The 55,100-nt window shown below is 58.6% G+C and carries 57 protein-coding genes and 4 tRNA genes; 25 read left to right on the forward strand and 36 right to left on the reverse strand.

Translation table 11 applies throughout. The features are described from left to right. Window positions 1-423 precede the first annotated feature (423 nt). From Q7U39_12525 to Q7U39_12535, 3 genes are all read left to right on the forward strand, one after another. On the forward strand, window positions 424-630 hold the full coding sequence (locus Q7U39_12525; protein MDO9118778.1) for a type II toxin-antitoxin system HicB family antitoxin: 207 nt from the start codon (window positions 424-426) through the stop codon (window positions 628-630). Further along, window positions 630-851 (forward strand): type II toxin-antitoxin system HicA family toxin, encoded by a 222-nt coding sequence (locus Q7U39_12530; protein ID MDO9118779.1) that lies wholly within the window; start codon window positions 630-632, stop codon window positions 849-851. Before Q7U39_12525 ends, Q7U39_12530 begins: the two co-directional genes overlap by 1 nt. Window positions 852-1,060: 209 nt before the next feature. Next, window positions 1,061-2,917 carry an ATP-dependent DNA helicase RecQ gene (locus tag Q7U39_12535; protein MDO9118780.1) on the forward strand — a complete coding sequence of 619 codons (1,857 nt, stop codon included), beginning with the start codon at window positions 1,061-1,063 and terminating at the stop codon, window positions 2,915-2,917. Window positions 2,918-3,022: 105 nt separating this feature from the next. On the opposite strand, the gene Q7U39_12540 is transcribed toward Q7U39_12535, so the two are convergent. The 3 genes from Q7U39_12540 to Q7U39_12550 are packed head-to-tail and all read right to left on the reverse strand — an operon-like array spanning window position 3,023 to window position 4,853. Then, window positions 3,023-3,382, reverse strand: coding sequence for a four helix bundle protein (locus Q7U39_12540; protein ID MDO9118781.1), 360 nt, complete (start codon window positions 3,380-3,382; stop codon window positions 3,023-3,025). 48 nt (window positions 3,383-3,430) lie between these two features. Further along, a complete protein-coding gene (thrH, locus tag Q7U39_12545; protein ID MDO9118782.1) occupies window positions 3,431-4,048 on the reverse strand; it encodes a bifunctional phosphoserine phosphatase/homoserine phosphotransferase ThrH in 618 nt (205 codons plus the stop codon). A 31-nt stretch (window positions 4,049-4,079) separates the two neighbouring features. Beyond that, the gene (locus tag Q7U39_12550; GenBank protein ID MDO9118783.1) at window positions 4,080-4,853 is read right to left on the reverse strand and encodes a YkgJ family cysteine cluster protein; all 774 of its coding nucleotides are present in this window, start codon (window positions 4,851-4,853) and stop codon (window positions 4,080-4,082) included. A 43-nt stretch (window positions 4,854-4,896) separates the two neighbouring features. Between Q7U39_12550 and Q7U39_12555 the strand changes: the two genes are divergently transcribed. After that, window positions 4,897-5,355, forward strand: a complete 459-nt coding sequence (locus Q7U39_12555) for a hypothetical protein (GenBank protein MDO9118784.1) — start codon at window positions 4,897-4,899, stop codon at window positions 5,353-5,355. 56 nt (window positions 5,356-5,411) lie between these two features. Here the strand turns inward: Q7U39_12555 and Q7U39_12560 are convergent, their stop codons facing one another. Then, window positions 5,412-6,227: a YdcF family protein gene (locus tag Q7U39_12560; GenBank protein ID MDO9118785.1), complete on the reverse strand. Its 816-nt coding sequence runs from the start codon at window positions 6,225-6,227 to the stop codon at window positions 5,412-5,414. 110 nt (window positions 6,228-6,337) lie between these two features. Between Q7U39_12560 and Q7U39_12565 the strand changes: the two genes are divergently transcribed. Beyond that, entirely contained in the window at window positions 6,338-6,784 is a 447-nt protein-coding gene (locus Q7U39_12565) for an EVE domain-containing protein (protein ID MDO9118786.1), read from the forward strand. Window positions 6,785-6,796: 12 nt separating this feature from the next. Here Q7U39_12565 and Q7U39_12570 read toward each other — a convergent pair whose 3' ends face one another. Then, window positions 6,797-7,045, reverse strand: coding sequence for an ImmA/IrrE family metallo-endopeptidase (locus Q7U39_12570; GenBank protein ID MDO9118787.1), 249 nt, complete (start codon window positions 7,043-7,045; stop codon window positions 6,797-6,799). Window positions 7,046-7,275: 230 nt separating this feature from the next. On the opposite strand from Q7U39_12570, the gene ricT reads away from it, so the two are divergent. From ricT to Q7U39_12590, 4 genes are all read left to right on the forward strand, one after another. Beyond that, window positions 7,276-8,031 carry a regulatory iron-sulfur-containing complex subunit RicT gene (ricT, locus tag Q7U39_12575; GenBank protein MDO9118788.1) on the forward strand — a complete coding sequence of 252 codons (756 nt, stop codon included), beginning with the start codon at window positions 7,276-7,278 and terminating at the stop codon, window positions 8,029-8,031. Between the two features lie 306 nt (window positions 8,032-8,337). Then, window positions 8,338-8,856: a DUF1264 domain-containing protein gene (locus Q7U39_12580; protein ID MDO9118789.1), complete on the forward strand. Its 519-nt coding sequence runs from the start codon at window positions 8,338-8,340 to the stop codon at window positions 8,854-8,856. 98 nt (window positions 8,857-8,954) lie between these two features. After that, on the forward strand, window positions 8,955-9,413 hold the full coding sequence (locus Q7U39_12585; GenBank protein MDO9118790.1) for a cytochrome c: 459 nt from the start codon (window positions 8,955-8,957) through the stop codon (window positions 9,411-9,413). Further along, on the forward strand, window positions 9,376-10,434 hold the full coding sequence (locus Q7U39_12590; protein ID MDO9118791.1) for a hypothetical protein: 1,059 nt from the start codon (window positions 9,376-9,378) through the stop codon (window positions 10,432-10,434). Before Q7U39_12585 ends, Q7U39_12590 begins: the two co-directional genes overlap by 38 nt. Before the next feature lie 110 nt (window positions 10,435-10,544). Here the strand turns inward: Q7U39_12590 and Q7U39_12595 are convergent. From Q7U39_12595 to Q7U39_12610, 4 genes are all read right to left on the reverse strand, one after another. Continuing rightward, window positions 10,545-10,620: transfer RNA gene (locus tag Q7U39_12595), tRNA-Lys, on the reverse strand. Between the two features lie 61 nt (window positions 10,621-10,681). Then, a tRNA-Arg gene (locus Q7U39_12600) sits at window positions 10,682-10,758 on the reverse strand. Between the two features lie 47 nt (window positions 10,759-10,805). Further along, entirely contained in the window at window positions 10,806-11,453 is a 648-nt protein-coding gene (locus tag Q7U39_12605; GenBank protein MDO9118792.1) for a YkgJ family cysteine cluster protein, read from the reverse strand. 6 nt (window positions 11,454-11,459) lie between these two features. After that, window positions 11,460-12,017: a hypothetical protein gene (locus tag Q7U39_12610; protein ID MDO9118793.1), complete on the reverse strand. Its 558-nt coding sequence runs from the start codon at window positions 12,015-12,017 to the stop codon at window positions 11,460-11,462. Window positions 12,018-12,323: 306 nt separating this feature from the next. Here Q7U39_12610 and Q7U39_12615 point away from each other — a divergent pair, with 306 nt between their 5' ends. Next, the gene (locus tag Q7U39_12615) at window positions 12,324-12,611 is read left to right on the forward strand and encodes an HU family DNA-binding protein (protein MDO9118794.1); all 288 of its coding nucleotides are present in this window, start codon (window positions 12,324-12,326) and stop codon (window positions 12,609-12,611) included. Between the two features lie 142 nt (window positions 12,612-12,753). Here Q7U39_12615 and Q7U39_12620 read toward each other — a convergent pair whose 3' ends face one another. Further along, window positions 12,754-13,029, reverse strand: coding sequence for a MoaD/ThiS family protein (locus Q7U39_12620; GenBank protein MDO9118795.1), 276 nt, complete (start codon window positions 13,027-13,029; stop codon window positions 12,754-12,756). 97 nt (window positions 13,030-13,126) lie between these two features. Between Q7U39_12620 and Q7U39_12625 the strand changes: the two genes are divergently transcribed. The 7 genes from Q7U39_12625 to Q7U39_12655 all read left to right on the forward strand — a co-directional run bounded on the left by Q7U39_12625 (window position 13,127) and on the right by Q7U39_12655 (window position 17,850). After that, on the forward strand, window positions 13,127-13,534 hold the full coding sequence (locus Q7U39_12625; protein ID MDO9118796.1) for a hypothetical protein: 408 nt from the start codon (window positions 13,127-13,129) through the stop codon (window positions 13,532-13,534). Beyond that, window positions 13,524-14,084, forward strand: coding sequence for a dTDP-4-dehydrorhamnose 3,5-epimerase (gene rfbC / locus Q7U39_12630; protein MDO9118797.1), 561 nt, complete (start codon window positions 13,524-13,526; stop codon window positions 14,082-14,084). Before Q7U39_12625 ends, rfbC begins: the two co-directional genes overlap by 11 nt. Window positions 14,085-14,195: 111 nt before the next feature. Then, a complete protein-coding gene (locus Q7U39_12635) occupies window positions 14,196-14,624 on the forward strand; it encodes a rubrerythrin family protein (GenBank protein ID MDO9118798.1) in 429 nt (142 codons plus the stop codon). A gap of 105 nt (window positions 14,625-14,729) precedes the next feature. Next, a complete protein-coding gene (locus tag Q7U39_12640; protein ID MDO9118799.1) occupies window positions 14,730-16,004 on the forward strand; it encodes a heterodisulfide reductase-related iron-sulfur binding cluster in 1,275 nt (424 codons plus the stop codon). Next, a complete protein-coding gene (locus Q7U39_12645; GenBank protein ID MDO9118800.1) occupies window positions 16,001-16,585 on the forward strand; it encodes a DUF3501 family protein in 585 nt (194 codons plus the stop codon). Before Q7U39_12640 ends, Q7U39_12645 begins: the two co-directional genes overlap by 4 nt. Continuing rightward, window positions 16,585-17,337, forward strand: coding sequence for a 6-carboxytetrahydropterin synthase (locus Q7U39_12650; GenBank protein ID MDO9118801.1), 753 nt, complete (start codon window positions 16,585-16,587; stop codon window positions 17,335-17,337). The genes Q7U39_12645 and Q7U39_12650 overlap by 1 nt, the downstream gene beginning before the upstream one ends. Window positions 17,338-17,382: 45 nt before the next feature. Further along, window positions 17,383-17,850: a nuclear transport factor 2 family protein gene (locus tag Q7U39_12655; protein ID MDO9118802.1), complete on the forward strand. Its 468-nt coding sequence runs from the start codon at window positions 17,383-17,385 to the stop codon at window positions 17,848-17,850. Between the two features lie 121 nt (window positions 17,851-17,971). Here Q7U39_12655 and Q7U39_12660 read toward each other — a convergent pair whose 3' ends face one another. From Q7U39_12660 to Q7U39_12690, 7 genes are all read right to left on the reverse strand, one after another. Then, window positions 17,972-18,685: a phosphatase PAP2 family protein gene (locus Q7U39_12660; GenBank protein MDO9118803.1), complete on the reverse strand. Its 714-nt coding sequence runs from the start codon at window positions 18,683-18,685 to the stop codon at window positions 17,972-17,974. Between the two features lie 73 nt (window positions 18,686-18,758). Beyond that, a complete protein-coding gene (locus Q7U39_12665; GenBank protein MDO9118804.1) occupies window positions 18,759-20,276 on the reverse strand; it encodes an ATP-binding protein in 1,518 nt (505 codons plus the stop codon). 141 nt (window positions 20,277-20,417) lie between these two features. Then, window positions 20,418-20,750, reverse strand: coding sequence for a thioredoxin family protein (locus Q7U39_12670; GenBank protein ID MDO9118805.1), 333 nt, complete (start codon window positions 20,748-20,750; stop codon window positions 20,418-20,420). 64 nt (window positions 20,751-20,814) lie between these two features. After that, complete coding sequence (locus Q7U39_12675) at window positions 20,815-21,285, reverse strand: peroxiredoxin (GenBank protein ID MDO9118806.1); 471 nt, start codon at window positions 21,283-21,285, stop codon at window positions 20,815-20,817. A 179-nt stretch (window positions 21,286-21,464) separates the two neighbouring features. Then, entirely contained in the window at window positions 21,465-22,214 is a 750-nt protein-coding gene (locus Q7U39_12680) for a hypothetical protein (GenBank protein MDO9118807.1), read from the reverse strand. Between the two features lie 13 nt (window positions 22,215-22,227). After that, complete coding sequence (gene typA, locus Q7U39_12685) at window positions 22,228-24,087, reverse strand: translational GTPase TypA (protein MDO9118808.1); 1,860 nt, start codon at window positions 24,085-24,087, stop codon at window positions 22,228-22,230. A gap of 123 nt (window positions 24,088-24,210) precedes the next feature. Then, complete coding sequence (locus Q7U39_12690; GenBank protein ID MDO9118809.1) at window positions 24,211-25,617, reverse strand: glycosyltransferase; 1,407 nt, start codon at window positions 25,615-25,617, stop codon at window positions 24,211-24,213. A 55-nt stretch (window positions 25,618-25,672) separates the two neighbouring features. Between Q7U39_12690 and Q7U39_12695 the strand changes: the two genes are divergently transcribed. From Q7U39_12695 to Q7U39_12705, 3 genes are read left to right on the forward strand one after another with little or no spacing between them, the layout of a single operon-like run. After that, window positions 25,673-27,241 carry a hypothetical protein gene (locus Q7U39_12695; GenBank protein ID MDO9118810.1) on the forward strand — a complete coding sequence of 523 codons (1,569 nt, stop codon included), beginning with the start codon at window positions 25,673-25,675 and terminating at the stop codon, window positions 27,239-27,241. A 43-nt stretch (window positions 27,242-27,284) separates the two neighbouring features. After that, window positions 27,285-29,132 (forward strand): tetratricopeptide repeat protein, encoded by a 1,848-nt coding sequence (locus tag Q7U39_12700; protein ID MDO9118811.1) that lies wholly within the window; start codon window positions 27,285-27,287, stop codon window positions 29,130-29,132. Between the two features lie 3 nt (window positions 29,133-29,135). Next, window positions 29,136-31,034, forward strand: a complete 1,899-nt coding sequence (locus Q7U39_12705) for a hypothetical protein (protein MDO9118812.1) — start codon at window positions 29,136-29,138, stop codon at window positions 31,032-31,034. A 13-nt stretch (window positions 31,035-31,047) separates the two neighbouring features. Here Q7U39_12705 and Q7U39_12710 read toward each other — a convergent pair whose 3' ends face one another. From Q7U39_12710 to Q7U39_12740, 7 genes are all read right to left on the reverse strand, one after another. After that, window positions 31,048-32,148 carry a HEAT repeat domain-containing protein gene (locus Q7U39_12710; protein MDO9118813.1) on the reverse strand — a complete coding sequence of 367 codons (1,101 nt, stop codon included), beginning with the start codon at window positions 32,146-32,148 and terminating at the stop codon, window positions 31,048-31,050. A gap of 22 nt (window positions 32,149-32,170) precedes the next feature. Continuing rightward, the gene (locus Q7U39_12715) at window positions 32,171-32,569 is read right to left on the reverse strand and encodes a response regulator (GenBank protein ID MDO9118814.1); all 399 of its coding nucleotides are present in this window, start codon (window positions 32,567-32,569) and stop codon (window positions 32,171-32,173) included. After that, window positions 32,566-33,075, reverse strand: coding sequence for a response regulator transcription factor (locus Q7U39_12720; protein MDO9118815.1), 510 nt, complete (start codon window positions 33,073-33,075; stop codon window positions 32,566-32,568). The genes Q7U39_12715 and Q7U39_12720 overlap by 4 nt, the downstream gene beginning before the upstream one ends. Before the next feature lie 37 nt (window positions 33,076-33,112). Beyond that, entirely contained in the window at window positions 33,113-33,451 is a 339-nt protein-coding gene (locus Q7U39_12725) for an Hpt domain-containing protein (protein ID MDO9118816.1), read from the reverse strand. A gap of 44 nt (window positions 33,452-33,495) precedes the next feature. Next, window positions 33,496-33,999 carry a response regulator gene (locus Q7U39_12730; protein MDO9118817.1) on the reverse strand — a complete coding sequence of 168 codons (504 nt, stop codon included), beginning with the start codon at window positions 33,997-33,999 and terminating at the stop codon, window positions 33,496-33,498. A gap of 128 nt (window positions 34,000-34,127) precedes the next feature. Next, entirely contained in the window at window positions 34,128-37,400 is a 3,273-nt protein-coding gene (locus Q7U39_12735; GenBank protein MDO9118818.1) for a PAS domain S-box protein, read from the reverse strand. Between the two features lie 34 nt (window positions 37,401-37,434). Then, on the reverse strand, window positions 37,435-40,980 hold the full coding sequence (locus Q7U39_12740) for a response regulator (GenBank protein MDO9118819.1): 3,546 nt from the start codon (window positions 40,978-40,980) through the stop codon (window positions 37,435-37,437). Window positions 40,981-41,296: 316 nt separating this feature from the next. Here Q7U39_12740 and Q7U39_12745 point away from each other — a divergent pair, with 316 nt between their 5' ends. Then, the gene (locus Q7U39_12745; GenBank protein MDO9118820.1) at window positions 41,297-43,705 is read left to right on the forward strand and encodes a PBP1A family penicillin-binding protein; all 2,409 of its coding nucleotides are present in this window, start codon (window positions 41,297-41,299) and stop codon (window positions 43,703-43,705) included. 4 nt (window positions 43,706-43,709) lie between these two features. Here the strand turns inward: Q7U39_12745 and iscX are convergent, their stop codons facing one another. From iscX to Q7U39_12780, 7 genes are read right to left on the reverse strand one after another with little or no spacing between them, the layout of a single operon-like run. Further along, window positions 43,710-43,922 carry a Fe-S cluster assembly protein IscX gene (gene iscX / locus Q7U39_12750; GenBank protein MDO9118821.1) on the reverse strand — a complete coding sequence of 71 codons (213 nt, stop codon included), beginning with the start codon at window positions 43,920-43,922 and terminating at the stop codon, window positions 43,710-43,712. Window positions 43,923-43,944: 22 nt separating this feature from the next. After that, window positions 43,945-45,765, reverse strand: coding sequence for a molecular chaperone DnaK (gene dnaK / locus Q7U39_12755; protein MDO9118822.1), 1,821 nt, complete (start codon window positions 45,763-45,765; stop codon window positions 43,945-43,947). A 5-nt stretch (window positions 45,766-45,770) separates the two neighbouring features. Continuing rightward, window positions 45,771-46,493 (reverse strand): Fe-S protein assembly co-chaperone HscB, encoded by a 723-nt coding sequence (gene hscB, locus Q7U39_12760; GenBank protein MDO9118823.1) that lies wholly within the window; start codon window positions 46,491-46,493, stop codon window positions 45,771-45,773. A gap of 13 nt (window positions 46,494-46,506) precedes the next feature. Beyond that, the gene (locus Q7U39_12765) at window positions 46,507-46,863 is read right to left on the reverse strand and encodes an iron-sulfur cluster assembly accessory protein (GenBank protein MDO9118824.1); all 357 of its coding nucleotides are present in this window, start codon (window positions 46,861-46,863) and stop codon (window positions 46,507-46,509) included. Window positions 46,864-46,882: 19 nt separating this feature from the next. Next, window positions 46,883-47,266, reverse strand: coding sequence for a Fe-S cluster assembly scaffold IscU (gene iscU, locus Q7U39_12770; protein MDO9118825.1), 384 nt, complete (start codon window positions 47,264-47,266; stop codon window positions 46,883-46,885). A gap of 40 nt (window positions 47,267-47,306) precedes the next feature. Then, window positions 47,307-48,524, reverse strand: a complete 1,218-nt coding sequence (locus tag Q7U39_12775; protein ID MDO9118826.1) for an IscS subfamily cysteine desulfurase — start codon at window positions 48,522-48,524, stop codon at window positions 47,307-47,309. Continuing rightward, window positions 48,521-48,994 (reverse strand): Rrf2 family transcriptional regulator, encoded by a 474-nt coding sequence (locus tag Q7U39_12780; protein MDO9118827.1) that lies wholly within the window; start codon window positions 48,992-48,994, stop codon window positions 48,521-48,523. The genes Q7U39_12775 and Q7U39_12780 overlap by 4 nt, the downstream gene beginning before the upstream one ends. Window positions 48,995-49,126: 132 nt before the next feature. Here Q7U39_12780 and Q7U39_12785 point away from each other — a divergent pair, with 132 nt between their 5' ends. Next, window positions 49,127-49,543: a 2Fe-2S iron-sulfur cluster-binding protein gene (locus tag Q7U39_12785; GenBank protein MDO9118828.1), complete on the forward strand. Its 417-nt coding sequence runs from the start codon at window positions 49,127-49,129 to the stop codon at window positions 49,541-49,543. Window positions 49,544-49,739: 196 nt separating this feature from the next. Here the strand turns inward: Q7U39_12785 and Q7U39_12790 are convergent, their stop codons facing one another. Continuing rightward, window positions 49,740-50,444: an FAD-dependent oxidoreductase gene (locus tag Q7U39_12790; GenBank protein MDO9118829.1), complete on the reverse strand. Its 705-nt coding sequence runs from the start codon at window positions 50,442-50,444 to the stop codon at window positions 49,740-49,742. Between the two features lie 105 nt (window positions 50,445-50,549). Between Q7U39_12790 and gltX the strand changes: the two genes are divergently transcribed. The 3 genes from gltX (at window position 50,550) to Q7U39_12805 (ending at window position 52,238) form a co-directional block, all read left to right on the forward strand. Beyond that, on the forward strand, window positions 50,550-51,965 hold the full coding sequence (gene gltX, locus Q7U39_12795) for a glutamate--tRNA ligase (protein MDO9118830.1): 1,416 nt from the start codon (window positions 50,550-50,552) through the stop codon (window positions 51,963-51,965). Between the two features lie 71 nt (window positions 51,966-52,036). Further along, window positions 52,037-52,110, forward strand: a tRNA-Gln gene (locus tag Q7U39_12800). Between the two features lie 54 nt (window positions 52,111-52,164). Beyond that, window positions 52,165-52,238: transfer RNA gene (locus Q7U39_12805), tRNA-Gln, on the forward strand. A gap of 82 nt (window positions 52,239-52,320) precedes the next feature. Here the strand turns inward: Q7U39_12805 and Q7U39_12810 are convergent. From Q7U39_12810 to Q7U39_12825, 4 genes are all read right to left on the reverse strand, one after another. Continuing rightward, window positions 52,321-52,986 carry a hypothetical protein gene (locus tag Q7U39_12810; protein MDO9118831.1) on the reverse strand — a complete coding sequence of 222 codons (666 nt, stop codon included), beginning with the start codon at window positions 52,984-52,986 and terminating at the stop codon, window positions 52,321-52,323. An 86-nt stretch (window positions 52,987-53,072) separates the two neighbouring features. Beyond that, entirely contained in the window at window positions 53,073-53,690 is a 618-nt protein-coding gene (gene sigZ / locus Q7U39_12815) for an RNA polymerase sigma factor SigZ (protein ID MDO9118832.1), read from the reverse strand. A 40-nt stretch (window positions 53,691-53,730) separates the two neighbouring features. Beyond that, window positions 53,731-54,177 (reverse strand): ArsI/CadI family heavy metal resistance metalloenzyme, encoded by a 447-nt coding sequence (locus tag Q7U39_12820; GenBank protein MDO9118833.1) that lies wholly within the window; start codon window positions 54,175-54,177, stop codon window positions 53,731-53,733. Between the two features lie 231 nt (window positions 54,178-54,408). Next, window positions 54,409-54,618, reverse strand: coding sequence for a hypothetical protein (locus Q7U39_12825; protein MDO9118834.1), 210 nt, complete (start codon window positions 54,616-54,618; stop codon window positions 54,409-54,411). Between the last annotated feature and the right edge of the window lie 482 nt (window positions 54,619-55,100).

Raw genomic sequence — 55,100 nt, forward strand, 5'->3', positions numbered from 1 at the left:
TTTCCGGGGACTGGCTCCGCGCCTCTCGGTGCCTGTCCCTGTCAGATTTTCTAAACCGAACGTCCCCCTCCTTCGTAAGGAGGGGCTAGGGGAGGTCGAGATTTGCGCCAGCTGTGCCGGGCAGGTGAGTTCACATTGGCGCAGCATCCCGAGAATCTCTACCCCTCCTCCCCTCGCTCGACTGAGCTTGTCGAAGGCCCCTTACAAAAATGGAGGAATGGGAGAACGCAGTCAGCTCTCGCTGTCAGCGATCAGCCAGAGGGAACCGGTCTTCCGATTGTCCGAATCTTCATCCCCAAGCTGAGAGCTTATGGCTGACAGCTAAGGACTGGCTCTACGGCCGAGTTGCTTGTCATGGACCAATGCGTGCAGTACACTTGCCTCTACGAGAAAGACCCGCGCTGCCTTCACGAAGCAGGAGGAATGAAAATGAAGCTCCATGTGGTGATCGAACAGGATGAAGCCGGATATTATGTTGCCGAGGTTCCGGCCTTGCCAGGTTGTCTTTCGCAGGGCAAGACGCATGCAGAAGCACTTGCCAATGTAAAAGAGGCGGTCGCTGGCTGGCTTGAGACGATGGAAGCCAAGACTGAACTCGACTTGAATCAAAGCATTGAGGTCATGGTCTGATGGGTGGATCTCTCCGGCTCTGTTCAGGGGCCGAGGCGGTTCAGAAATTTCGACGTGCCGGATGGACGGTCTCGCGACAGCGCGGTTCCCATGTGATGATGGTCAAATCCGGCTATGAATACACTCTGTCCATTCCACAACATGAAGAACTCGGCCCAGGTCTGCTCAGAAAACTCATTCGCCAGGCGGGGATTTCTGTAGAACAGTTTAACGATCTCTGACATCTCTCCCACTTATCTACCCCTCCCGCCTCCCCTTACAAAGGGGAGGGAAAATGAGCGTCGATCGGAGTGCCCACTCCCAAATCCGAAAGCTGATGACTGTTTTCCCCGCAGGCTCTTAGCTGCCGACCGCTTGTTCAGGTCTAACGGCTCGTCTATACTTCGCCCGTACCAACATCTAACTCGATCATCATTTTTATACGCACACCTTGTACGATCTACAAAAGCAGCTTCGACAGCAGTTTGGTCTTGCCCAGTTCAGGCCCGGCCAAGAAGACGTGATGCGGGCGGTGATAGCCCGTCGCGATGCGATGGTGGTCATGCCGACCGGCCAGGGGAAATCACTCTGTTATCAACTTCCGGCAACCCTCTTGCCTGGGTTGACCCTCGTGGTGTCTCCACTCATTGCCTTGATGCAGGATCAAGTCGAGAGTCTGAAACAGCGCAAGATATCCGCGGCGGCCTTTCATTCCGGTCTGACTGAACAGCAACGAGACAAGGTCATCCAGGGGCTCCATCTTCAAAGTCTTAAACTTCTCTATGTAGCGCCGGAACGGATTCAACACGAAGGATTTCTGCGCCTGGTTCGGAAATGCCTGGTGTCGCTCCTGGTCGTCGACGAAGCGCACTGCATCTCCCAATGGGGGCATGATTTCAGACCTGACTATATGAAGCTCGGGCGTCTACGTCAGGAGCTCAACAATCCGCCCTGTTTGGCGTTGACGGCCACGGCGACGACGCGGGTGCAGGCCGACATTTGCGAACGGTTGACCCTGCGCGATCCGTTGCCCGTGGTGACGGGATTCCGGCGGGAAAATTTGGCCTTGTCCGTCCGGCTCTGTTCGTCGCTTGGGGAGAAGCTGACGGAATTGGATCGGCTGGTTCGAAAATGCGAAGCGGGGACCATTGTGATTTATGGAGCCACCCGCCGGACGGTGGAGGAAGTCGCGAGCTGGCTCGGGCAAACCCATCCGTCTGTCGGGTACTACCATGCCGGGCTTTCCGATGAGGAGCGGCGACTCGTCCATGATGATTTTCGCCAGGGGCAGCTCCGCATTCTCGTGGCGACCAACGCGTTCGGCATGGGCATCGATAAGGCGGACGTGCGTTTGGTCGTGCATATCGATATTCCGGGAAGCATCGAAGCCTACTACCAGGAGGCGGGCCGCGCCGGGCGCGACGGGTTGCCGGCTGCTTGTGTGCTGTTGTTTCATGAGCGGGATCTCAATACGCAGGAATATTTCATTCAGCAGGCGGCGAAAGATCCGGCGAGTGGAGAACGTGCGGCTCGCATGCGGACGTTGCTTCGCGACATGCTGGCCTATGTGTCGGTTCGTACCTGCCGCCAGCTGGCGATTCTGGATTACTTCAGCGATGCCGAGGAGCGGGCCATGGGGCCTTGCGGCCTCTGCGATCGCTGCGTGAGCGAGGTGCATGAAGCGTCCGCATCTCTTCAGGATGAAGCGGCCTGTGCCAGGGCTGTGCTGCAGACGGTGGCCTGGTGTGATGGGCGATTCGGGGTGACTCGCGTTGTGGAGATTCTTCGCGGCAGCCAATCGAAGGCGATCCTGTCGCAAGGAGCCGAGCGGTGTGAGAGTTATGGCTTCTGTCGGGACTCTTCAAAAACGACTGTCACGCATGCGGTGAAAGATCTGATTGATTCGGGCTATCTGGCGGTGATTGGTCAGGAGTATCCCTTGCTTGACCTGACGCGCCTGGGCCGCGAGGTGCTGAACGGGACCCGTGCCCTCGACGCAGGGCAGGCGGCCGGGGGCGCGATCGGTGCACGATCGACACAGGCGGCGGCTGAACGGCGACCGTCTCGCGCGATTGAACTCGCCGCCCCGGGTGATCCGCAGCTCTATGAGCGGCTCCGCCGGCTCAGAACGGCATTGGCGGAAGAGGAGGGCGTGGCGCCGTTCGTCATCTTTCATGACAAAACCTTGCGCACGATTGCCAGCCATAAGCCCGTAACCCAGGCGGCTTTGCTGGAAATCCCCGGCATCGGCGACGCGAAAGTCGAGCGCTACGGCCGTCGGGTGTTGGAGATAGTGAACGGAGAGTAAGAACGCTGTCAGCTTTCAGCCGTCAGCTCTCAGCTCCAGACCGGGAGAAGCAGCTGTTGATCCCAGTTGTTTCTGGTTGATTGCTGAATACCAAAGCGCTGTCCATTAGCTTTCAGCCGTCAGTTTTTGAATGAGAGCGGTCAGCATTCGTTTGACCTCCGCTACCTGTTTGGCTAGATCATGGCTCGTGGGCTTGTTAATGTAGGACAGGTCAGTTGAAAGGATAATGTGGTACTCAAGCTCGCTAGCTGATCCAAGGGATATTCTCAAAAATCTGGCTAACTCCGGCTCGCCACTTCTTCCGCAGCCTTCGGCAATGTTCGCCGGTATTGATGCTGCTGAACGTCTCATCTGACTAGTAAGCCCAAATAACTCCCGACCTGGGAATGAAGCTGTGGCTTTGTAGACTGCCAAGGTCAACTCGTGAGACTTTTCCCAGACTTTGAGCTTCTTGAAGTCCCGCATCGGCTTTGTTCTGTTTTCAGCTGAAGGCTGATTGCTGATGGCTGAACGCTACTTCAGATTCCCCGCCTTCGCAAACTTCTCTTGCAGTTCGCTATAGGTCTGGGTCACCGGAAACTGCGGGAATTCTTTCGGCAGATGATCGGGCGGCCGGAAGAAGAATCCGGCGTCGGCTTCGCCCAGCATGGCGGTGTCGTTGTAGGCGTCGCCGGCGGCCATGGTGAAGAAGTTCAACGACTTGAAGGCGGCGACGGAATGTTTTTTCTGATTCGGCATCCGCATGTGGTGCGCCGCGATGCGGCCGCTTCCGTCGATTTCAAGCTGGTTGCAGAACAGCGTGGGATAGCCCAACTGCCGCATGAGCGGCAACGCGAATTGATAGAAGGTGTCCGAGAGAATAATCACTTGGCAGCGCTCACGTAACCAGGTGACGAATGCCGGCGCTCCTTCCAGCGGCCCCATCTTATCGATCACGCTCTGAATGTCGGCGATGGTCAACTTGTGCTCATCGAGAATGGCGAGCCGCCGCTTCATCAGCTTGTCATAATCCGGCATCTCTCTCGTCGTGATCTTGAGTTCTTCGATTCCGGTCTTGAGCGCCACATTGATCCAGATTTCCGGCACGAGCACGCCTTCCAAATCCAAGCAGGCAATCACAGGCTTCTGCATTCGAGCTTCTCCTTTACGGTGGTGTGTCAGGTCATTCCTTCTGTTGAAACGCCTGGCTGAGGAACCGCCAGACTTTGTCGAGCGCGCGATCGAGGATGTGGGTGCCCTGCCAGCGCGGCTGATTCTCCTGCTCATGACGGGCGGCCCAATCGAGCGCGGTCGCGAGGGGGATCAGCGTCGGCGGTTGCTCCGTCAGTTCGCCCCACAAGAGACTCAGGACCGGCCCGATCCGCACCGGAACCGGCAAGGCATCAATGGGATGTTCCGCCGGGTCTTGGCACCACTCGGCCGGTGAGGTCACCAGCAATTCGCGGCAGGCTGCCGGCCGGTGCTCGTAGATGGTGCAGATGTCCTGATCGAGAAATGCGCATGGGAGCCGCAGCGCATAATAGGCGCGATTGATCGGCTCCAGCGCCGTGTCGTCAGGCGGCTTCGTTGATTCACCCATCTCGATCAAATTATTCCAGAGTCCGCGGGCCAGCAGGGCCGTCCGCGTGACGGCCAACCGCTGAGTCAGGCGGGTCTGTTCGGCTTCCGGCAAGGTCTGCACATAGGCGCGCAGCGCAAAGGCTTCGGGGGCTGAGACCGGCACGAGCATGCGGCAACAGGCGGCGCAGCCTTTCTGGCATGAGATGGCACGTCCCGCCTCGCGGCTTCGGCGCTCTTCCAGGGCCTGGGCTTCTTCTCCCAGCCGCCGCATCATCGGCACGATCGCCGAGACCGGCACGAAGCCAGTGGGCACATCGACCGCACTGGTGAGTTGTCCCGCCGGGGTGTTCAGAGAGATGTCGTATCGTTCGGTCATCGGGTCTCTATGTTGTCGAGTGGTTTGCATCATAGAGAAGCATTTGGCGCAGGGTCAACCGGAACGCGTCCTTGCTCCTCCTCCACGGAATGCCGATAATGGCGGCATGCTTTCTGGTCATGTGATCGGTTTGTTGAAAGAGTATATGCAGGATCTGGTGGAGCAGGCCCGGCAGGAGACCTTGGCTCAGGAACGGTTTGGCTTTTCCGCCTCTGCCTATTGGCCTGACCATGCCATTTCGGATCTGTTGGCGCTCCTTGATGATCGCATCGAGTCTGAAGGGATGCAGGTCGGGTTGCCCGAGGGCTTTCTTCATGACATGTGGGGGCTTTGCAATGAGGCGAGCACATTTTTGACCGATCGAGTCTATGTCGAGAGCAATGTAGGATCCGAAGCCGGGAGTAAAGCGAGAACCAGAGAGCTGACGTATCGTGCGCTGCTGGCGTTTATTGAGGATCGGGGGCGGGCCTTGTCGCAGGGTGAGGGGGGAGCTGAGGGATGAGTCGACTCCTCAAGTGCCGTTCGTTTCTGGCTTTTGTCGAAACGGGGGTGCGGCTTTCAGAGCTTTCCCGCGAGCCGGTAGACGGCGATGCCGGCGAGTTCCTCGATCGCTTCTGATACTTCCCGGAAGGCCCATGTGGCGGGAAGCACATCGAAAATGGAGAGGGTGTCCCAGCCATCCGTGACCCGGTTTCTTGCATGAAATCCGCAAGGGAAGGGGATGACGTCGAATCCTTGCGCGCGGAATAGCGCCGCCGCTCTTGGCATATGGGTTGCGGAGGTGACCAGGATTATCGATGTGCGGTCGCCGAGGAGCGTTTTCGTTCTTGTGGCATTTTCGTAGGTTGTCCGGGCCTGGTCTTCTGTGATGATAGCGGTTGCGGGGACTCCGAGGCGGGTGGCAAATTCTTTCAGGACCGTCGCCTCGGCCGGCCCTGCCCCAAATACGCGGGCGTCTCCGCCGGTCACAAGCAGCGATGGGGCGATGCCATGACGGTAGAGATCGGCGCCGCAGACCGTTTGCCGCATGGATTCTTCCGTCAGTTCGACCCCGGGGCGTAGCGAGCCGGCGTCTCGCAGTCCGCCACCCAACACCACGATGGTGCCGTTCGCGATTGGCCCCGGAAGGCCTGACTGAAGGTGTTCGCCTTCCAGCGCGGCTACAAGCACGTGCGCAGTCAGTGGAGACGTGAGGATGAGGAGCAGGGTGACCAGAGCCATAGCGCTCAGGCGGAGGCGGCGCTGTCGTACGGAGGAGAAGGGAAGCCAGGCGAAGAGCAGGACCAGTCCCGAGAGACCGAGGATCCAGGTCAGGGGATAGACACCATACTTGACGAGCTTATAGAGGCCGAAGAAAAATGGGGTCAGTTCCATCGACGTTCCTTAGGGATGAGGGGGGTCGCTAGGACGTGCAGCATAGCAGTCGTGGGAGATTTGACCAAGAGAGGATGTCAGGGATGTCGCACCCAAGGCAATATTGGCTGATGAAATCAGAACCGTTGGTGTTTTCGATCGAGGACCTGGCGCGGGCGCCGAAGCGCACGACCTCGTGGGATGGGGTACGGAACTACCAAGCCAGAAATTTCATGCGGGCGATGCAGCCGGGCGATCAGGTGTTCTTCTACCACAGTAACGCGAATCCTCCGGCTATCGTGGGAATCGCGGAGGTCACGGCTACGGCGTATCCCGATCCGACCCAGTTCGAGCGGCGCCACAAGCATTTCGATCCTGCCAGCGATCCCAAGGCACCCCGGTGGGACATGGTCGACATCCGCTATGTCCGGACCTTTGATGCGCCGATTTCTCTCGACTCCCTGCGAATGGAGAGGGCGCTCGCGGGGATGGCGTTGTTGCAGAAAGGTTCTCGATTGTCGGTTCAGCCGGTCACGAAAGGGGAGTGGGAATACATTCTGAAGCTGGCCAACGGGTGATTCTGCCTGGCCTCAGGTGCTCGCCTTTCCTTCGTCGAGATGTCGATGTTGCCAGTCCAGCCAGGCATGTCCGAGTTCGTGCGCGAGGATATAGCGGCGCCTGGTCATCGGGAGGCGCTTTCGAATATAAATCGTTCTGTTGTCGTCATCCCAGATGCCATCGGCGTTGGCATCGCGCTTATCCATTTCAGTATCCGTCAGCTGGCGGATTGAAATTTGATAGCCGAAGGGGAGGACGACTCTCGTCGGAATTCGTATCATGCGAGAACGGCTCCTTTATCAGTCCACAGTATCGGGGGAATTGCATTTCACTCATTCAGCCGAGTCGACTCTAGTACATTACCACAAAGCCTCAGTGCGACGATGCTCTAATATATTATCCATATCAATGGCTTAGGAGAGTTTTTGGTGCTGGGAATCGCAACGGCAGTTTAGCGCGACCGCCTCTTCGCCGGTTTCCCTTCAGGGTGAACTCGTGTATCATGCGAGCCATGAATCAGGTCACAATCGACGAGATGGTAAAGGCCTACCCCCAATCGGTCCGGTTGACCGAAGTGAAGATCCGGGATCGCGGGGAGGTCAAAAAGCTTGACGCCGGGGATTTGCCTTTGCGGGTCGGCGACCGTGTGTTGCTCGAAGCCGACGGCGAAGTGACCTACGGTGTGGTGTACACCGCGCCTTACGCGACTCCGTTTATTCCGCCCATGCGCGTATTGAAGCCGATTCTGCGCAAGGCAAACGGGGAAGATGCTGCGCTCGTGTCACGGCTTGAGCGGCTCTCTCACGAGGCCATGGCGTATTGCCGGGCGAAGGCCAGTGAGATGAAGCTTCGGTTGAAGCTGGTCGAGGTCTATGGCGCGCTCCAGCGCCGGCAACTGACCTTCGTATATACCGCAGACGATCGTATCGATTTCCGCGAGCTCGTGCGTGACCTGGCCAGGCGTTTTGGCGGCCGGATCGAAATGCGCCAGGTAGGTGTCCGGGAGGAAGCCCGGCGACTCGGCGGACTCGATACATGCGGACTGGTACTCTGTTGCACCAGCTTTCTGACAGAGGTCAAGCCGGTGACCGTGAAGCAGGCGAGAACAATGGGGCTGCAGGTCGAAGATCCCCGGCTGCTCGGCGTCTGCGGACGATTGAAATGTTGCCTCATGTTCGAGATGATGGATGCGCAGGGTGCCGTCTCTCAGCCGGCCCAGAAACTCATCACTCCCTCGCGATCGACCCCGCCCGTTCGATCTTCCTAGGACTAGACTCTTCTGCGTAAGCCAACAACTCGTTTCCGGGTTGTCTCTAGCGGACTTGCTCTATTTTGCTCTATCTGACCCTTGTCGATTGTGATAAATCACGCGCACGAGTGTGCAGGATTTTCTGCAGCGATTTTCAGCTGTTCCGCGCATCAGGTCATGCAAACTGGCCTGGAGCTTCGGGCGATAGTTTTTCGAATCCTTTTCTGTCGATTCCGCTCTCAGTAGGGTGAACGCTCAAGGAGGATCAGTAGGTCGCATCCGTGTTGTGCCATATTCCAACCCCAAATCAGGAGGTCGCAAGTGATGAAAAAAGGATTGTTAGTCATGATTGCGGTGACGGCCATCGGCTGTGCCGGAGTGGCGCCGCAGAAGGCGATAAGCGGGGAACCGAAGTCGCCGGTTGAAGGGTTCGACATCCATGTACAGGCTCCTCATTTGATGGCAAACGGGGAACCGGGCGGACCGTTCCATCACTATTGCAAAGGCATATCGGACAAGATTCTTCAATGTCTTCTGTTCGACTCCACAGATCCCAAGGCGAAGCTCGTCGCGATTGAGTATTTCGTCTCAAAAGATCTGACCAGAAAGTTGCCAGCCATCCAGTGGCACCGTCATTTCCACGATCATAAGGTCGAGATTGCCACGGGCCGCGTGCAGATTCTCGACATGCCGGCCGATCAAGCCGCGAAGGTGGCCGAAGTGGCCGCCGGGACCGATGGCGTGATCTATCATCTGTGGCAGCATGGGCTGGAATTCCCGGACGGCACGGTGAGCTTCCCGCAGTCACTCGGGCACAAGTTCCCTGGGCATTCAGACAAGTAGACGATCGTTGATCGGGCCAGCCCCGTCCTTGTTGATGTGGGCTGGCCCCCTCACGTTTTTTCACTGCATAGGCCGGATTCCATCGCTGAGGGGGTGCCATGATGGCGCAGGGTTGTCGACATTGGGTGTTGCTGGGTCTGTCTATCATGGTCATGATCGGACAAGCTCCCGCGGTGGCGTCCGCCACTGAGGCGGCGGTGCTCAAGCCCCGGGTGCCGGCCGATAAGATTGATGAGGCCAGAACATGGATCAATCCGTTTGAAGCGACGCCTGAGAATATCGACAAGGGGCGGGCCTTGTTTCAGGGCAAGGCGTTTTGCGTGACCTGTCATGGGAAAGAGGGGAAGGGGTTGGGTGATATTCCTGGCCTTGTCGGCAAGCTCCCGCGCAATTTCACCGACAAGATTTGGCAGGCCGCCCGCACGGACGGTGAGCTCATCTGGATTCTCAAGAATGGGAGCCCGGGGACCGATATGGCTTCATTTGTTCCCCTGGTTCTCACCGAAGAAGAAGCCTGGCATGTCCTGCTGTATGTGCGATCCTTCGGGCAGCCCTAATCTGATCGGTATGGCCCGGCCGTATTCCCGCTATCTGTTCTTCAGCGCAGTCCTTCTCCTTGCCTTGATGAGTCTTCCCGGCCGCGCCCTAGCGGAATGGTCTGCCATCGCTGAGACCAAAGTGCTCTACACTGACAATGTGTTTGAACTTTCCTCCTCGCGGCGTCTGGCGCTGGCTGAAGACCCCAGTCAGCCGACGGTCGTGTCCGTCAAGAAGGCCGGCGATGTGGTGTGGGAACCGTCGATCGATCTACGCCACCGCTCGCGCCCGACGAATCTCGGCGATACGGAGGTGTCGCTAAAAGCCGCGGGTTTCGTCTTCACGGACAATCCGATTTTCAATCACGGTAATTACCGTATACAGGTGAAGCAGGCGCTGGATGCCGATACCTCCATCCTGATCCGGTACCGGTTTGTCCCGAATCTGTTTCTCGGCCCCAATACGGAGCGCCGGACCGGCCTCCGTCTTCCGGAAGAAGAGCGGGTGACCTCACATATTTGGCGAGTGCAGGTGGAACGACGGCTGTCGGAGTCGTTGATCGGGACGCTGGTTGCCCGGTATGGCCTGCGACAATTTAACGACGTCTTTGCCGAGCGCGATACCGCCTTCTGGAGCGCCGGGCCACAGGTGGAGTGGCTGGTGATGTCGCGGGTCACGCTCAGTCTGGCCTATTTGTTTGAACAGGGCCTGGCCGATGGCCGCGAGCAGACCCAATTCAGAGACGACGTTTCCTACCGCCAGCACTTTACGTCGATTGGCGCCACGGTTCAGATCGCCGAACCGCTTTCATTCATGGTGGGGTATGCCTATCGGCGCAAGGAATTTACGAGTGAGATTGCGGGTGATTCGAATCGAGGAGTTGTGGACACGACTCACCAAGGCTCTGCCGAGTTTCAATACCGCCTCTCACCTGCTGCCATCATGACACTGGGCGTGCAGCGATCGCAGCGCGTATCGAACGTGACCTCCCGAGAATTTTTCAATACCAATACCTCCCTGGGGATCCAGTATCGCTTCTAGGGGGCAAGGTGAGAGCTATAGCGGGCATGGGTGACCATTTCCCGCCGTGCCTGGCGGCTTTGTCAGCATGAGGCTCTAATAGAATGATTGGAGAAGACTGCGGAGTGTTTTGGTGGGCCGTGTAGGGGTCGAACCTACGGCCCGCTGATTAAGAGTCAGCTGCTCTACCAACTGAGCTAACGGCCCACCTAGGAATGTGCGATGCGAAGGTCTTTGTGCAGTCGTGATCCTTGTCTGTGCTTGCTGATGGTGCGCCTGACAGGATTTGAACCTGTGGCCCTCAGCTCCGGAGGCTGATGCTCTATCCAGCTGAGCTACAGGCGCTCCCGTAAGCAAGGACTGGCACCTTACCATAGGGCGAAAGTCTCTGTCTAGGCGGTGTGAAGATGGGCGAGAGGGTGTTTTTTGGGGAGGAAGGCATAGGGGAGTAGGAGCTCTTCTCCCTGGCATTGCTGCATTCGGTGCAGCGCGGTCAGTTGTTGAGACTCTTCTCCGGCCAGCCGGTCTTCTTCTTCTCGAAATGGAGAAGACAGGCGAATGATCGGGATAGCGGTTTGGATGTCGCAGGCGCCTTCGACGTATCCGTCCTGGTCCGGAGGGATACCCATCGAGCGACAGGTGAGCGGCCGAAAGGCGTAGACTGCGCAGTCCCCCTCGGAGGTGAGCGCGGGGCAAGGCAGATCCTGGAACTCTTCAGCCAGTTGCTCGGTGAGACGGTCGGGCCAGTTGTCCAGCATCGGTGACGAAGAGAGGCGGGGAAAACGAGCTTCGATTGCCGTCACCTGAGTCTGAGCATTCTGTTGGATGGACTGGCGTTGTGCGTGCGGAAGCCGGGCAAGTCCTTCTTGAAGCTGCTGCTGATCGAGAATCGTGACGGGAAACGTGCCGATGCAGCAATGGCAGCAGCCCTGACGGCAGGGCAGCTGTTCTAAGAGGGCTGCCGCGGCTCGTTCGAACCATCGTGAGGTTTTTTCAGGGAGCGAGGAGAGGCTGGTGATCGGGGTCGGTCGATTCGACACAACCGGCTACTCTTCCTGTGGAGCCATATCGACAATGAGGTCGCCCTTGGGCGAGTAAAAGCCCTGGTCGTCGATCTGGACGATCCCGTTGCACTGTTCCTGGTAGAACTCCAGAATCCACCCGTTGAAATCGTAGCCCTCATCCGTCATATCGTCTTTGGAAAAGCGGGTGGTAAGAATGAACTGTGCGCGATTGACGAATTCGAGAGCGAGCTGGGCTTCAATGTCTTCGTAGGCCGTCAGCAGATCACGATATTGAGTCTGTTCCTGGCCGAAGACGTCTTGATAGGTGCCGCGATCGCGTACGCAAAATAATTGAACCGGCTTCCGGTCTCGGTGATAGCCCAGGGAAATTTGTACCCAGGCCCACTCATCGAGAGCCGCGTCATCAATGTTGGTCGGGACGATGGGCGTCTGACCGCGGGCTTTCAAAAAATCGATCAAGAGTCGGAGCGGCGGCGAATTCTCTTTCTGGCAGAACACGCGAGAATATACATAGTTTTCAGCCTGTTCCGATGAGTCCGCCTGCGCAGATGCGGGAAGAATTGGAAGTTCCCTGCCCATGATGATCCTTTCACTGGAGCCCGTGTTCTTGAGGTGTCCGGCACCTCCGGCCTGAGACGTTTCGCTACTTTACGCCGGGGTCTCAGGCAACTGCAAGAGGGCACTGTAGGCATTTCCCCACGCCTGGCCTGTGTTTTTCTCGTTGACAGCCTGGGGACTCTTGGCTACACTCTCGCGGGTTTTCATGGTGGGAGTGTTGTTGAAGGGCCTTTCGCCAAACGATTCTCAATTCAGCGTGTTTCAAGAGAGGCGAGTCAACATTCGATTTGTGGTTTTCTTCTTCTCACTTTCTAAGGAGGTTCCCGAATGGCAAAATCAATGACGAAGTCGCAGATCGCTGACTACATGGCCCAAAAAGCCGGTATGACCAAGAAGGCCGCTGTCCAAATGATGGACGATTTTGCCGCCTTGGCCTATCGTGAAGCAAAGAACGTCTTCACGGTGCCTGGCATCGGCAAGTTGGTGTTGGCGAACCGCAAAGCCCGGATGGGCCGGAACCCACAGACCGGTGAGCCGATCAAGATCCCGGCCAAGCGGGTGGTGAAGTTCCGCGTCGCGAAGGTGGCCAAGGACGCAATCCTCGGAAAGAAGTAATCGAGGGGTTTCCGTCCGGCATCGGTGCAGCGCCATGAGTTCTCTGGGGCTTCATCCGCTGCAGGTGACGACAACATGACAAAGGGCTGGTTCTCCAGACGGGGAACCAGCCCTTTGTATTTGTGCCGTCCAGAGTTCTTTTTCAGGAATGCGAGGGTGCCAGACCGCTCCCGCCCATGCCGTCATGGCCGACCAGCCTGATCGCGTCGCCATCTTGCACGAGAGAGTCTTCGCTCGCGATGCGCTTATTGATTGTGACCAGCACTTTCTTTTCTCGCAGCAGTTGCAGTAAGTGTCGGAGTTGAAAGCCTTGGCGTTGAATGACTTGCCGAACAGTGAGCGAGGTGGGAATCTCGCAGGCCATGTCTCGCTCGCCGTCGGCTGTTTGTAGTTGCCCGGTCAGGGTAATGGTGACCATTGGTGCCGCTCCTTACGTTCGCGTGTGTTCAGATGGGATTTTTTCGTAACGGGTAGGCGTTGACTCAGTCGAGCCGCATCCCGATAATAGCGCCATCATGCAATCTTTGGATATCTATAATCCCGGCATGCCGGACCTGCAATTTGTGCTGTTTGTCTCGGCGCTCTGCACCTCCGACCTCCCGACGTTAAACATCCCCCAGCCTCTGAGAGACGAGCTCTTTGAGCGCTGTTGGGCGCTGGTTCATACAGGACCGCCACCGGTTTCGAAACACGAGCGCGTGTTGGACCTTCGCCATGGGAACGATCTCACGTTGGATGCCTGCCTGGAAGCGATCCAATCGATCCTGGGCGATGCCGGGATTACGACGATTACCTGGGATCATCCGCCGAGTCCTCCTTCGAGGTCCAGTACGCCCGAGGCCCAGCCGTTGATCGATCGCCTTCAGCAACTGTACCCTGACGCGCCCGACATTGTCGATCCGGATGGCGGGCATGCAGGTTAGCGCGACGCCGCTGGAAGGTCTCCTGGTGATCGAAACGACGCTCTGGCGCGATGCGCGCGGGGCCTTCGTGGAAACCTATCATCAGGAGCGCTATCGAGACGCGGGTATCGGCGCGGCGTTTGTGCAGGACAATTTTTCCTGGTCGCAGGCGAATGTGTTGCGGGGTTTGCACTATCAGCTCAGTCGTCCACAAGGGAAGCTCGTGATGGTCGTGGAGGGGCGGGTGTTCGACGTGGCGGTCGACATTCGGAAAGGATCGCCGACGTTTGGCCACTGGAATGGCGTCGAATTGTCGGCCGAGAACGGCCGGCAGCTCTATATTCCACCAGGCTATGCCCACGGGTTTTGTGTGTTGAGCGAGCGGGCCGGATTCATGTATCGGTGCACGGACTACTATGATCCATCGGACGAACGGGGCATTCGATGGAATGATCCGCAGCTGGCGATCGATTGGCCGGCCGTGAATCCTCTGGTATCCCAGAAAGATCAAGCCTATAAGACGCTGGCCGAGATGCAGGCCGAGCTTCCCCAGTGGACCGCCGCGCGGTAAGCCAGATCAACCGTTGAACCCCACGCGCGAGCTATGTTATACGCCGTACTGTCAATGCAGAGGGTGATCACCACGAACCATCGTAATTCGTCGTCATAGAAGGAGGACTCAATGGGGAAAAGTTTGAAGGGGACCAAGAGCCACGATAATTTGAAGGGCGCATTTGCCGGCGAATCGCAGGCCAATCGCCGTTATCTCTATTTTGCGCGCCGTGCCGACATCGAAGGTTATCCCGACGTCGGCGGACTGTTTCGCGATACCTCAGAGGCCGAGACCGGCCATGCCTTCGGCCATCTCGATTTCTTGAAGGAAGTCGGCGATCCGGCCACCGGAGTGCCGATCGGCAATACCGAAGCCAACCTCAAGTCGGCGATCGAAGGGGAAACCTACGAATATACCCAGATGTATCCCGGCATGGCCAAGACCGCGCGGGATGAAGGATTCGCCGAACTCGCCGAATGGTTCGAGACGCTGGCCAAAGCCGAGCGCTCGCACGCCAACCGGTTCCAGAAGGGTCTCGATAGCTTGAAGCAAGGCTAATCAGGCACAGGCATTCTGAGGAAGGGTGGGTCGGGCTGAGGTCCGATCCACCCTTCGTCTTTTCCGCCTTGTCTTCCATCCGATCAACAGGAGACAATACCAGCCGTGAAAGGCCTAAGTCTGATCCAGCCGGTTGATTCCGCTCAGCTTGCGAAAGATACGTTGCGCATCTATGAGATTTGCGACGGCTGCCGCCGCTGTTTCAATCTGTGCCCGTCCTTTAATACTCTCCTCGACGGGATTGACCGGCATGACGGCCATGTTGAGAAGGTGATGTCGGCCGAGCATCAGCGGGTGGTGGATGAGTGCTACTACTGCAAGCTTTGTTATAACCATTGCCCCTACACGCCGCCGCATCAGTACGCGTTGGATTTCCCGAAGCTCATGGTGCTGTGGAAGCAGCGGTATGCCGCCGAACGGGGCGTGCGCTGGCGGGATTGGCTGCTGATCCAGACCGATCTCATTGGACGGCTCTCGACGATCTCAGCCCGGCTCTCCAATTGGGCATTGAGCCTTGGGGGCGTGCGCCGGCTCATGGAAATGACGGTAGGAGTTCATCGCGACCGAAAGATCATGCATTTTTCAACGGAGACGTTTTCACGTTGGTTTCAGCGCCGTCCGATACCCGCGCCGCTGCCGGGGCCGCAAAAGAAAGTGGCGCTGTTTGCCAGTTGTTTGGTGAACTATCAGGCGTCCGATGTCGGGAAGGCCACGGTGCAGGTCTTGGAAAAGAACGGCGTTCAGGTGGTGGTGCCGGAGCAACAATGTTGCGGGATGCCCTCGTTCGATATCGGGGACACCGCCGCGATGCAGAAAGCGGCTCAGGCGAATCTCCGGTCGCTGCTCCCCTGGGTCGAACAGGGGTACGATGTCGTGGTGCCCGTGCCGAGTTGCAGCTTGATGTTGAAACGCGAGTATCCAGAGTTGCTTGGCGGTGAAGAGCCGAAGAAGGTTAGTGCGCGGACGTTCGATGTCTGCGAGTACCTCATGAAACTCAAGCGGGAAGGCGCGCTTGCCATGGATTTCGTCAGCAACCCAGGCCGGGTGGCCTATCAGATTCCTTGCCATCTTCGCGATCAGAATATTGGCTTCAAATCAAAGGAGCTGATGGAATGTGCCGGGGCGCAGGTTGAGGTGATTGAGAAATGCTCCGGCCACGACGGATCCTGGTCGGCAAAAACGGAATTCTTCCCGCTTTCAATGACCATTGCCAAGAAGGCGGTGCGCGCAATCGAGCAGACCCCGGCCGACCTTGTGGCGTCGGACTGTCCGTTAGCCGGGCTGCAATTGGATCAAGCCGGAGCGACGGGGCATGTGGGAGGGACCGCGACCAAGCACCCGATACAGATCGTTCGCGATGCCTACGGGCTGCCGTCATGAATGCGTTGATCTCCAGCGATATTATTCCGTATGCCGACTACGAGCGGCAACGCGAAGGGTTTCGTGCCCGTATTATTGAGTTGAAGCAGCGGCGGCGGATCTCGGTCGGGCCTCTGATCACGCTGGTGTTTGAAAATCGAGAGACGCTCCTGTTTCAGATCCAGGAAATGATTCGCGTCGAGCAGATCTTTGATCCGGCCAAAGTCCAGGAAGAGCTGGATGTGTACAATGCCTTGCTTCCTGGAACGGCCGAGTTGAGCGCGACACTGTTGATCGAAATCACCGACGACGCCAGAATGAAAGAATGGCTCGATGCCTTCATGGGGTTGGATCATGGGCGGAAGGTGGCGATCACCATCGGCGGGGAGCGTCTCTACGCCGAGTTCGAAGGCGGCCATAGCCACGAGACGAAAATCAGCGCCGTGCATTTCGTGCGCTTCCTGGTGCCGCCCTCGGTAAAGGACGTGCTGGCGGATTTGCGTGTGCCGGTGACACTCTCCGTGCACCACGGTGTGTATCAGGCGGACGCGCCGGTTCCCGGCAGCATGCGTGAAGAATGGCTCAGGGATCTGGAGGGGTAATGCCATCTGTCTTATTGACCAAACGAATCGAATTCGCCGCCGCTCACCGCTATATCAAGCCCGAGTGGGATGAGGCGAAGAACCGCGCCGTCTTCGGCCCCTGCTATAACGCGCCTGCGCACGGGCACAATTACATGCTGGAAGTCACCGTCTCCGGCGAGGTGGATCCCAAGACCGGCATGGTCATCAACTTGTTCGACCTGAAGCAGGTGCTGCTCGCGGTGATCGAAGAATTCGATCATATGAACTTCAACCTCGACCTGCCCTATTTTCGCGACCGGATCCCGACGTCGGAGAACATCGCGCGCGTCCTCTGGACAAAGCTGGCCGCGCAATCGGATATCGGCACGTTGGATACTATTCGTCTCTACGAAGACGAGGATCTCTATGCGGAAATCACGGCGTCCGGCGGGCTTGATGCGGCCAGCGTCACCCGCCGGTATTCCTTTACGGCGTTGCTCGATGGCCTCCAGGGCCATACGTGGGATTGCTTCGTATCGGTCCATGGGGGCATCGATCCGGTCACCGGTATGGTGACGGATATTGGGGCGCTGGACCGTCTGGTGCAGGAGAAGGTGGTGCAGCCTTTCGATGGACATCACTTGGGGCAGGTCCTAGGGGTGACGAGGCTGTCGGCCGAGCAGCTTGCCAAGGCGATCTGGGATCGTCTCGTCAGCCCGCTGCCCGGCGGGAAGCTCCAGAATGTCCGCCTGGTACAGACCCGCGATCTAGTCTTCGACTACGCAGATTGATCGATCCGGGGGTCTGCCAGATTTCAGCTCGAAGGAGGCTGTCTGGTGAAACGAGCGGTTTGTAGTGTGCTGCTGATGCTCATTGGGAGTACTGCCTGGGCGGCAGACGATGAGGCGGCTATCCGCGCGCTCCTGATCGATACCGCAAAAACCACCAGTGAATTTTCACGGACTAGAGATTCTACCGCGGTCTTACAGTTTTACAGCAGAGACTATATGGGTATTCAGGATGGGGAGAAGGAAACGGTCGAGACTATTCAGCAATGGCTAGCCGAATATGGAGCCGAGCTGGATAAGGGCAGCCCGGTGCGCTTCATTGGCGAGATTTACGACATTCAGATCAGGCTCTCTGGCTTCATGGCGTGGGCAACCTACGACTATGCATTCAAGATGGTTCGTGACGGAGAGATTCAAGGTCATGATCGCGGTCTCTGTACTGCCGTCTTGCGCAAGGAAGTCAGCAGTTGGTTTATCCAGCACGAGCACTGCTCCAAACCACGGCTTGCGAAATAGCCCTTTCCAGGGTCAACGAGTCGGGCTGCACCAGATAGAGATGTGAATAGCCGCGTACGTGAAAATATCAGGCTGCGGTCTCGTCGCCGAGATATCAAGAGGGTAGAGGACAGGGGATTGGTTACCGGCCGATGAGGGCTTTTGCCGTTGCGAGGGCAAAGACCGCAACGGCCCGAATATCATTAAATAGCGCCGAGAACTCTAACGTTGTAAGAAACAGCCCGGCGTGCAGAGCGGCGGGAAACCGTTTTCCCCAGTCGAGAATGTATTGAACAGCGTTGGCGCCATATTCTCGGGAGCAGAATAGGTAGCTTGCTGCCATTCCAATGAGGGCTCCAACGATCAGGTCACTGGCAAAGTGCAGCCCAAGGTATAAGCGCGGGAGGCACACGACGACGATGGTGTGAGTCAACGACCACAGGCCAAGGGAACGTGAGACATACATGAGCCCCGTAGAGATCGCGAAAAAGAGCGTGGCATGATCGCTTGGGAGCGAACTCCATCCGTCCAAGCTTTTGGGAGGCAGCGTGAGAGGTAAGGTGAACGCCAGTTCCGGAGTGTGAAGTGGACGGAGGCGGAACGGCAGTCCCACTTGGAGAATCTGCCCGAGTGTAAGGGCCACGGTGCACGCCACTAGCATGGCAAGCAGTCGTCGTCGGTTATCGGTAACATTCCCGCCGGTTTGGAACCAAGCAAGCCAAAAAAATGACAGCGCGACCCCTCCCTTCAGGAAGTCTTGGTCGGACAGGAAGACGACAAGTGAATCGAACAGCCACGAACGTCCAGCATACTGGTTTACAAAAAGCGTGATCGATTGGTCAAACGCATTGATCATGGGTAGCACGGTTCTTTCGTTTTATTTGCAGGCAGTACAGGAATGCCTGTAGATATCGGTGTAATCAGCCGGCTCATCGTGGTGCAGCGTTCCGTAAAAGCTCCTGTACCTTGTCGATCAGCGTCGTCGGGAGGAACGGTTTCTGGAGAAAGGGCGTGTCTTCGTGTATTCCGCTGGTCTCCAGCGTCTCTCCCGCATAGCCTGACATATAGAGGATCCGCGCCTCCGGTTGCATCGCTTTTACGCCTTCTACCAGCACCGTACTCTTCATGCGAGGCATGATCACATCCGTTACCAGTAGATGACAGAGACCTTTGTGGAGTTGGAGTTGCTGCAGGGCTTGGATGCCGTCGCCGGCGACCAGCACGTGGTATCCCTGGTCTTGAAGAACGGTGGCCATCAGCGTGCGAATGCTGTCATCGTCTTCGACGAGGAGAATGGTTTCCCGTGTCGTTATCGGCGCCATGGCGGATCGGGTCGCCGCGAGCGAAGCGCCAGATTGTTCGACCCGAGGCAAATACACGGTGAATCGGGTCCCCTGTTCAGGCTGGCTGGTGACATCGATGTAGCCCTGGCTTTGTTTGAGAATGCCGTAGACGGTCGCCAGTCCAAGGCCGGTTCCTCTGTCAGGTCCTTTGGTTGTGAAGAAGGGTTCGAAAATATGAGACAGCGTCTCCTGGTCCATTCCGCATCCGGCGTCTTGGACGAGAATCTTGACGAAGGAGCCTACTCTCGCGCCGGGATGAAGGCGAACGAAGTGTTCATCGAGGTCGACGCAATCGGTCTCGATATTCAGTAACCCTCCGCCCGGCATCGCATCGCGGGCGTTCACGGCCAGATTCATAAGGATTTGTTGGAGCTGGACCGGATCCATCATGGCATGTCCGGCTTCAGGATGGAGCACGACGACCATCTGGATATGCTCACCGATGATCCGCTGCAGCAGATATTCCATCTCTCTGACGGAAGCATTGATGTCCAGTTCCTTGGGCTCGAACACCTGGCGCCGGCTGAACGTCAGAAGCTTCTTGGTAAGAGCGGCAGCGCGGAGGCCGGCTTGGCTGATCAACTCGATTTCTCGTTTCGCCGGGTGCGTGGCCAATTGCTGCAGGAGCCGATGCGCATGGCCGATGACCACCATCATCAGATTATTGAAGTCGTGGGCGATACCGCCGGCGAGTCGCCCGATGGCCTCCATCTTTTGCGACTGTTGGAGCGCCTGCGCCGTGCGCTTATGCTCGGTAATATCCGTAATTGTTTCAATGATGTGAGTCCGGCCATCGACCGTTGGCGCTTTGGCCCAGTGCACGAGGAGAAACTGGTTGCCCGGCAGAGGAACTTCGCTGGAGACGACCATGTCGCTCGTCAGCGCTTCCGGCATCCGGCAAAAAACGCAGGGGGTCCGGCACCCGGCGATCTTCTCGTAGCAGGATTTCCCCGCAACATCGCCGAATTTTTTGAGCCCGGTCTGGTTCTGGAATTGGATCTGATGTGTCGACGGGTCGATGACCGTCACGATGACGGGCTGCGAATTGAGCAGGACCTGCGCATCATACTGCGGAAATCCGGAGGCGTGAGAGGGAGAGGCCATCGGTTCGTTCCAATGACAGGTGTCGAGGCCGCCGGCGGTGCATGCCCCGTGACTGACTCGACAGTACACCAGACCCCGGACGAGTCAAGAAGTTCGTCGGTTCCGGTCTGTTCCTAAGGAGAACGAGGCAGGCTGTGGGAGCTACTTGGTAAGGTGATCTGAAATGAGTGCTGCGAGTTCAGCCGGCTCGACCACGCCTTCGCGGGTCAGGAGGAGCTTGCCGTTCGCGAAGAAGTGCGTCGTGGGGTACGTTTCAAACGTGTGAGTCTTTTTAATCTCCCGGCAGCGGCCAGGGACATGCATCTTGGCCTTGCCGACCTTGATGCCCGGAAACTTTGCCGCGGTTTCTTCGAGAATGGGGTCATAGGTCTTGCAGGGTTCGCAGGTGGCGAGTCCATAGGCGACGACGGCACCGGGACTGTCGGTGAACTCTTTGTAGTTCTCATCTCGGACGTCTTCGACGGTTCCTGCCATGATCCTGCCTCCCAAAATGAAAGGGGAGGGTTCTCTCGAACGCCTCCCCTTCCGGTTTCACAAACTAGCTGAGCTTCGCCAGTGCGTCGAGGATATCCTTGTCCTCGCGGGCAACCTTGATTTCCTGCACTTTTGCGTAGGCCACCTTGCCGTTCTTGTCGACAATGACGGTGGCGCGCTTGGAGCAGTTCAACGGCTCGAAATAGAGGCCGTAGGCCTTGCACGTAGTCCGGTGCACGTCGGACAGCAGGCGGTGCTTGAGGTCCATGGAATCCGCCCAGGCCTTGTGCGAGAAGAAGCTGTCGCAGCTGATGCCGAAGAGTTCGGCGTTCGCGTTCTGGAACTTGGGGAAGTCATCGGTCAAGCACTTGTTCTCCCCCTGGCAAACCGGGCTCCAGTCCAGCGGGTAGAAGGCCAGCACGACGTTTTTCTTGCCGCGATAGTCGCTCAGCTTCACGTCCTTCTGATCCTGGTCCTTCAGGTTAAAATCCGGGGCGGTATCGCCGACCTTAATTTCTGCGGCTACATCACTCATTGCTATGCCTCCTTATGAGAATATCGCTATCTGTGGGCGTATTTGAGGTCTCAGATTGAGAGAACCCCCTGTGGAAACCTTGAACTTTGTACCTTGTGGTTTGAAAGGTTGTCAACGGGCCTTAAGGCCTACAGCGATAGGCCTATGAGCGGTAACAGGCTGAACTTAAAGCGTTTTGCCTATCCCTGGAGCTCACGGAACCCGATCATTCGGCCGGCAGGGGATGCGGTGCGGTAATTGACGATCCGGATCGTCCGGCCCAGTAACGGGAGGCGAAAGGCCGTGCCGACTTTGGGGGATTGCCCGACGCGAAGCAACTCCGTGGCGGACTCGCTCAGCAAGTCTTTCGCAGCGGTTTCGGGGATCCCTTTGCCATAGAACGTTTCGATCTCGTCCAAGCCGAATTTGGTCAGTCCCATCGTGTGACACCAGACCTGGTCCGGTTTGGCCTGGTCGTCGTGCACGATGGCGACATGGTCGTCGGCCAGAAAGCTGGTCATCGCTCGATTCTGCCAGTCCGAGGGATTCAGATACGCTTGCGTGGTGACATCATAGGCCGTGCCCTGTGTCAGCAGCGTGAGGCCGCGCGCGAGGCGGGCCGCGAACAAGACCAGGTCAGGCATATCCCGATTCGGCATGAGTGTCGGCGCGACGGCTCCCATCTGGTCGTGTTCCCAGGCCAGGTTCTTCATGATATCGCCGGTGTGAGTGGCCGGCAGGGGCATCACGACGTGAGCGGACCAGGGGCCGTGGGTGGCCTGCCAGGACTCTGGCGCTCCAGCCTCCGGTTGAATCGCAAGCGGGCCGCCGTATTCGCGATCGTACCAGATCGCGATTTCATCGAGTCCTGGCGCGGTGCCGCGATAGCCGATGAAATAGAGCGGCGGGCGTTTGGCTGACGGCTTGGGGATTTTTTTCTTGATACGCATCGTCGACGGCTCGCTATTTACCGGATTTCTTAGCTCGGCGGCGTTCATCCGCATTGAGCAACCGTTTGCGCAGGCGGAGGTTGAGCGGAGTAATTTCCACCAATTCATCCGGTCCGATATATTCCAAGGCGAATTCCAGACTCATCTCCCGTGGCGGGGTAAGCACCAACGCTTCATCGGTTCCTGATGCCCGCATGTTGGAGAGGTGCTTTTCCTTGCAGACGTTCACGTCCAGATCTTCGTCCCGGCTGTTTTCGCCGATCACCATGCCGCGATAGACCTCGACGCCCGGGCCGATGAACATGGTGCCCCGTTCCTGCGTCATGAAGATCGCGTAGCCGGTGCTGGTGCCGTCTTCGTGCGCCACGAGGGAACCGTGCGGTGCGACCATCAAATCCCGCTCTTCGGCCGGCTCATAGGCGGCAAATACGTGATGCATGATGATCGTGCCGCGGGTTTTGGCCAGCAAGAGGTTCTTGAGGCCCATGATGCCGCGCGTCGGGATATGGTATTCGAGATGCATTTCGCTGGTGCCGACATCGGAATGGATGAGGCGCATATGGCGCAGTTCGCCTCGGCGCTTCCCCATCTCCTCGATGACCGTCCCCTGGTAGGTCTCGGGGACTTGGATCGTGAGTTCTTCGTACGGTTCCGTGGCTTTGCCGTTGGCATCGCGGTGGACGATGACCTCGGGTTGCGAGACCTGGAGTTCGTACCCTTCGCGCCGCATCTGTTCGATCAAGACGCCGAGGTGGAGTTCTCCGCGGCCGGCGACGAGGAACCGGTCGGCGCTGTCGGTTTCATGCACGCGCAAGGACACGTTCGTTTCGAGTTCTTTGAAGAGCCGATCCCGCAAGTGGCGAGACGTCAAATACTTTCCTTCGCGTCCAGCAAACGGGCTGTTATTGACGGAGAAGCTCATTTGGACGGTCGGTTCATCGATCGTCACGCGGGGTAAGGCAATCGGATTTTCCGCATCGGCGATCGTATCACCGATGCTCACCTCATCGAGGCCTGCGACAGCCACGATCTCTCCGGCTGCCGCCTGATCGGCATCGACCCGTTCAAGGCCGGAGTACACAGCCAGGTCGGATACCTTCCCGAGGGTTTGGGCGCCGTCTTTCCCGAGCAGCATGACGGGCTGCCGTCGGGCGATGGAGCCGGATTGAATCTTCCCGATGCCCATCTTGCCTTTGTAGGGATCCTGAACGAGCGCCAGGACCAGAATTTGGAGCGGGGCTTCGGCATTGATGGCCGGTGCGGGAATTTTTTCCAGAACCGTGTCCAGCAACGGCGTAATGTCTGTCCCGGGCTTATTCACATCCAACGTCGCCTGGCCCTTGATGGCGGCGGCATAGACGATTGGGAAGTCGAGTTGTTCGTCGGTGGCGCCCAGGTGGACGAACAGATCGAACGTGCGATTCACGACGTCGTCGATCACGGCATCGGGGCGATCGATCTTATTGATCACGACGATGGCCTTATGCCCGAGTGCGAGCGCCTTGCGCAGCACGAACGTCGTCTGCGGCATGGGCCCTTCTTTGGCGTCGATGAGGATGAGCACGCCGTCGACCATCCGGAGCGTACGCTCGACCTCGCCGCCGAAATCGGCATGTCCCGGCGTGTCGACGATATTGATTTTGACGCCCTTATAGACGACGCTGGCATTTTTCGCTCGGATCGTAATGCCGCGCTCACGTTCCTGATCCATCGAGTCCATGATGCGCTCGCCCATGTCGTCGATCTTGCGATGGACGTGGGTCTGTCGCAACACCGCATCGACCAGGGTGGTTTTGCCGTGGTCGACGTGTGCGATGATGGCGATGTTTCGAATATCGGTGCGACGGTCGTGAGGGGCGCGTAGCTGTGTCATGGTGTTGTGGTCTCGCGGTCAAAAAAAGGCGCCTCGACAGTGAGGCGCAATCGCGCAGTATAGCCGAAGTCTCGTCTCCGGCACAAGACACGATCTCCAGGCCTGTTAGTTTTTTCTTCGAGGCTACTTACTGTGCCAGGACGCGGTTCTCGTCATGGCTCCCCACGTCGCTTTCTTGCCGATCATCCAACGATACAACCCGATCAATTTCCAGAGGGAATTCAATTGTCGATAGCCGAAGTTCTCCAAAATCGCTCCTAGGAGGAGCAGGAGGACGTGTTGAGGTTTCGGATAGACGTGGAAGGACATCTCTTCGAGGAAAAATGCACTGACCGAGAGTAGGATGCCGAGACTGATGGCGGCCACGAGCAACACAAGCCAGACTTTAAAAGAGACGAAGCCAAAAATGAATCCGACGGTGACGAATACGTAGCCGAAGACTTCGATGGCTGGGCCCAGCCACTCAAACAGGGCCATAAAAGGAAATGCCAGCCAGCCGACAGCTCCACCCTTGGGATGAAATAAGAGATCGAGATTGTTCGTCAAGCTCTCACACAGGCCGCGCTGCCACCGGATGCGCTGATTCTTGAGTGTCGTGAGGTCTTCCGGGGCCTCGGTCCAGCAAATCGGGTCGGGAGCGAAGGTGATGCGATAGGGCTTCCCGGCGAGTCGCATGTGCCGGTGGAGCCGCACGACGAGCTCCATGTCCTCGCCGATCGTATCGTGGCGGTAGCCGCCGATCCCGATTACGGTGTCCTTATGGAAGAGCCCGAAGGCGCCGGAAATGATGAGCATCGCATTGATCGGAGACCAGCCGAGCCGGCCGAACAGGAAGGCGCGCAGGTATTCGACGATTTGAAACAGCGCGAGGATATTGGTCGGGAGCCCCACCTTCGTGAGAAATCCGTTCTTTACTTCGCAGCCGTTGGCGACGCGGACGGTGCCGCCGCAGGCGATGGTGTGGGGGTCGTCCAGAAAGGGCTGCGCTGCCAGCCGAAGGCTGTCACGTTGGAGGATGGAATCGGCATCGATACAGCAAAATAACGGGTACAGCGAAATGTTGATTCCGGCGTTGAGCGAGTCCGCTTTGCCGCCGTTGTCTTTATCGACGACCCGCAGATTGGGCTGTGCTGGGGCGTGGTAGACCGTTCGGATCGGCTTCGTGGCCAGCCGGGCGTCATAAGCTTCGGGAAAGGGAATCAGGCCGAATTCCTTGATCAGCACGTCCAACGTCGTGTCCTTCGATCCGTCGTTGATGACCACGATTTCAAATTCAGAATAGCTCAACTGGAGAAGGGATCTGACGGTGGTCGCGATGGTCGCTTCTTCATTGAATGCGGGAACGAGCAGCGTGATCTGCGGTTCGAATCCGGTGTAGCCGTGTGGGAGGCTGTTGAGCGAGCGCTCTTCCATGTAGCGCCGCAGATGAATGGCGGCGACCACATCCAGCATCAAGTATCCTGCGGTCAGGCCGAGAAGGTAGAGCAAGAACAGCCATTCGGAAATCGATATGAGCGTGTCTATCCACATCGGTCAGTGTCGTTCCATCCGTCTTCGGGTCTGCCGATGGAGTGGTTCCTCTATCATGTGGTGGAGCTGGACCCTTGCGGCCATGTCGGTCGTGGCCCTGCCCGTAGTCGGATACGCAGAGGACATTTCGGTACCACTCTCCATTCCCATCCCGTCCTCCGTTTCTGAGATCGAGTTGTCGTATGTCGGTGAACGCACCACTCCCGCCGTGACGCTCAGTGGTCCGCCTGCTGCCGTACCCTCTCTTCCTTATCGACCGTTTGTGCCTATTCTTGATCTGCGCGGCCTGTTCGGCGAAGCCCGCCTGTTCGGCTCCTGCCAAGGACGGCAGACTCGGGCGCAGGAGGGGATCGATCTGCAGCGGGCTCCCGGAAAGGGCCTGCGGTGCGGTCAGCGCATCCCTCTGCACCAGGCAGAAATTGCCGTGGATCTCTTGTCTTACGAGACCCTGCGGATTCGTGGGCATGCGACGGGCCGGGTCGTCGTGGCATTGGAAGATCGGGCTGCCGCGCAACGAGAAGACAATCTCCCGCTTGCGACGGTGACGGGTCCGTTCGATCTCACGCTTCCGCTCAAGGGGATCGGTCAGAAGCTGGATCTCCGTTCACTGACGGCGCTGGTGGTATCAACGGAGACGGCCGGCGCGCACATTCTGTTTGAACAGATTGAAGCCGTGCAGCCGTCAGTCGTGCCCCGAGGGCCTGTTGGGATCGGATTCTGGGTGTGGACGTATCGTGAGGCGATCCGTGACCCGAATGTCCTGCTGGCGACCTGTCGGATGCAGGGCTGCTCCAGAGTGCTGATTCAGATGCCGTCTCAGGCGGATGACGACGGGCTTTGGCGTCACTATGCCAGGCTATTGATGACGATGCAGGAGGCCGGGGTTGCGGCATTTGCGCTGGACGGATATCCCGAAGCGATTCAGGAGCCCCATAAACTCGCCGATAAGATACAGAGGCTCCTGGCCCTGGTGAAACCCGGCGGGATATCCGGGGTTCAGCTTGATATCGAACCCTATCTCCTGCCGGGCTTTCTGAAAGATGAGGCCCAACTCCGTCGCTATGTCGAGACGATTGAGACGCTGAAGGACGTCATCGGTGGACGCGTTCGTCTCTCGATGGTGATTCCCTTTTGGCTGGCGGCGCCGACCCTGGCCGGTCGTCCGTTGGCCTATGCCGTGATGGATCGGGTCGACGAAGTCGCGGTGATGAGTTATCGCACTGACTTGGACGAAGTGCAGGACATTGCCGAAGACATCCTGCGCTACGGCGATCTTGTCGGGACACGGGTGTGGCTGGCGGTGGAGACGACTCCGCTCCCGGTTGAGCAGCATGTGGTGCTGCGCCGTGAGATGGACCCTGACCGGGCTGACGTGGTGCTGGACTATGATCGGCGCTTACTGCAGTGGATGCCGCAGGCAGGGGGATCGAATCTCTCGACCCGTCGGGAGTGGTTCCGCATTCATCACCGGTTCACCGTGAGGCCGGAGCGGCTGACCTTTGCCGGCCGTTCACGCGCGGAGGTGTCCGCCTCGGTGAAGCGGATTGTGGAGATGACCTCGCATCCCAGTTTTTCGGGCGTGATCATTCACGACGTGGATGGGTTTCGAGCGCTGCCGGACTAAGGCTGTATGGCGAGAGGTTGGGCCGCCAAGGATGAGCGATTCCATGGGGTGGAGATGTCTGTGCAGATCTGTTGCAGGTGTGGTGCTCGCGACGCTGTTGGCCGTGGGGTGGGTGGGCGTGGACGTTGGTCTGGTGCAGGCGAACAGCGCCGAGCCCTCGCCACGCCGGCTTCTGGAGCAGGGGAAGGCGCTGGAGCAACAGAAACAGTTCCCGAAGGCCATCGCGGTCTATCGCCGATATTTGGCAGCCCGCCCGGAGAATGACGAAGTCCGTGCCGCATTAGCGAAGCTGCTCTCCTGGCAAGAGCAATGGGACGAAGCGAGCGCCTTGTATCGGGACGTCTTGTCCCGCCATCCTCTTGATGACGAAAGCCGCGTGGCTCTGGCGCGGGTGTTGTCGTGGCAACGTCGCTACGACGAGGCCAAGCAGGAGTATGAGCGGGTTCTCCGCGATCATCCGCAACATTCTGATGCGCTGACCGGGCTCGCCGATGTGCTGGTGTGGAGCGGTCATCCGGACCAGGCGATTCCGTATTATCAACGGGTGGTGGAGGCTACGGGCGATCCGGCACTCGCGGCACGCCTCCATTCGCTAAAGGCCGAGTCCTCTCAAATAATCGACCCGCCGGCTCAACGCCCGACACTCGTGCCAACCCCGGTTCGGGAGGCCGAGTCTGTCTCTGCCGATGCGAGGCAGACAGTGGAGCGCGGGCGCCAGTTCGAGGCGGCGCGGCAGTACGGCGAGGCGGTCGCCCTCTACCGTGAAGGACTGCGCCGGTCTCCTGAAAACGATGAGGTGCGGAGTGCCTTGGCGCGCGTCCTGTCGTGGCAGGGCGCGCACTCCGAGGCGGCCTCGTTATATCGTGAGGTCTTAGCGCGCCATCCCAAGGACCAGGATATTCGGGTGGCGCTGGCGCAAGTGCTCTCGTGGCAGAAACAATTCCCCGAAGCGCAGGCCTTGTATGAGCAGGTGGTTCGGGAAGAGCCTCGCCATCTAGAGGCGCGCCGCGGGCTTGCGGAGCTGGCACACTGGCAGGGGAACCGGACAGAGGCCTTGGCGCGTTATGAGGCGCTGGTGGCCGAGACGCACGATTCGGACATCGAACAGCAGCTGCGCAACGTACGATCCGAACTGCTGGTTTCGCCGCGGGCGGCCGTGGGGCAAGGGTTGACCGGGCTCCGTCTGCCCTATCGCGACTACGCCAAGATTGGCTACGGCCACTATTCTTATACGCGAAACCAGCCGGATGAGCGGGATCTCCTCTTTGAGGTGGCCAAGCCGATCGGCGATCAGACGCTGGTGGTTCGGGCCGAGCCGATCAATCGCTTTGGCTCGCACGACACGCCGCTGTCGGCCGAATTGTACAGTCCGCTCTGGAAGCGGGCCTGGGGCTACGTTGCGGCACAAGGGACCATCAATCCGCATTTCGCCCCCAACTATTCGTTCGTCGGCGAGATGGCACAGGGGTTGGGCGGCGTCCATGCCGCGCTGGCTCCGTTCGAAGTGTCATTCGGCTATCGTCGTTTGAATTACAAGAAAGACGACATCGATCTCCTCATGCCTGGATTGACCATCTTCCTGCCGTTCGATCTCTGGCTGACCGAGAAGGTGTATCTGATCCCCAATACCGGGGCCTTCACATTGTCCTCGCAATTGACCTGGCGGCCGACGGAGCGGGTGCAGGTCTTCGCGTCGGGGTCGTTCGGAACGTCGGGCGAACGGATCGTGGCCACGCAAGATTTTACCCGGGTGCAGAGCCGGACGCTCCAAGGGGGAGTGACGGTCCCCGTGAATGATCGATTTTCGGTTGAGGTGTCGGGCTATTACGAAGACCGCGGATTTCTCTATGTCAGACGGGGCGGCAACCTGAGTCTGATCTATCACTGGTAGGGTATGGAACGATCAATCCTCATCCGTCTGACTGCAGTCGCAACCCTTTTTCTGTCGATCGTCATCGGCTCGTGGGTCTTGTTCGGCCCGCGATCTATTCAGCACATCGACCTTCCCGATCAGGCCTTCCATCGTTTCCCCGGCGTCTCAGGTCCCGATCATGCCACCGTTGTGCCTCCGCGCGTGTCGACGGCGTGGACGACCTATGCAGAAGGGGCGAAGAGCCGCCTGGCGATCTTATTGACCGATCCGGATTCCTCCTGGCTGGGATTGGCGCATGGGCTCAAATCCATCGGCGTCCCCTTTCGCATCACGCGCGATGTTCGCGAAGCCCTGACGCATCAGGTGGTGTTGGTCTACCCGATGATCTCGGGGAAGGTGCTCAGTTCCCAAGAGCTACAGGCGCTGGCCGAGTTTCCCCAAGCCGGCGGGACGTTGATCGGGGTACAGGTATTGGGCGGCGGGTTGAATGAGACCTTCGGTTTTCGCGAGGCAGTGGTCTCGCGGGAGCGCTATGACCTGCACCTGGCGGAGTCCGATCCGTTGCTGGCGGAGTTGACCGAGCTGCGCGAGCGGCATCTCCGTGTCGGCATTCGAGACAAAGGGATCGAGGTGATGGGAACCTACGGTTATACGGAGAGTGAGGCCCCGCTCGCCCGATTTGACGACGGCACTGCGGCCGTCACGCAGAAAACCTACGGTAAAGGCCGAGCCTATGCAATCGGGCTTGATCTCGGCTTCCTGCTGCTCAAAGGGTACAACAATCGCGGAGAGGAACTTGTTCAGACGTTCGACAATCAGTTTGATCCGACGCTCGATGTCTGGCTGCGGCTGCTGAAGTCGATCTATCGCACCGCCCAGGCAGGCGCGGTGACGCTGGGAACGGTGCCCTTCGGCAAGTCGCTGTCGGTCATGCTCACACACGATGTGGATTTTACGGAGTCCATTAAAAACGCGGTGGATTATGCGGAGTATGAAAAAAGCCAGGGGTTGATTGGCACGTACTTTATCCAGGTGAAATACATTCGCGACTACAACGATGATATTTTCTTCAATGACGAAGGGATGCGGTATCTCGCGCGTCTTGCAGGTCTCGGCATGGAGCTGGGGAGTCACACGATCGCCCACTCGAGGGTCTTCAACCGGTTTCCGATGGGGACGGGGCGCGAAGCCTATCCCGCCTATGCGCCGTTCGTGAAGGATCGGACGACGGCCTTGAACGCGAGCATCCTCGGCGAATTGCGGGTCAGCAAGTTCTTGATCGATCACTTTTCAGGCCAGTCCATCGTGTCATTCAGGCCGGGCGAGTTGTCCAATCCCTTCAGTCTGCCTCAAGCCCTGCTGGCGACCGGATATCGATATAGCTCAACGGCCACTGCGAACAATTCGCTGACCCATCTGCCGTATCAGCTGAACTACGATCGCTTGACGGACAGCGAAGTCGAACTGTTCGAGTTCCCCGTCACGATTGAAGACGAGGAGCTGCCGAAGATGGGCGACCGGCTGCCGGAAGCCTTGGAGGTCGCGCGCCAGATCAGCCGGTACGGTGGCTCAATGGTTGTGCTCATCCATCCCAACATCCTCGATCATAAACTGGCCTTTGAGAAAGGGTTTGTCGAAGGCGTGCGGCCCTACGCCTGGTTCGGCTCGATACGAGAATTCGGCCGCTGGTGGGCGGTGCGCAATCAAGTGCAGCTTGATGTGACGCAAAACGGGCGAGGCGGGACCGTCACGATCACGGCTCCCGATTCGGTGACTGGCTTGACGTTTGAAGCGCCGGGTGGTTGGCGATTGGATGCATCACGATCATCCGTGAAGGGGATTGAACAACGCGGGGCCATCGTCGTTCTTCCCGAGCTGGAAGGGACTCATACGCTCGTATTTGTTCCCGGATCCCGGTAAAGCGACCGCGCGATCAGGCGGCAGACAGGCCGGACGTGTGAGCAAGCGAATCCTCGAACCGCTTGGCAACAAAGGGCGTCAGGATGTGACGCTCCTCGCCAGGGGGCAGGGTTTGTACGAGCAAGGATAACTTATCATCGGTCATTGTGGGGAGGACGGACAAGGCTTCAGCGGCCCGGTAGCGTACCCACCAGTGAACGTCATTGAGCAGCCCGATCAAGATAGCGGCATCTTCTTCCACTCCCATTTTCCCCAGTGCGGTGGCAGCTTGGACGCGGATGAACCAGGTTGGATGGGCCGAGTACTGGCGAACGACCGGAAGATCTCGCGGGTCGCTGCATTGCCCAAAGAGGGACAGGCAACTGGCCAGCACATCTTCGTGCAGCGGATGCCGGACCAGCAGAGGCCGAATCAGCGGCAAGGCGCGATGACTTCTGATCGAGGCGAGAAAGCGGATTAGCCGGGCGGCAATAAGCGGTTCTGCTTTTACGGCGGCTTCGCCCAGTGCGTGAGCAACGTGCTCATCCCCCGCGCCCTGTAAGATGGCGAGTACTTTAAGAGGGGACCAATCGGCGCGTTGGGAGATCAATGGGACCAACACAGGAATGGCTTGCGGGGCATCGATGCGCACAAGGGCGCGGGCGGCCTCAAGAGAGCGAAACGCATTTGCGTCATGCGCGAGTTCGACGAGGCGCAGCCACGCGGAGGAGTCTTTCAAGTGGCCGAGCGTGACGATCGCCAGGAGTTGTTGCCGCGGCGTCCCTTTGGCCAAATAGTGGTGCACGACGTGATCCATGCCGGTCCGCCGCATCACCGCGCACAACTCGTCCGACGACTCTCCCTTGATGGATTCTTGAAGGTGATTCCATAGATAGAGAAACAGCACCCGGTCGCGCGGGTGGATCGGCGGGAGGGTGTCAGGGGCTTCGATCAAGCTCTGGGCCAGGATCGGACGCCAGACAGTTACCATCCGTTGGCGCCGTCGGTCGGTCGAAAGACGCAGCCGACGGATGATGAGTGTCCATCCGAGGAGGAGCAGAATGAGACCATGAATGGTGAAGGTGGCCAGCCATCCGACGTCGACAATTGACTGGGAGAGAATGTTTCCAACCACGCCTGTCACCCGCTGTCCCCGGCTAGGCCGCGACTTTGAGAAAGCGACTCAGCCGTGCGGTCAGCTCCCGCGGGTTGAACGGTTTCACCATGTAGTCGTTCGCGCCTGCGGCCAGGGCCTGCTGGATGTCATGCTCGCTTGAATCTGCAGTGAGCATGACGATGGGGACCCGCTGCCATGCAGTCTTGTTCCGAATATACGGGAGTAGCTGCAGGCCGCTCACGTGGGGCAACATGATGTCGAGCAGGATCAAGCTGGGCGGTGCCATGGTGTCGATTAGCTGTTGAGCCTGGTGGCCGTCGGGTGCATGGACGACATGGTACCCGGCGCGTTCCAGGAGGAATTTCAGCAGGCTCGCCGTGTCTTCTTCATCTTCTGCCATGAACAGGGTCGGCTTCCCTGTCGCCTCTGCCGTGCTCATACGTGATCTCCTTTGTCATGAATCATCTCTGATCCCCTTGGCCGATTGCCCCGATGAGGGACAATCGGGGTAGCGCCGTGGTCGGGGTTCGTGCTTTTATCGGCACGTTGGTGCGGTTCCGACAGGAATCGCCGCACGGATGCAAGCAGGCGTTCCGCCGCAAAGGGTTTCTGCAGGTATTCGGTGGCGCCGAGATGGGCCGCGGCGATCATCGTTTCGGAGCGGGTGTCGGCTGTCAGGAGAAGAACCGGGATCCACTGCCATTCAGGCGTCGTCCGGATAACGCGGAGCAGGTCCAGCCCCGTCATGTCCGGAAGCCCGATGTCGAGCAGGACCACCTGCGGCGGTATCGCCGATGTTATCATGCGTTGGGCCGCTCGGCCGTTCGGCAGGCATGTGACGGCGTACCCTTCCCGTTCAAGGACGAATTGCACCAGACATGCGGTGTCTTCGTGATCTTCCACAATGAGTATCGAAGGTCGTTCTGATTGATGGCTTGTGCTCATCGCCTGTCCTTTTCGTCCTCGTGAGCTTGGTCTCTCCTCACTCATCGAACACCACTTGCACTCGATCCAGATAGGTCCCGAGAAGCTCTAATTCTGTCGCGATGGTCGGCGCGGTGGCTGTCTTCGCGGCTTGTTCGATCGTCGCGGCCATGGCGGTGACGAGATCGAATCCGTAGCTGCCGCCCGCGCCCTTCATGCCATGGGCGACTTTTCGCACGGTGTCAAAATCTTGCCGGCCGAGGGCCTCGCGCATCGTCACCACCTCTTTCTTCCGGTTCGTCATGAATTTTGGCAGCAGGGGTTCGAAGTCCTGCTCCACATGGACGATCGGCAGATCGGGGTGCGCAACGGGTTGGTCGGGGGAGGGCTGGTTCATGTGTCAGGCTCCTCATGCATCGACAATGGAGTGAGGGTGATGTGTCATGCCGCTTTCTTTCGGTTCCTGGCTCGTACCCCTGGCGGTTGCATCGACGGACGCTGACGCGGCCGTTTTACCAGGAGGGCGTCGGGACCGGGCCCTGTAGGGTCGGCTAGGGTCTGCTTGGCGGCCGAAGCGGGGACGAGGATGCGGTCCAGCGTCTGGATGAGCTCCTGAAATCCTTGTTGCTTGACGACATAGGCAGTGGCGCCATTGTTCAGCGCGCGTTGGATGTCCGGCCCGTAGGAATCGGCGCTGAGCATGACGATCGGGATATGCCCCCAGTCGGGATTGGCACGCAAACCGGTCAAGAGCTCAAACCCATTGACGTAGGGGACGACGACATCCAGCAGAATCAACGCGGGAGGGAGCATCGTTTCTATGAGGCAGATGGCCTGGCGACCGTCGGAGGCTCGTACGACGTGGTAGCCCTCGCGTTCTAGGATCGCTTGTAGAAGATCCCCGGTGTCTTGTTCGTCTTCAACGCATAAGATGGTTCGGGACATGGGAGCCTCCTCGTGGGTTCTGAAACCAGAACAGCCGAGATTCATCGAATCCTGTAACGGCACCGAATATGTGGATGTCCCTCTCCTTCAGGGGAGCGCGCCTGGTCGAACATTGCGCTGAACCGTCCTTAGGCCGCCTGTTCTCCCGGTTGAACACGGGTGTACGAACGGATGGCTTCCAGCAAGACCTTCTTCTTTATCGGCTTAATCAGGTGTCCGGTACAGCCCGCCGCCAGGCTTTTGTCGATTTCCTCCTGGAAGGCGTGTGCCGTGAGGGCGACGATGGGCGTTGGTGTCCGTTGCTGCGCGTTCTCCCAGGCGCGAATCGTCCGGGTCGCCGTGAGTCCGTCCATGACGGGCATCTGCATGTCCATTAAGACGAGATCGTAGGGGCCGGATTGGAAGCGCTCGACGGCGAGGGCTCCGTTTTCGGCGTAGGTCAGGACATAGCCTGAGCCTTTTAGGAACAACGTCACGACATCGCGGTTGTCTTCAAGGTCCTCTGCCAAGAGTATCCGGCCGCCAGCCGACGGGGCCGGCGTCTCGGCGGAGTTGGGCTGAGGAGCGGACGGCAGTGAGTGACCGGAGCCGGCCTGACGTTGACCGAAGAGAGCGCTTTCGACAGTGGAGAGTAAAGCCGATCGGCGAACCGGCTTGTTCAGCGATTTCAGGACGCCCAACTCTCTCACGCGGGCGGCCTCCCTGCGCCGTAAGTCCGAGGTCAGCATGATGACCGGTGTGGCAGCCAGGTCGGGAGAGGCGCGCATGGCTTCGATGACAGCAAATCCATCCATGTCGGGCATTCGACCGTCCATGATGACGAGGTGAACCGGGATCGCTTTGTGGTGGAAGTCCCGGAGGATCGTGAGCGCTTCGGGTCCGCTGCCCGCTTCCACCAGAGTGGCCCCGGCTTGCGCGAGCATCTTGCGGAGGACCAGGCGGTTTGTTTCATTATCATCGACCAGCAGGATTTGTTGTCCGGCGAACTGTGGGGTCGTCTTCGTGGTCGACTCGGACTGTGCCGCTGTCTCTGGAATCCGGACGTCCAGGTGCATCGTGGTGCCTCTGCCGAGTGTGCTCTCCGCCCAGATGTGCCCCCCCATCAGTTCGGCTAGACGTTGGGAGATGCTGAGGCCCAGGCCGGTGCCTCCATACTTGCGGGTGGTCGAAGAGTCGACTTGGGTGAAGCTCTCGAAGATGGAGTCCAGCTTGTCTTTCGGAATCCCAATCCCTGTGTCGGTCACAGAAAGATGTAGCAGGGCAGAGTCGGTCTCATCCCGGCGCACGTGCACCACCACTTCGCCACGCTCGGTAAACTTGATGGCGTTGCCTAGGAGATTGATGAGGACTTGCTGCAGGCGTGCAGGGTCGCCCAGAACACACTGGGGGGTACCGTTGTCAATGTGGACGATCAATTCGAGCTGCTTCGCGTTGGCTCGCACTGCCATCAGCTCTCCCGTGGTCTCAACAAGTTCAAGGAGGTCGAAAGGAATCGATTCAAGCTCCAGATGCCCGGCTTCGATCTTCGAAAGGTCCAGGATATCGTTGATCAATCCCAACAGTGAGTTCGCGGCGCGGCTGAAGCGGTTGACGTAATCCTGCTGCTCCTCAGTTAAGGCCGTCTCCAGGAGGAGATCGGCCATCCCGATGATGGCATTCATCGGCGTGCGAATCTCGTGGCTCATGCCTGCGAGGAACTCACTCTTCGCCTGCGTGGCTCTCACCGCATGATCGCGGGCCTCCGCCAGTTCTAAATTCTGGCGCGCCATTTCTTGTGAGGCCTGTTCAAGCTGCGACTCGACGGCTTTCCGTTCAGTGATGTCATGGATGATTCCGGTGAACAACAGCTGGTCCCCGAGGCGAACCTCCCCGACGCTCAATTCGATCGGGAACACGGCGCCATCTTTGCGACGCCCGACGGCTTCCCGCCAGGTGCCGATGATCTTGGCCATGCCGGTTCGTCGATAATTGGCTATGTAGCCGTCGTGTTCGCTGCGATAGGGTTCGGGCATCAGGAGGCTCACATTCTGACCCAAGATCTCGGCGGCCGAGTACCCGAACAAGTGTTCGGCAGCTGGGTTGAACGATTCGATGCATCCGCGCGCGTCAATCGTGACGATGCCGTCGACCGCATGGTCGACGATTGCACGCAGACGCGTTTCCTGCTCCTCCCGCTCCGCTTCGGCCTGCTTGCGGGAGGTGATGTCGACGACAGACGCGAGGACCTGGAGACCATCCGGCGTTTCGAGGGGATTGAGGCCCAGCTCGACGGGGAATTCGGTGCCGTCCTTGCGCCGACCGTAGAGCTCGCGGCCCGCTCCCATGGCGCGGGTGGTCGGGGTGCGGAAGAACGCGGTCCGCAGGCCAGGATGCTGGGGGCGGAAACGGTCGGGGATCAGCAGCTCAATGGGCTGGCCGAGTAATTCTTCGCGGGAGTAGCCGAACTGCTGTTCGATCTGTGCATTGACCAGACTGATGGTGCCGTCTTGGCGCACGATCAGCATGCCGTTCGGTGCGGATTCCACGATCCGGTCCTGGTTGTTGGCCAGGAGGATTTTCTCGTCTTGAATCCGGCGAACGTTGGATAGATGACGTTTGAAGCGGATGGCCAGGAATACTGCGATACCAATCAGGACGACGGCGATGGTTCGATTAACCATGGCAAACCAGGGGGTAGTCCCGGGAGGGGAAAGGAAGAATTCTGCAATGGTAAGACCTATACAGAGCAGTCCGATCAGTCTGCTGGCCCGGCGTCCGGGAATTCCTATAGTCAGGGATACGGGGATAAGGTAGAGCGCAGGAATGACGATACCCAAGGGGACGACGAGATCCAGCAGGGCGATCGCGAAGCAGAGGCTGCCGATTGTCCATGGGAGCCATCGGGGAGCCACGTCATTCGGGGTCAGCGCCGTCAGGTGCAGACGGTGCTCGATCAGTCTCACGACCTGCCGTCCCAAGACGGTCAGGGTCTGCCGTTGATCGTCTGTTAGCTGCCGGGGCACGCGATCGATGACGCAGAGTGTTCCCAGGGCGTGCCCTTCAGAGGTGACGAGGGGAACCCCGGCGTAGAATCGAATGAAAGGGTCTCCGGTGACGAGCGGATTGTCCGCAAAGCGAGGATCTGTAAGCGCGTCCGGCACCTCAAAGATCCCGTTCTGAAGAATGGCGTGGGCGCAGAATGCGATGTCGCGCGAGGTTTCGCAGGCCGTCACGCCCACCTTCGCTTTGAACCATTGTCGCAGGGGATCGATCAGGCTGACCAAGGCGATCGGGGTCTGGCAGATCTTGGCGGCCAGGCCGACGAGCTCGTCGAAGGCTGCTTCCGCCTCGGTGTCCAGGATGTCGTAACGACGGAGGGCGTCAAGTCGCCGTGATTCGTTTTCCGGAAGTGGCGCAATCATAGGACTCTCCAATCAGCTGTGGATCGAGTCTCCATCAGGCAGCCTCCTGCTTCGGAGGTGTATGCGTGTAGGTGTGGATGGCTTCCAGCAGCGTTTTCTTCTTGATCGGCTTAGTGAGGTGCGCGGTGCAGCCTGCCGCCAGGCTTTTCTCCACTTCCTCTTTAAATGCGTTGGCTGAAAGCGCCAAGATCGGCGTCGGCAGACGTTGTTGGAGCCGTTCCCAGTCACGAATGGCGGCCGTGGCGGCATATCCGTCCATGACCGGCATCTGCATATCCATCAGCACAAGATCGAATGGTTCTGACTGGAAATGCTCGACGGCCACGGCGCCATTTTCGGCATAGACCAGTTCGTAGGCCGTGCCTTTCAGGAACAGGGTAACGACCTCTCGATTGTCTTCGAGGTCTTCCGCCAGCAGGATTCGCCTGGTGGAACACGGTTCGGCTTGCCGGCGGGACTCCAGCGGCGGCGTGGCCGAGATGGGGCCGGCCAGGTGGTCCGGCGCGGAGCCGTCGCTGCTGAGCGCGGCACTGACGAGCTTGAGCAAGGCGGTTCGGCGGATGGGTTTGCTGATGTGCGTCATGATTCCCAACGCCTTCGCGCGCGCGGCATTCCCGTTCCTGAAATCCGATGTGAGCATGACGGTCGGGGTGTCGGCGAAATGGGGAGCAGCCTGGATCGTCTCTGCGACGGAGAAGCCATCCATCGTGGGCATATCACAATCGAGAATCACGAGGTGAATCGGTGTCCCGTTGCTGTAGGCGGTCTGCATCGCGGCCAGCGCGGCAGGACCATCGGAGGCTTCGACGATCTGCGCGCCCGATCCGCTGAGGCTGTCGCGGCAGACAAGACGATTGGTCTCGTGATCGTCGACCACCAGAATCCGCTTTCCGGTCAAGAGCGGAGCGGTTTCGCCCCCCACGGCGGTGTTCGACAGGACCTGCGGGAGGCGTACGATGACATGCATGGTGCTCCCCGCGCCCAGCGTGCTCTCAGCCCAGATCCGTCCGCCCATCAGTTCGGCGAGGCGCCGGCAGATGCTGAGTCCGAGGCCGGTGCCGCCGTACTTTCTCGTGGTGGAGGAATCGACTTGTATGAAGTTCTCAAAAATCGTGTCCAGCTTGTCTTTCGGAATCCCGATCCCGCTGTCCGCGACGCTGAGATGGAGCTGTTCCTCCGGAGACCTCTCGTTGCGTTGTACGCGGAGAATGACGTCGCCGTGATCGGTAAACTTGATGGCGTTGCCGAGGAGGTTGATCAGGATCTGCCTGAGGCGTGTCGGGTCCCCGTTCACGATGTGTGGAGCGTTGGAGTCTATGTGGATGATGAGTTCGAGGCCTTTGGTGTGCGCGCGTTCCGCCATGAGTTCACCGGTGGTTTCCACGAGCTCCCGAAGGTCGAAGGGGATATCTTCCAGTTTGAGATGGCCGGACTCGATTTTCGAAATGTCCAGGATGTCATTGATCAGGGCCAGCAATGAGTTTGTCGCACGGTTGAAGCGGTGAACGTAATCGGCCTGTTCCTCGGTCAGCTGTGTTTCCAACAACAACTCGGCCATACCGATGATGGCATTCATGGGCGTGCGGATTTCGTGGCTCATCGTGGCGAGGAACGCGCTCTTGGCCTGTGTAGCCGCCAGAGCCTGATCGCGGGCCCGCTGGAGTTCATGGTTTTGCGCTTCCAGATTCTGCGCCGCGATGCGTAACGCGCCTTCTGCTTCCTTTCGCTGGAGCGTGTTCCGGTAGGACTGGAGGATGTTGGCGCAGGTCTGGACCAACGGGTCCAGATACTCGATCAAGAGCGGCGGATATCCATCCGGTCGACCGGTCAGGCCGATGAAGCCGATGACACGATTGCCTTCAAGTAGCGGAAGGCCGAGAAATGAGTGGCGCGCCTGGTCGCTCGCCCTCGGGTTGGCAGCAATCAGAGGCTGTGGGGCTTCGTTGACGAGCAAGGGCTCGCCTTTTGTGAGCACGTGGTCGACGTGGCGTTTGAGGCGTGGGTCTTGAAAGACGCTGATGAGTCCCTGTTCGGAGTGTCCCAGCGTGTCTTGCTGTAGGGGCGACGTCGACGCGAGGAAATGCAACGCCGGGGGGAGGTCTTGCCGAGGCTGAAGCTCCCCGATCACGCCGCCTGCGCTGCGGGTGAGCGTGCAAAATCGATTGAGCAGACTGGTGAATACTTTCTGGGTGCTGGATTCCTCGATGAAGGCTTCCTGCACCTCGGAGATCGCGGACAACAGGGCCTGCTGGGCTTCGGTCTGGAGTGCTGCCTGTTTGAGCGCGGTGACGTCTTTCGCAATGCCGAGAAATCCCGTGAGCGTGCCGTTGGGCCCTCGCACGGCCGTGACGACCAGACTGACGGTGATGCTGTCGCCGTCTTTGCGAAGGTAGGTCCATTCCCGTTCTTCGTAGCCTCCCATACGCGCCGCTTCAACCAGGACATCGGAACCGGCCAGCGGACGTCCGAATCGTTCAGACAGCTGCTGCCCACGAACTGCTATTTCCGACGGGAGGTGGAAAGAGTCGAGGGTGCGCTGTCCGATGACCTCATCGGCCTGGTACCCCAGCAGGCGCTCGGCGCCGAAGTTAAAGAGCGTAATAATGCCCTGCGGATTGGTGGCGATGATGCCGATTTCCGTGGCGGAATCCAGGACTGTTTGCAGGCGTGCCCGAGTGTCGGCGATTTCCTCCAGCGCCTGTTTTTGCGCGGTGATGTTGCTGCAGGTCCAGATCAGCCACTGTTCTTCATGATGCCGCTCCGGGAGCGTCTTCAAGGAGGCTTCGACCCAGATGGACTCGCCGGATTTTGTGCGGCCGATCAGATCCCCCCGCCAGGTGCCGTGCTGTCGGAGGAGGGGGAAAAAAATGTCTTCGAGTTTCGCGACCCATTCGGGTGGATAGAGCGTCGTCCAGGATTGTCCGATGAGGTCGATGGGACGAAAGCCATGCATGGCGGCAAAGGCGTCGTTGACGAACGTATAGCGGCCTTCCTTGGTCAGGAGGGCGACGCCCTCGGTGCTATGTCCCAATGCCAGGAGCAGTCGCTCATGCATCGCCTCGGTTTGCCGTTGGGCCTGCGCGCTCTGGGCGAGTTGCTTCGTGCGTTGCCGGAGCTCCAATTGGCTCATGGCTTGCCGCGCTAGGGCGGTGAGGGCCTGCTCCTGCTTTGGGCTGACATGGCGGGGATGACGGTCGAGCACGCAGAGGGTGCCGATCGCATCGCCATCGGCAGTGAGGAGTGGAATGCCTGCGTAGAAGCGAATGAACGGCTCTCCCGTGACCATGGGATGATTCGCAAATCGAAGATCGGCCAAGGCATTCGGCAGCACGATGGGGTGCGATTGCATGATGGTATGGGCGCAGAGCGAGCGATCTCTCGGTAGTTCGGTGTGGGGGATTCCGATGCTGGATTTGAACCAGAGGCGGGTGCGATCCATGAAGCCGATGTAGGCCATGGGTGCTCCGCAGATCTGTGTTGCGAGCTGGCATAGGTCGTCGAAGGCCGGCTCAGCTTGGGAGTCCAGAATGCCAAAGCGCAGCAGAGCGTCGTGGCGTCGGTATTCATCTTGCGGCTGCATGAAAGGCTTCATCACGCTCGGTGGCATCCGGTCAGGAATGCAATGGTTCAGTTCGTTAGGCGATAACCCTTAGACAAGGATGGACCGCCGGAGCGCAGAACAATGCACATCTCCGGCTATCTTCTCGGTAAATTCCCGTGCAATCTTGAGCGGTTGATGAGCGGGGTGGTCTGTAGGCCTCCGCTCCACGCCTTCCGGGAAGACGGCCTCTGGTGTAACGGGTCTGATTGCCTGGTCTGCTTGAGTTTTGGGGGGATGCATTGTAAGGTGACGAGGCGACCCTGCCAGATTCTTTTTCCCTTTGGAGCGTGCCTGAATGACTGGTGACGACCGGTTCGTTGAAATACAGCAGCCTTCGCGTCGTCCCTGGCGTTGGTGGCAGATCACCCTCTTGACGCTGTGTGCCCTCGGTATTGTGGGCGTCACGGCTGCGGCTGGCGTGATCTGGCATTTGGCTCAGGATCTTCCCCCCTTGGACCTCTTGCAGGGGTATCAACCGAGTTTGGTTACGACGGTCTATGCCGACGATCGGCAGCCGATTGGCCAGTTCTTTATCGAGCGGCGGACGCTGACTCCTCTGGACCACATTCCGAAGACATTGACGCAGGCCGTGATTGCGACGGAAGACGTGCGGTTCTTCGAACATCCGGGGCTGGACTATATCGGGATTCTGCGAGCTGCTTGGACCAATATCCGTCACGGCGGGAAGAAGGTGGAAGGGGCGAGCACGATTACGCAGCAACTGGCGCGGTCCCTCTTCTTGTCCGCGGAGCGATCGTATGATCGGAAGCTGCGGGAGTTGATCCTGGCCTATAAGATGGAAGCGGTGTCCACGAAAGAGCAGATTCTTGAAACCTATTTGAACCAGATCTATTTCGGTCAGGGGTCCTACGGAGTGGCGTCCGCGGCCCAATCGTATTTCGGGAAAGAGATCGAAAAACTCACGCTAGCCGAGTCGGCGTTTCTCGGGGGACTGCCGAAGTCGCCGAGCCGGTTCTCCCCGTTCACGAACTACGAGCGGGCCAAAAAGCGTCAGGAGCATGTGCTCGCACGTATGGAAGAGGCGGGGTTCATTTCCGTCGCTGAGCGCGATGCCGCGATCGCAGAGGAGTTGAAGTTCCGCCGGCCTGGTAGTGAGCACATTGCGCCGTATTTCGTGGAACATGTGCGGCAGCAGCTGGTCGCAAAATACGGCGAATCGATGGTGTACAAGGGCGGGCTGCAGATTTTCACCACGCTGAATCTGGAAATGCAGCGAGCTGCAGAGAGTGCGTTTCTTGCGGGCGTGCGGGATCTCGATAAACGCCAAGGGTGGCGTGGTCCGAAGAAGACGGTGGATCTTGCGACGGTGCAAATCCCCGGGGCTCCGCTTTCGGATCAACCGATCAAGGCCGGAGATTTTCTTGAGGGCATCGTGCTGAAGCAGGCGAAGGATCACTATGTCGTCCAACTCGGGGATCAGACGGCCAAGCTTCTATTCGACGACATGGCCTGGGCCAAACGTGTGTTGAAAGGGACTGATCCGACACAGGATGCGGTGGTGACGCCTGACGTCAAGAAAACCTTGAAGCCGGGCGATGTGATTGAGGTCAGCGTCAAGAAACTCGCCAAGGACGGGATGCAATTGACTCTGGAGCAGACGCCGATTGTCGAAGGCGGGCTGGTCGCGGTTGACCCTCGGACGGGGTCTATTCGTGCCATGGTGGGTGGCTACGATTTTTCCCGCAGCGAATATAACCGCGCGGTCCAGGCCCGCCGGCAGCCCGGCTCAGCGTTTAAGCCGGTGATCTACGCCACGGCGATGGCGCAGGGGATGAGTCCTGCGACGCAAATTCTCGATGCGCCGGTGGTGTACGAGCAGGAAGCCGACGATAAAATCTGGAAGCCGGAGAACTACGGACGGAAATTCCACGGGATGGTGACGCTGCGCGATGCCCTGGCGCACTCACATAATCTGGCCACCGTGCGATTGCTGGACAAGGTGGGCATCAAGAATGTCATTGAGTTTGCGCGAACGGTCGGCGTCACAAGTCCGCTTCCCGCAGATTTATCCCTGGGGTTGGGATCGTCCTCTATCGGGCTGCTGGAACTGACCTCGGTCTACGGCGTGTTTCTGAACAAGGGGACGAGAGCCGAGCCCTTTGCGATTAAGGTGGCCAAGGACAGTACCGGCAAGACACTTGAAGCCATGGAGGATCAGCCGCACGAACTCATCGCGAAGGAGACGGCCTATCTGATCACCAACATGATGGAAGATGTGATTCAGAAAGGGACCGGTCAGGCGGCGAAGGTGATCGATCGACCGATCGCCGGCAAGACCGGCACAACGAACGAATACATCAATGCCTGGTTTATCGGCGGAGCTCCGAACTTGGTAACGGGGGTATATGTCGGGTTTGACGATCGCCGGCCCTTGGGAGAAAGCGAGACCGGTGCCCGTTCGGCGCTGCCGATTTGGATTCAATTCATGAAGGAGGCCTTGCTCCAATTGCCGGTGGTGCCGTTTGAAATTCCTGAAGGCATCACCTATGTAAAAGTCGATCCGACCACCGGGCTGCTGGAGTCGGAGCAGGATGGGGACGGAGGAAAAGGCTCGGTCGAGCTGTTCGCCAAAGGAAGCGAACCCACCCAATCGGCTGCGCGCCGTCTCGGGCCGACAGATTTCTATAAGCTGGATCAGATTCCTGAAGGGGGGCCTGTCGGGGAGGGTATCGCTTCGCCGTGAGTTGTTAGGATTGTGAGTCCTGGTATTCCTCATGCCAGGCCATCTGAATCGCTTCGAGGATCTTCTCGTTCGACTTCTTGGGGTCATCCTTAAAATCAGGCAGTGCCACGATCCAGGCGTGCATGTCCGTGAATCGAACGGCCAGCGGATCCGCGTCCGGGTGCTCCTCGACCAGTCGAATCGCAATATCTTCCGTATTCTGCCACTTCAAATCCATCGGGTGTCCTCGTTATCAGGGATTACGTAACTTCAGAGACCTTTTTGCCTTGCAGTCCTCGCTTGAGGGAATCGTCCAACATGGCTACAGTCAGGCCTTTCGCGGCTTGTTCAAGCTCGGCCATGCGAGCGCGGATGGCGCGCGGGTCGTTCCCATCCTTGGCCGCAGCCAGTGCCGAGAGTACTTGGCGAATGGCGGTGATCTCGGCGGCGGAGATGAGCTGCCCGCCGTCGGTTAAGGACTTTTCCGTGGTGATGATCAAGGCTCCGGCGTCGAGCCGGGCTTCAATCAACTTTCGCGCGCTGACATCGTCTGCGGCGAACTTGAATGAGTCTTCGATCATCTTCTCCACTTCTTGATCCGACAACCCGTAGGAGGGTTTGACCTCGATCGACTGGGTTTCACCGGTGCGCATGTCTTTGGCCATGACGTTCAGAATGCCGTTGGCATCGATCAGGAAGGTCACTTCGATGCGCGGCACTCCCGCTGGCAGCGGCGGGACTTTCAGCCGGAATCGGGCCAGGCTGCGGTTGTCTTTCGCCAGTTCCCGTTCGCCTTGGAGAATGTGGATGTCTACGCCGGTCTGTCCGTCCACATAGGTTGTAAACATCTCCTTGGCGCTGGCGGGAATTGTCGTGTTGCGGCGGATCAGGCTGCTCATGACCCCGCCCATCGTTTCGATGCCCAGCGAAAGAGGCGTCACGTCGAGGAGGAGCATGTCGGTCGTGCCGCCGCTCAGAATGTCGGCCTGCACGGCGGCGCCGAGGGCCACGACTTCGTCCGGGTTGAGCTCGCAATGCGGTTGCGTGCCAAAGAGAGCCTGCACGCGTTGACGGACCAGCGGCATGCGGGTCGAGCCGCCGACGAGCACAACTTCGTCGATGTCGGCTGCAGTCAGCTCCGCATCCTTGAGGGCGAGACGGCAGGGTCCCAGGGTACGTTCCACCAGGGCGTTGCAGAGCGACTCCAGGTGTTCGCGCGTGAGTTCGCGGGTGAACAGACCCTTGCCGTCAGGAAGTTCGAGGTTCACGGTGGTCTTGAGTTCATCCGAGAGGCGGATTTTTGCCCGCTCGGCTTCAAGCCGGATTCCCTGCATATGATCGGGATGAGCCTTGAGGTCGAGCCCGAACTGCTGGCGAATGTCTGCGACAAAGATGTCGGCGATCAACTGGTCGAAGTCGTCGCCGCCCAGGTGGGTATCTCCGTTGGTGGCAAGCACTTCGAAGATACCGTTCTTCAACTTCAAGATTGATATATCGAAAGTCCCGCCGCCGAGATCGTAGACCGCGATCGTTCCCTGCGTCTTTTCTTGGAGCCCATAAGCCAACGAGGCCGCGGTTGGCTCATTGATGATGCGCAGAACCTCAAGCCCCGCGATCATACCGGCGTCCTTGGTGGCCTGGCGCTGGCTGTCGTTGAAGTAGGCGGGGACGGTGATGACGGCTTTGGTGATGCTCTCACCGAGAAAGGCTTCCGCCCGGAGCTTCAACTCCTTCAGGATCATGGCGGAGATCTGCGGCGGCGAATAGGTTTTCTCGCCGAGCTTGATCCGGATAACTCCGCCTTTCTCGGTGAGCGTATAGGGAAAGTAGGCCAGTTCGTCCTGAACGTCGGCCAGGCCCTTGCCCATGAACCGCTTGACGGAATAGACGGTCCGCTCGGGGTTTCTGGTCAGGTGTTCTTTCGCCGGATCGCCGACGATGAGCCCGTTATCGGTCAGCGCAACGACGGAGGGGACCATGGCCCGTTCGTGGCGTCCTGCGATGACACGGGGCGTGCCCTCGTCCATATAGGCGACAAGGGAGTTCGTTGTTCCGAGGTCTATGCCGACGATGCGTGCCATGGTGATTATGCGATGGTGGCGACGAGGTCGTTGACGATGTTCTTGACGTAGGTGCGGTTGGAGAGGATGTCCCGCATATCTTTCAGAATACGGTCCCGTTCGGTGCGCGCCTGTTCGGTGGCTTCGCCGCGGTCTTGTAGCCCATCCCACCGGCCGAAGAGTTGGTGAAGTTGGGTTTCCATATCTCGTTGCCGACCCTCAAGCGTGGTGCGTTCGGATTGGAGCTGTGAACGGAGCGCAGCGGCCGCGTCGGAGGTCCGGTCACTGGCGCGGAATTCATCGAGCGTGTCCTGGAGTTCGAGGATTTCTTCGAAGAGGTCAGCGGGCGGTGTCGTCCGGATCTCTTTCACCGAGCCGGCTTCGAGGTCCAGCAGATATTCGGCTCGCTGAATCGGATCCCGCAGCGTGCGATAGGCGGTATTCAGCATGGCCGAGTTGCCGAGGCTGATGGTCTGCTCCGCATCGCTCTTATTCTGGTAAAAGTCGGGATGGAACGCCCGGCTCAATTCGTAGAATTTGGTTTCCAGCTGTTGCTGATCGAGGGCCAATCGGCGGGGAATGCCGAAGCAGGTGAAGTAATCCAATTCCTTCGACACCGGCTGGACCTTCACGCAGCGATCGCAGAAGTATTCTCCCGAGACCTCGGATTGGCAGTGCCAGCACATACTGCGAGCCATTTGCAGCTCGCGCCGGTCACCGGTGCTATGGGTATGGTTGTGTCCATCCATGGGCGGTACTCGTTTAAGCCGAAAAAGACTCTCCGCAGCCGCAGGTTTTGTTGGCGTTCGGATTCACGAACTTGAAATTCCCGCCCATCAGGTCCTTGTGAAAGTCCAGCTGGGTGCCTTGCAGGTAGATCGCACTCTTGGCGTCCACAATGATCTTCACGCCGTCGAAGTCATAGACCTGGTCGTATTGGCCGATCTTTTCGTCGAAGTTGATGGTATAGCTCAGACCGGAGCAGCCGCCCCCTTTGACGCCGAGGCGGAGGCCGCCTTCTTCGATGCCTTGGACATTGATCAGGCGCTTCACTTCCTTAATCGCTGCATCGGTGAGCGAAATGACCGGGGTCTGGGCTTCCGTATTCGTGGCGTCCATAGTGCGTTCCCTTCTGCCGTTACTTTGTGTCGGCTTTCTTCTGATAGTCGGCCAGTGCCGCCTTGATCGCATCCTCAGCCAGAACCGAACAGTGGATCTTGACCGGCGGCAGGTTCAATTCATGAACGATGTCGGTGTTCTTAATCTTTTGGGCCTCTTCGATGGTCTTACCCTTGAGCCATTCAGTGGCCAGGCTGGAGCTGGCAATGGCTGAGCCGCAGCCGAAGGTTTTGAACTTGGCATCGACGATCGTATCGTTCTGGACCTTGATCTGCAGCTTCATGACGTCGCCGCACTCGGGCGCACCAACCATCCCGGTTCCTACGCCCTCTTCGTCTTTCTTGAAGCTCCCCATGTTCCGGGGATTATTGAAATGATCAACGACTTTGTCACTGTATGCCATGGTGCGTCCTCCTCGTGTCTATCTGAGTCAGTGGGCTGGATCAGTGGGCCGCCCACTGAACGGATTTCAAATCGACCCCTTCTTTGGCCATTTCGTACAATGGCGACATTTCACGCAGCTTCGTGACGATCTCAATAACCTTCTTGATCGTGTAGTCAATCTCTTCATCCGTATTGAAGCGGCCCAGGCCGAAGCGGATGGACGAATGGGCGAGCTCCACGCCGACGCCCAAAGCCCGCAGGACGTAGGACGGTTCCAGTGTCGCCGAGGTGCAGGCCGAGCCGGACGAGAGCGCGATGTCCTTCATGCCCATCAGGAGCGATTCGCCTTCGACGTAGGCGAAGGAAATATTTAGGTTATGCGGCAAGCGCTGAGTCGCATGGCCGTTGAGATAGGCTTCGTCAATCTCTTTCATGATGCCGGCCTGCAGGCGATCGCGCATCGCAGCCAGACGTACCGATTCCGTAGCCATTTCCTGCTCGCACAATTCGCAGGCTTTGCCGAATCCGACGATCATCGGCACCGGCAGAGTGCCGGAGCGCATGCCGCGCTCGTGTCCGCCGCCGTCCATTTGCGCGGCGATCCGCACGCGGGGGTTCTTCTTTCGGACATAGAGGGCGCCGACACCTTTCGGGCCATAGATCTTATGGGCCGAAAACGACATCAGGTCGATCCCCATATCCTGCACATCGACCGGGATTTTGCCGACGCCTTGCGTCGCATCGCAATGGAAGAGCACGCCCTTTTCCTTGGCGATCTTGCCGATTTCCTTCACCGGGTTAATCGTGCCGATTTCATTGTTGGCGAGCATCACGGAAATCAGGACCGTCTTGTCCGTGATCGCCTTCCGCACATCTTCCGGATTCACCATGCCGAATTTATCCACCGGGAGATAGGTCACCGTCGCTTTGCCCTTCGCTTCGAGGGCCTTGGCGGTGTCAATGACTGCGCGGTGTTCGGTCGAGGAGGTGATGATATGATCGCCCTTCTCCTTGTACATCTCCAGCACGCCCTTGATCGCCAGATTGTCCGATTCAGTCGCGCCGCTGGTGAAGACGATTTCCTTGGAATCAGCCCTGATCAGCTTCGCGATCTGCTTGCGGGCATTTTCAACCGCTTCTTCTGCCGCCCAGCCGAAGGCATGGTTGCGGCTGGCGGCGTTGCCGAACTTCTCGATGAAGTAGGGCAGCATGGCCTCCAGCACCCGGGGATCCATCGGGGAGGTTGAATGATTATCCAGGAAAATAGGGAGCTTCATTGTGCGACTCCTTGTGCCGTGGGAGACTGAATCGTGATGAGAGGTGTTCCGCCCATCATGTCTTGCAACGTCATATTGTTGAGAAGCTGATAAATGCTGTCTTGCACCTTGAGCAGCGGTGTGCGGATGTTGCAGTGCTCGCGCTGGAGGCAGAGTTCGCCTTCTTTTTCATGCGAGCAATCCGTAATGCCCAGCGGCCCTTCGATACCTTCGAGAATCTGCGCGATCGTAATCTGTCTGGTGCTGCGGGCCAGGACGTAACCGCCCTTGGGACCGTTATGACTTTCGATCAACCCGTTCTTCGCCAAGGTCTGAAGCACCTTGGCTAAGAGTTCGAGCGGGATGTGGTACTCTTCTGCGATTTCTTTCGTATTCACAACCCGGCCCGGAGTCACGTCACCGAATTGCACCGAGGCGATGTGCTGGAGGGCCATGAGGGCGTAGTCAGCTTTTTTTGAAATCTTCAACATGCCTATTGCCGATCATTGAGATCGGAGACTATAATGATCTCCGATCAATAAGGTCGGACTAAAGATACCACGCAACTTTTAGAGCTGTCAACAACGGAATCCAGCATTTTCCGGAGAGAAAGGATCAAGCATATGGGAGGCACCAACCCTTATATCGAAAAGACGGAATATGAGCTTCCCCGATCCTCCTATACCATTACGTTTATCGAGCCGGACGGCACCGTGACCAAGGTCGCCGTTGATCCGGCAAAGATTCCCTATGGCCCAACCGGATTGCCGGGAAGCATTCTTGACATAGCGATGGCCAACGGGGTGGATCTGGAGCATGTGTGTGGGGGGGTCTGTGCCTGCTCGACCTGCCATGTGATCGTCAAGCAAGGGCTTGAGAGCTGCAGCGAAGGGACTGACGATGAATTCGATCAGCTAGACGAGGCTCCGATTACGACATTGCAGTCTCGACTCGGTTGCCAATGTGTGCCGAACGGCACAAAGGACATAGTGGTGGAGATTCCCGCCGTGAACAAGAATCTCGTCAGGGAAGGGCATTAGCAGGCGGTGGAAACCCCTTTTTGCCTTTGCCGTCGTCAGAGTTACAGGTGGCCACACGAGAGAACACGACCACCAGGATGCTCAAAATGGCCGTCCAGCAAGGCCGCAGCCATCGACGAGGCGAGGCATACTCTCGCTGTATGTTGAGCCTCGGAGTGCCGCGAGAACGCTGCTGGCGGACGTTTTCAGCATCCTGCTAATCGAAGGTTTCTGTCTTCACGTCCTTCCGGTCGTATCCGTATTCCATCAACGCTGCGCGTAAGGGCCGGACAAATCCCTTGGTGCCGCTGATCATCGGGATGACTTTCGGCTGTCCTTCCACGAGGGGACGCAACATCGTCGCTGTTTGCGCGACCGCCTCTGCTTCTCCGCCCGGTGCGACTAGGGGCAAGTAGCGGAAGGAAGGGGAATGAACGGCCATGGTGAGCAATTCTTGATGGAACAACAGCTCGTCCTCCGACGGAGCCACTGCGATGAGGAGCACTGAGGTGATCGCGTGGGCGGCGACCAGTTGTTTCAAGAGGCAGCGAATCGGGACGAGACCGGTATAGCGGGCGATGAAGAGCAGTTCTCGATCCAGGGGCATCGGCAGCACAAAGTTCCCGTAAGGGCCTGAGAGCGGAATCTCGTCGCCGGATTTCAGCTGATAGAGGTAATTCGAGCCAATCCCCTCAGGGATGCGGTCAAACACCAGCGTCAACTCACCGTAGGGAGAAGAAGGATCGGCCATTGAGTAGGCGCGATTGAGCGGGGGCTTGGCTCCAACCGGCAACTTGACCGAGACCCATTGTCCCGGCTGAAACACAATCTTCTGCTGGAGCGGGCGAAGGACCAGTTGCCGCACGTGGGGTGTGAGATCGAGCGTGGAGAGCACGACGGCTGGTTGGGTAAGTTCTGCCATACGACCGGTGTCTATCCTCATAGCAGAACCGGCCTGATTCTGTACAACACTTTTCCCTGCGTGCTATAGATACCGGCCTTTCCACCCCACTAATGAGATGAATGCATGACCCAAGTACGTGTCCGCTTCGCACCCAGTCCGACCGGGTTCCTTCATATCGGGGGAGTCCGGACTGCGCTATTCAATTGGCTCTATGCGCGCCAACAAAACGGGATCTTTGTCCTGCGGATTGAAGACACGGACCAGGATCGTTCGACTGACGAGTCTATTCAGGCTATCGTCGAAGGCCTGAAATGGGTGGGGCTGGATTGGGACGAAGGACCGTTTCGTCAAACGAAGCGCATGGAGCTGTATCGCAGCCATGCCCTGGCGCTGCTGGACAAAGGCCAGGCCTACTGGTGTGTGTGCAAGGCTGAGGAACTGGAAGCCCGCCGCAAAGAAGCCGAGGCGAAAGGGCTGTCGCCTCGATACGACGGGCGCTGCCGGACTCTCGGGCTCACAAATCCCCCGGGCGATGCCGCGCTGCGATTCAAGGCGCCCCAAGAAGGCCAGATCGTGGTGGACGATTTGATCAAAGGAAAGATCACGTTTGACAATAGTGCGGCAGATGATCTGATCATCCTCCGCTCGAACGGCTATCCGACCTACAATTTCTCCGTCGTGGTCGACGATGCACTCATGCACATCACCCACGTCATCCGCGGGGACGATCATTTGACCAACACGCCGCGCCAAATCCCAATCTTTCAGGCCTTGGGGTTTCCCGTCCCGCAGTTCGGCCACTTGCCGATGATTCTGGGGTCGGACAAGTCCCGGCTTTCCAAGCGACACGGGGCCACATCGATCATGGCCTACAAAGACATGGGCTACCTGCCCGAGGCGATGGTGAACTACCTCGTCCGGCTGGGCTGGTCGCATGGGGACCAGGAGTTGTTTACCCGGCAGGAACTTATTGAAAAGTTTTCCTGGAAGAATGTCCAATCCTCTCCGGCCGTGTTCAATCCCGAGAAACTGCTCTGGATCAACGCCGAATACATCAAGACCAGCCCGCCGAGCCAGGTGGCGCAGGCACTCGTTCCGCTGTTAGAGCAGGCCGGTCTGCAGGAACAGGTCAAGGCGATGTCACCCGAATGGTTGGCTCAGCTGGTGGTCCTGGTGAAGGAACGGGCGAAGACCCTGGTCGAGATGGTGGACTGGGTGCGGCCTTACTTCGGCGAGTCGGTCCTCCTCGAAGAGGAAGCCGCCAAGAAATTTCTCACGCCGGCCATCGCGCCGGTGCTCGGTAAGCTGATCGCACGGTTCGAGGCCTTTCCCGCGTTTTCGAAGCAGGTATGGGAAGAGTCGTTCAAGAAGTTCGCGGAAGAAGAAGGCCTCAAAATGGGCCAGATCGCTCAGCCAGTGCGTGTCGCCTTGACCGGCAGGACCGCCAGCCCCGGGTTGTTTGAGGTCATGGAGGTCCTGGGGCGAGACCGGACGCTCCTCCGCCTCCGGCGAGGACTTGAACGGGCCACAGCTTCATAAGACGAATTCTGTCAATAAATTCGCGACGATCTTGACGGAGTCACGATCCGTATATTACTGTGTGCGTCGGTTGGGGGATCGTCTAGCGGTAGGACGTCAGTCTCTGGATCTGACTACCTAGGTTCGATTCCTAGTCCCCCAGCCAAAAATTCTTTCCCACGCCGTACTCTCAGGCCGACGTCTTCGTTTCGTACCGCGCTGGGGGATCGTCTAGCGGTAGGACGCCGGCCTTTGGAGCCGGCTACCTAGGTTCGATTCCTAGTCCCCCAGCCAATTTCTCTTTCTATCTCTTGATAAAAATCAGCGGTGTGCGGTTGATCGAATGTTGCGGAGGCCGCCTGGGCCGATCGGCGGATTACTGTCCCCCGTGGGGCGACTGCCGGTTGCTGCTGCTCTGCAGATCCATTTCCAAGACGACGGGGCCGTTGGGATTCTTCGGATCCACGCGATGCGGCATCTGATCGACTGCCAATTTGCTGAGGGGAACGGCGACGATATGTGGGGCCTTCTCGGTGGGGTTGGAGTAGAGCGCCAGCCGGATATTTTTAGGGCGCAGTTGTGGGGTCAGTAACGGCTTTAAGTCCGCGCTGGCGAATCCCACCACCAAGGCGCTGCCATCGGCCAATTTGTGGATTTCGTAAGCGTTGGCGGCAGGCGCTGCACGCTCTAACACCATGTCCGGACTCTGTGAGACCAAGGCCAACCCGAGGCCTTGCTGAGGGACGAACCCGAAGCTGCCGACCGGCGCCACGGAATAGCGGGTCTGCGGAAGCTCGGCGCCGAGCTCCGCCACACCGGTCTTGAGCCGCAGCTGCCGGCGCAAGTCGGCCTCAGTCCCCTGGGCATCGAGAAACACCGCGGCCGGGGCCGCCTTCTGGGACGGCAACACCTCCATCTTGCCGCTATTTCCACCGCGTGGCGCGGCATGCAGGGAAGCAGGCAAGAGGCTCAGGAGTAACAGGCTCAATAGCGCATGAGTCAGGACGCGGCGGTCGGTGCGAAGGGGAAGTCGGGATGACATGGTTGTACGGTACTCCGGTAAAGAATCTATTAGCTTCATCTTTATCAAGCCCGGCCTGTCTGGCGCAATGGGCATCAGTCCGGTTTTCATTCCAGTCTGCGGGGCGGCATTATTCTGGCCGGTGAGGCGCAGGGGTTCGTCGTAGGATCGCGGAGGGCTACGTCGGCGACCCCGTGCCGCGCATCAAGTTGAATCAGACAACAGGTGTGCAGCATGGCCTTCAACTGTCGACGGCCCCGTTGTACCCGTGACTTCATGCCGGAGAGGGAGAGGCCCAGCTTGGTGGCGGCGACCTGTTGGGTGAGCCCGTCTAGCTCGACAAGCCTCAGGGCGTCCCGGTATTCCGGCGCCAGCTGATCCACCATGGGGCGGAGGCAGCTCGCGAGCTGGATGCGAGGCTCGCCTGGCTCATCCTCCGGCTCTCCCGCCGTCAGCAGAGCTGCAACGTCCGTCGCCAGCCCTGCCGGGAGTTCACGATGCCGGTGTGAAGTCCGGTAATAATCGATAACCACATGGCGCGTGACGGTGAAGATCCAGGAGACCAGGCGGCGGGGATCCTGCACCTGGTCGATCTTGTCATGGATCTTCAGAAAGACTTCCTGGAGTAGATCGTCCACCGCCGCATCGTCTGCGACTCGTTTGGCGATGAAGGCGCGCAGTCGCCCGCGCACCTCCATCCAGACGTCTTGTCTATCCTGTGTCATGGTCATGTCTCCGAACGGAGCCCTTCTACGGTACCGCGCATCAAGACGCTGCGCAAGTTGCCGCTCGGGTCGCGCCGGGATGGGCCGGGACGCAGCAGCCTGTCTGGCTGAGCGGCCCGTCGACGGCTAATTGCTCGTGCACGAGGAAGATTTCCCAGGCATTCCCGTCGGGATCCGTGAACCAGAGTTTGTCCTGTCTGGCAAAGCAGCAGGCGGTGTTGTCTTCGACTCGCTCCAGCACACCGGCGGTTTGCAACCGCGATTTCCACTGGGCGATCTCTTCGAGCGAATCCACCTCGATGCCGAGATGGTCGACCGAACTGATTCTGCCCGTTGACGAGACCAGCGACAAATTCAGCGCCGGGGTTGTCAGGTCGAATTTCGCATAGTCGTCTGACTGTTTCTGCGGCGACACGCCGAACACCTTCCGATAGAATTCGACCGATGCCGGGACGTGACGAACATCGAGAGAAAGATGCGGTCTCATGGGAACCTCCTGGATAAGCGGCAGAAGAGAATTCACCTGCCTATCCCTAGAGACGGAGCATCCGTTGAAAGGACGCAGGATAGGGGAGGGAGCTAGGGAGACCGTTATTTAAAGAGAATTATGACGAGGAGATCGCCGCACGAAGAGGGCAGTTGAAAGACGTCGGTCACTTTCGACTCGAGAGACTTGTCGTGCTGGTTGGAAAAGAACGGCTCAATCGCCATGCGCGGTCTACGGAGTCCGCTTTCGTCTTAGGGCGAGGATCACAATCACGGAGATAATCGCTATCAATGGCCCACCCGCAAAGGCGCCGGTCATCGCCGCTTCCATGGACTTGTCGTGAGTGTTGGAAGAGAAGAGCTCAACCGCGGCCATCGTCCCGAACAAGCCGACGACGTAACCGAGGATCGCCGCCAGCAGAGCCACTCCAAAGGTTTTCATGTGGACTAAGTTACGGCGCCAATTAAACAGAGTCAATCGCCGCGCACCGCGAATTCTGGATTTATATTCTTGGCAGGTTATCTGGCCCTAGGCGATATGGGCTCGACAAATAGCGCTGGCGGATGAAGAGGATCGATATGCGCCGGCATAGGTTCACCCGGTAGGAGTAAGTAGACCGCTCCGCTCGACTCGATCTGGCAGCGAATCTTTGAGGCACTAAATCCCCAGCCCCAATAGTCTCGAGGAACCATGGGCATCTGACTGATGTCATACTCCCATTGGACTTGCCCATCGCTAATTTCTATCTTTCTGCCTAAATGGCCCACTGAAACAACGTCGTTCGATCGGACAGAATAGCTCTCGCTGTGCGTCACAAGCGTTAAGTCTCTGCTGCTGTGGTTATAGAAAATATATTCGAATTGGGGAACGCAACTTGTGAAACAGAGGAGGACCATCGCACTAAACAATCCGCCAAGGGTGAA

This window comes from Nitrospira sp. (genome assembly GCA_030653545.1).
Lineage (GTDB): Bacteria > Nitrospirota > Nitrospiria > Nitrospirales > Nitrospiraceae > Nitrospira_D.

Excerpts from the sequence above, each read along its gene's own strand:
- Q7U39_12525 (MDO9118778.1), top strand. The coding sequence starts at position 424 with ATGAAAATGAAGCTCCATGTGGTGATCGAACAGGATGAAGCCGGATAT.
- Q7U39_12530 (MDO9118779.1), top strand. The coding sequence starts at position 630 with ATGGGTGGATCTCTCCGGCTCTGTTCAGGGGCCGAGGCGGTTCAGAAA.
- Q7U39_12540 (MDO9118781.1), bottom strand. The coding sequence starts at position 3,382 with ATGCGGGACTTCAAGAAGCTCAAAGTCTGGGAAAAGTCTCACGAGTTG.
- thrH (MDO9118782.1), bottom strand. The coding sequence starts at position 4,048 with ATGCAGAAGCCTGTGATTGCCTGCTTGGATTTGGAAGGCGTGCTCGTG.
- Q7U39_12550 (MDO9118783.1), bottom strand. The coding sequence starts at position 4,853 with ATGACCGAACGATACGACATCTCTCTGAACACCCCGGCGGGACAACTC.
- Q7U39_12560 (MDO9118785.1), bottom strand. The coding sequence starts at position 6,227 with ATGGAACTGACCCCATTTTTCTTCGGCCTCTATAAGCTCGTCAAGTAT.
- Q7U39_12565 (MDO9118786.1), top strand. The coding sequence starts at position 6,338 with ATGAAATCAGAACCGTTGGTGTTTTCGATCGAGGACCTGGCGCGGGCG.
- Q7U39_12570 (MDO9118787.1), bottom strand. The coding sequence starts at position 7,045 with ATGATACGAATTCCGACGAGAGTCGTCCTCCCCTTCGGCTATCAAATT.
- ricT (MDO9118788.1), top strand. The coding sequence starts at position 7,276 with ATGAATCAGGTCACAATCGACGAGATGGTAAAGGCCTACCCCCAATCG.
- Q7U39_12580 (MDO9118789.1), top strand. The coding sequence starts at position 8,338 with ATGAAAAAAGGATTGTTAGTCATGATTGCGGTGACGGCCATCGGCTGT.
- Q7U39_12585 (MDO9118790.1), top strand. The coding sequence starts at position 8,955 with ATGATGGCGCAGGGTTGTCGACATTGGGTGTTGCTGGGTCTGTCTATC.
- Q7U39_12590 (MDO9118791.1), top strand. The coding sequence starts at position 9,376 with ATGTCCTGCTGTATGTGCGATCCTTCGGGCAGCCCTAATCTGATCGGT.
- Q7U39_12610 (MDO9118793.1), bottom strand. The coding sequence starts at position 12,017 with ATGGGCAGGGAACTTCCAATTCTTCCCGCATCTGCGCAGGCGGACTCA.
- Q7U39_12615 (MDO9118794.1), top strand. The coding sequence starts at position 12,324 with ATGGCAAAATCAATGACGAAGTCGCAGATCGCTGACTACATGGCCCAA.
- Q7U39_12620 (MDO9118795.1), bottom strand. The coding sequence starts at position 13,029 with ATGGTCACCATTACCCTGACCGGGCAACTACAAACAGCCGACGGCGAG.
- Q7U39_12625 (MDO9118796.1), top strand. The coding sequence starts at position 13,127 with ATGCAATCTTTGGATATCTATAATCCCGGCATGCCGGACCTGCAATTT.
- rfbC (MDO9118797.1), top strand. The coding sequence starts at position 13,524 with ATGCAGGTTAGCGCGACGCCGCTGGAAGGTCTCCTGGTGATCGAAACG.
- Q7U39_12635 (MDO9118798.1), top strand. The coding sequence starts at position 14,196 with ATGGGGAAAAGTTTGAAGGGGACCAAGAGCCACGATAATTTGAAGGGC.
- Q7U39_12645 (MDO9118800.1), top strand. The coding sequence starts at position 16,001 with ATGAATGCGTTGATCTCCAGCGATATTATTCCGTATGCCGACTACGAG.
- Q7U39_12650 (MDO9118801.1), top strand. The coding sequence starts at position 16,585 with ATGCCATCTGTCTTATTGACCAAACGAATCGAATTCGCCGCCGCTCAC.
- Q7U39_12660 (MDO9118803.1), bottom strand. The coding sequence starts at position 18,685 with ATGATCAATGCGTTTGACCAATCGATCACGCTTTTTGTAAACCAGTAT.
- Q7U39_12665 (MDO9118804.1), bottom strand. The coding sequence starts at position 20,276 with ATGGCCTCTCCCTCTCACGCCTCCGGATTTCCGCAGTATGATGCGCAG.
- Q7U39_12670 (MDO9118805.1), bottom strand. The coding sequence starts at position 20,750 with ATGGCAGGAACCGTCGAAGACGTCCGAGATGAGAACTACAAAGAGTTC.
- Q7U39_12675 (MDO9118806.1), bottom strand. The coding sequence starts at position 21,285 with ATGAGTGATGTAGCCGCAGAAATTAAGGTCGGCGATACCGCCCCGGAT.
- Q7U39_12680 (MDO9118807.1), bottom strand. The coding sequence starts at position 22,214 with ATGCGTATCAAGAAAAAAATCCCCAAGCCGTCAGCCAAACGCCCGCCG.
- typA (MDO9118808.1), bottom strand. The coding sequence starts at position 24,087 with ATGACACAGCTACGCGCCCCTCACGACCGTCGCACCGATATTCGAAAC.
- Q7U39_12690 (MDO9118809.1), bottom strand. The coding sequence starts at position 25,617 with ATGTGGATAGACACGCTCATATCGATTTCCGAATGGCTGTTCTTGCTC.
- Q7U39_12695 (MDO9118810.1), top strand. The coding sequence starts at position 25,673 with ATGTGGTGGAGCTGGACCCTTGCGGCCATGTCGGTCGTGGCCCTGCCC.
- Q7U39_12700 (MDO9118811.1), top strand. The coding sequence starts at position 27,285 with ATGGGGTGGAGATGTCTGTGCAGATCTGTTGCAGGTGTGGTGCTCGCG.
- Q7U39_12705 (MDO9118812.1), top strand. The coding sequence starts at position 29,136 with ATGGAACGATCAATCCTCATCCGTCTGACTGCAGTCGCAACCCTTTTT.
- Q7U39_12715 (MDO9118814.1), bottom strand. The coding sequence starts at position 32,569 with ATGAGCACGGCAGAGGCGACAGGGAAGCCGACCCTGTTCATGGCAGAA.
- Q7U39_12720 (MDO9118815.1), bottom strand. The coding sequence starts at position 33,075 with ATGAGCACAAGCCATCAATCAGAACGACCTTCGATACTCATTGTGGAA.
- Q7U39_12725 (MDO9118816.1), bottom strand. The coding sequence starts at position 33,451 with ATGAACCAGCCCTCCCCCGACCAACCCGTTGCGCACCCCGATCTGCCG.
- Q7U39_12730 (MDO9118817.1), bottom strand. The coding sequence starts at position 33,999 with ATGTCCCGAACCATCTTATGCGTTGAAGACGAACAAGACACCGGGGAT.
- Q7U39_12735 (MDO9118818.1), bottom strand. The coding sequence starts at position 37,400 with ATGATTGCGCCACTTCCGGAAAACGAATCACGGCGACTTGACGCCCTC.
- Q7U39_12740 (MDO9118819.1), bottom strand. The coding sequence starts at position 40,980 with ATGCAGCCGCAAGATGAATACCGACGCCACGACGCTCTGCTGCGCTTT.
- Q7U39_12745 (MDO9118820.1), top strand. The coding sequence starts at position 41,297 with ATGACTGGTGACGACCGGTTCGTTGAAATACAGCAGCCTTCGCGTCGT.
- iscX (MDO9118821.1), bottom strand. The coding sequence starts at position 43,922 with ATGGATTTGAAGTGGCAGAATACGGAAGATATTGCGATTCGACTGGTC.
- dnaK (MDO9118822.1), bottom strand. The coding sequence starts at position 45,765 with ATGGCACGCATCGTCGGCATAGACCTCGGAACAACGAACTCCCTTGTC.
- hscB (MDO9118823.1), bottom strand. The coding sequence starts at position 46,493 with ATGGATGGACACAACCATACCCATAGCACCGGTGACCGGCGCGAGCTG.
- Q7U39_12765 (MDO9118824.1), bottom strand. The coding sequence starts at position 46,863 with ATGGACGCCACGAATACGGAAGCCCAGACCCCGGTCATTTCGCTCACC.
- iscU (MDO9118825.1), bottom strand. The coding sequence starts at position 47,266 with ATGGCATACAGTGACAAAGTCGTTGATCATTTCAATAATCCCCGGAAC.
- Q7U39_12775 (MDO9118826.1), bottom strand. The coding sequence starts at position 48,524 with ATGAAGCTCCCTATTTTCCTGGATAATCATTCAACCTCCCCGATGGAT.
- Q7U39_12780 (MDO9118827.1), bottom strand. The coding sequence starts at position 48,994 with ATGTTGAAGATTTCAAAAAAAGCTGACTACGCCCTCATGGCCCTCCAG.
- Q7U39_12785 (MDO9118828.1), top strand. The coding sequence starts at position 49,127 with ATGGGAGGCACCAACCCTTATATCGAAAAGACGGAATATGAGCTTCCC.
- Q7U39_12790 (MDO9118829.1), bottom strand. The coding sequence starts at position 50,444 with ATGGCAGAACTTACCCAACCAGCCGTCGTGCTCTCCACGCTCGATCTC.
- gltX (MDO9118830.1), top strand. The coding sequence starts at position 50,550 with ATGACCCAAGTACGTGTCCGCTTCGCACCCAGTCCGACCGGGTTCCTT.
- Q7U39_12810 (MDO9118831.1), bottom strand. The coding sequence starts at position 52,986 with ATGTCATCCCGACTTCCCCTTCGCACCGACCGCCGCGTCCTGACTCAT.
- sigZ (MDO9118832.1), bottom strand. The coding sequence starts at position 53,690 with ATGACACAGGATAGACAAGACGTCTGGATGGAGGTGCGCGGGCGACTG.
- Q7U39_12820 (MDO9118833.1), bottom strand. The coding sequence starts at position 54,177 with ATGAGACCGCATCTTTCTCTCGATGTTCGTCACGTCCCGGCATCGGTC.
- Q7U39_12825 (MDO9118834.1), bottom strand. The coding sequence starts at position 54,618 with ATGAAAACCTTTGGAGTGGCTCTGCTGGCGGCGATCCTCGGTTACGTC.